We start from the raw sequence: 55,323 nt of genomic DNA on the forward strand, positions 1-55,323 counted from the left end.
GATCGGCGACGTGCTGCGGACGCTCGCGGCGGACGGCTGGACGCTCGGCATCGCGACCGGCAAGTCGGATCGCGGGCTGGCGCATATCCTCGCACACCATGATATCGCCGACCGGTTCGTCACCCTGCAGACCGCGGACCGCCATCCGTCCAAGCCCGATCCGGCGATGCTGCTCGCGGCGATGGACGAAGCAGGCGCGACGCCGCAGAACAGCGCGATGATCGGCGACACCAGTTTCGACATGGCGATGGCCAAGGCGGCGGGCGCACGCGCGGTCGGCGTCGCCTGGGGCTATCACGACGTCGGCGACCTGATCGATGGCGGCGCAGACGTCGTCGCCGACCGTGTCGCCGCACTGCCGGGCCTGCTCGCATGACGGCGGAGGAGGCACGCGCCCGCCGCCGCTGGCTCGGCATCGTCGGCAGCCGCATCGTCGGCAGCCTCGGCGCGGTGTTCGGGCTGGTGCTGGCGGTGCGCGCGCCCGACTGGCCGGTGAAGGTGCTCGGCGTCGCGATCACCCTGTCGGCGCTGGCGGTGGTCGCGATCGTGCCGGCGAGCCTCGCGCATCGCTGGCGGACCCCGCCCGGGTCATGAAGCGCTTCTGGACCGAGGTGGCGGTCGACGCCGATCGCGTCGTGACGCTGGACGGCCGGCCGGTGCGGACGCCCGGCCGCGTGCCACTCGCGCTGCCGACCGACGCGCTCGCGGCGCTGGTCGCGGCGGAATGGCGCGCGGTGCCGGAGACGGTCGATCCGCGGGCGATGCCGCTGACCGGGCTGGCCAATGCCGCGATCGACCGGATCGCGCCCGCGCCAGCACCCTTCGCCGCCGGCCTTGCCGCCTATGGCGACAGCGATCTGCTCTATTATCGAGCCGAGACGCCCGATCCGCTGACCGACCGGCAGAAGGCCGCGTGGGACCCGTGGCTCGACTGGGCGCGCGCACGCTACGACGTGCATTTCGAAACCACCGCCGGCATCGTCCACCGCGCCCAGCCGCCGGCAACGCTCGCGCGCCTCGACGAGGCGGTGGCGGCGCTCGATCCGTTCCGGCTGGCGGGCCTGTCGCCGGTGGTGACGATCACCGGATCGCTGGTGCTCGCGCTCGCGCTGGTCGAACGCGCGGGCGATGCGGACAGCCTGTGGGCGGCCGCGCACGTCGATGAGGACTGGCAGGCGGAGATGTGGGGCGAGGACAGCCTCGCGACGCAGGCACGCGCCAACAAGCGGCGCGAATTCGACGCGGCGTGGGCGTTCCTGTCCGCGCTGGAGATTTAACGGCCGCGATCAGTGCGTTTCGGCGACCCGGGTCAGGCGTCGGATGAAGCCGATCAGGCCGGTCTGGCGCGACCGCTTCAACCGTTCCGCGGCCAGAATCGTCTTCACGCCCTTGAAACACTGGTCGACGTCGTCATTGACCAGCACATAGTCATAGCCGTCCCAGTGGCTGACCTCGTTGGCGGCGCGCGCCATCCGCGCGTCGATCACCTCGGCCGAATCGGTGTTGCGGTTGGTCAGGCGGGTGCGAAGCTCCGCCATCGACGGCGGGAAGATGAACACGCGGACGACGTCGCCGCCGGCGATCTGGAACAGCTGCTGCGCGCCCTGCCAGTCGATGTCGAACAGCACGTCCTTGCCCGCCGCCAGCATCTCCTCGACCTGCGCGCGCGGCGTGCCGTAGCGATGGCCGAAGACGTGCGCCCATTCGAGGAATTCGTCCTCCGCGGCCATGCGGCGGAATTCCTCGAGGTCGACGAAATGATAGTCCTTGCCGTCGGTTTCGCCGGGCCGGATCGTCCGCGTCGTCGCCGACACCGACATCGCCAGTTCGGGTTCGTCGGCCAGCAATTTGCGCGCGATGGTGGACTTGCCCGCGCCGGATGGCGAAGACAGCACGAACAGGACGCCACGGCGGCGGAAGTTGTGCGGATCGGTGGGGAGGGACGACGGCATGCGCGCTAGTGGCGTCTGGGTGGGGCGGGCGTCAAGCATCGGTGGCCGGCTCGCCGCGAAAAGTGCGTGGTTGATCCCGCTGCTGCTGGTCGCCACCGCCGCGATCCTGCTGCTGATGGGCCGGTCGGCGATCTGCCCGTGCGGCCGGATCGCATGGTGGCACGGCGCGGTCCAGTCCGACCAGAACAGCCAGCAGCTTTCGGACTGGTACAGCCTCAGCCATATCGTCCATGGCCTGCTTTTCTACGGCATCACCTGGCTCGCGCTGCGCCGCTGGCCATGGACCGCGCGGCTGGTCGTCGCGGTGACGATCGAGGCTGGGTGGGAAATCCTAGAAAACTCGCCGCTTATCATCGATCGCTATCGCAGCGTCACCATGGCCTGGGGCTATACCGGGGACAGCGTGCTCAATTCGATCAGCGACATCGCGATGATGATGTTCGGATTCGCGATCGCCCGGCGCCTGCCATGGTGGGCGAGCGCCGGGCTGGTCGTGATGCTCGAACTGGTCGCGCTCGCCGCGATCCGCGACAACCTGACGCTCAACCTGCTGATGCTGATCGCGCCTGTGGACGCGATCCGCATCTGGCAGGCGGGTTAGATCCGCCCGCGGCGGCGGTCATAGGCCTTCTTGGCGACATAGCCGCCGCCGAGCAACATGCCGAGCGGGCCCATCCGGCGCATCGCGCCCATGGTCAGCGCGCCGATCGCCGCGCCCTTCATGCCGTTGCCGCCCTCGCGACGACCCATTTCGCGCCCGACGAGCGCACCGATAATCTTGCCGATCATGCTTCCACCTTTCCGAAAACCTGGTCCTTGAGCTCCGTCGCACCGCGCAGCACCGCCCAGCCGACCGCATAGGTGACGGCGAGCGGCAGCACGATCTTGAGCACGTTCGCGGTTACCGCGCCGATGATCGCGCCGTCGGCGACGCCGTCGTCTCCGGATATCGAATCGATCGCCGCGCCGATCAGCGCGCCCGTGGTTGTCGTGCTCACATCATGCCCCTTGCGGTGTGGTGCTTCGAAGCGCGCGAACCGCGGGGAAGTTCCTCGTGACGACCGCGCCGCTAGCGACCGATCATCGTCTCGGGTCGCACCAGCCGGTCGAACGTCCCCGCGTCGACGAGGCCCAGCTCCAGCCCGGCCTGCTTCAGCGTCTGCCCCGTCTGGTGCGCGTGCTTGGCGATCTTTGCGGCATTGTCGTAGCCGACCTCCGGCGCCAGCGCGGTGACCAGCATCAGCGACTGTTCGACGAGCGCGCCGATCCGCTCGCGATTGGCCTTCAGCCCGTCCACCGTCCGCTCGGCGAAACTCTGCATGCCGACGCTGAGCAGCGCGATCGAGCGGAGCACGTTCGCGCCGATCAACGGCTTGAAGACGTTGAGTTCCATATGGCCTTGCAAGCCACCGACCGTAACCGCGACATTGTTGCCCATCACCTGCGCCGCGACCATCGTCAGCATCTCGGCCTGCGTCGGATTGACCTTGCCGGGCATGATCGAGCTGCCGGGTTCGTTGGCGGGCAGCTCCAGCTCGCCGAGGCCGGAGCGCGGCCCCGACCCGAGCAGGCGGATATCGTTGGCGATCTTGGTCAGCGCGACCGCCAGCACGTTGAGCGTACCGTGCAGGTCGACCAGCCCGTCGTTCGACGCCAGCGCCTCGAACTTGTTGGGCGCGGTGACGAACGGCAGGCCGGTCAGCGCCGCGATCTCGGCCGCCACCGCCTCGGCAAAGCCCGGCGGCGCGTTGAGCCCGGTGCCGACCGCGGTGCCGCCCTGCGCCAGCGGCATGATGTTGCGCTCCAGCGTCCCCGCGATCCGGTCGCGTGCATTGGCCAGCTGCTGGACGTAGCCGGAAAATTCCTGCCCCAGCGTCAGCGGCGTCGCGTCCTGCAGGTGCGTGCGGCCGATCTTGACCAGATCGTCCCATTCCGCCGCCTTCGCCGCCAGCGCAGCGTGCAGCCGGTCGAGCGCGGGATACAGGTCCCGCGTCACCGCGAGCGCCGCCGCGACGTGGAGCGCGGTCGGAAAGCTGTCGTTCGACGACTGGCCGCGGTTGACGTCGTCGTTCGGATGTACCGGCGTCTTGCCGCCGCGCGTGCCCGCCAGCACCTCGTTGGCGCGGCCCGCGATCACCTCGTTGACGTTCATGTTCGACTGGGTGCCGCTGCCCGTCTGCCAGATCACCAGCGGGAACTGGTCGTCGAGCCGGCCGGCCGCGATCTCTTCCGCCGCGGCCTCGATCGCGCCCGCCGTGTCGGCGGCAAGGCCATGCCGGCGGTTCACCCGCGCCGCCGCCTGCTTCACGATCGCCAGCGCATGGACGATCTCCACCGGCATCCGCTCGCGCGGGCCGAACGGAAAATTCTCGAGGCTACGTTCGGTCTGCGCGCCCCAATAGGCGTCGGCGGGAACTTCGATCGGCCCGATCGAATCGGTTTCGGTGCGTGTGGTCATATCCAACAACCGCACGAAGCGGTCAGTCGATCCGCTTGCGCAGAAAGAACCGCGCCTCGCCCGGCGGGAAATCGTCGATCCGGCCGACGACGTCATACCCCAGCTTCTCGTAGAAGCCGCGCGCCTGGAAACTGAACGTGTCGAGCCATATGCCCACACAGCCCAGCCGCCGCGCTTCGTCCTCTGCCGCCAGCATCAGCGCACGACCCCGCCCCTGCCCCTTCAGCGCGGGCGGTACGGCCAGATATTGCACGAACAGCCAGCGGAAACCGGTCAGGCCCCACAGCCCGCCGATGATGGCCCCGTCCGCGTCGCGCAGCACGATCGCGACCGTATGCCGCTCGGTCGGGCCGACCATCGTTTCGTTATAGGCGACCAGCGGCGCCAGGATCGCCTCGCGATCCGCCTCGGACGGCGCGGAGACGATCTCCGGATCGCCGGCCGCGCTCATTTCTTCCGCTTGAAATCCACGCTGACGACGTTCGACCCGTCCGCCGCCGGCGTCACCGCGGGACCGTCGTTCTCCGCCTCGTCATGCGGCTCCGGCCCGTCGCTCGGGTCTTCGGTCGCCTGGAAGCGCAGCTCGAAATTCACCGCCGGATCGTGGAATCCGGTGATCGCCGAATAGGGAATGACCAGCTTGGACGGCACCTGGTTGAAGCTCAGCCCGACCGAGAATTTGCGCTCGTCGACCAGCAGGTCCCAATAGCGGTTCTGGAGGACGATCGTCATCTCGTCCGGGAATCGCTCGATCAGCCGCTGCGGGATGTCGACGCCCAGCGCCTGCGTCTTGAACGTGATGTAGAAATGATGCTCGCCCGGCAGGCCGCCCGATTCGGCGACGGAGCCAAGCACGCGGCCCACGACGGCACGCAAGGCCTCCTGGACGATCTCGTCATACGGGATAAGGCTATCTGGCAGGCCGTCGGTCATGCCCCTTGGGTAGCGGACCGGACGGCGGGGTCAAGATTGTGTGTGCCGCCACACACGCTATGGAGCGTGACGATGCGCACCGCCACGATCAACCGCTCCACCGCCGAAACGCGGATCGACGTCACCGTCAATCTCGACGGCACCGGCGTCTATTCGATCAACACCGGCATCGGCTTCCTCGATCATATGGTCGAACAGCTCTCCCGCCACGGCCTGATCGACATCGACCTGAAGGTGGACGGCGACCTGCATATCGACGGCCATCACACCGTCGAGGATTCGGCGCTGGCGCTGGGCCAGGCGGTGGCGCAGGCGCTCGGCGACAAGCGCGGCATCCGCCGCTACGGCGATGCGCTCAGCCCGATGGACGAAACGCTGACCCGCGTCGCGCTCGACATCTCCGGCCGGCCGTGGCTGGTGTGGAAGACCGCCTTCACCGTCTCGCGCCTTGGCGAGCTCGACACCGAGCTTATCGAACACTGGTTCCACAGCTTCGCGCAGACCGCCGGCATCACGCTGCACGTCGAGACGCTGTACGGCACCAACAACCACCATATCGTCGAGGCCGCGTACAAGGGCCTCGCCCGCGCGCTGCGCACCGCGGTCGAGATCGATCCGCGCAAGGCGGACGCGATCCCCTCGACCAAGGGCGTGCTATGACCGAACCCTTCACCCGCCCCGGCACCGACCTCTGCGTCGTGTCGCTGACCTATGGCGATGACATCGGCGCGATCGATGCGGCGATGGGCGCGCATGTCGACTGGCTGTCGGATGCCTATGCCAACGGCCTGCTGCTCGCCTCCGGCCGCAAGCAGCCGCGCACCGGCGGCATCATCATCGCGATCGGCAACCGGGCCGAGGTCGACGCGCTGATCGCCAACGATCCGTTCGTGTCGAAGGGGCTGGCGAGCGCTGAGGTCATCCCCTTCACCGCGAGCATGGCGGCGACGCCGCTCGCCGACCTGCTGTCGTCATGACGATCGCGCTGATCGACTATGGCGCGGGCAACCTGCACTCGGTCGAGAATGCGCTGCGGGCGGCGGGCGCGACCGACATGACCGTCACCGCCGATCCCGACGTGGTGGCGAAGGCCGATCGCATCGTCCTGCCCGGCGTCGGTGCCTTCGGCGCCTGCGCGGCCGCCTTGCGCGGCGTGCCGGGAATGGTCGAGGCGATGGAACGCCGCGTCCGCCGAGAGGCCGCGCCGTTCCTGGGCGTCTGCGTCGGCATGCAGCTGATGGCCGATGTCGGCGAGGAGATGGGCCAGCACCGCGGCCTCGGCTGGGTGCGCGGGCGAGTCCGCCGGCTCGAACCCGGCACAATGGAGGCCAAGGTGCCGCATATGGGCTGGAACGACGTGCGCCCGGTGGCCGACCACGCGCTGGTCCCCGCGGGCGAGGCCTATTTCCTGCACAGCTACGCCTATGAGGGCGACGACGTGATCGCGACCAGCGACCATGCCGGCCTGGTCACCGCCGCGATCGCGCGCGACACGATGCTCGGCGTCCAGTTCCACCCCGAAAAGAGCCAGCGCTACGGCCTTGCGATGCTGGAGCGGTTCCTCGCATGGCGACCCTGACGCCTCCCTTCCCGGCGAGGAAGGGGGCGGAAGAGATTCGCGTCCGGGTGCTGCGGACGCCCCGGTTCGCGCGGCTGTATCGCCTGGCCTCCACCCACCCCCGGTCCCTCCCTTGCAGGGAGGGGAGTGAGAGTTTGTCATGAGCCTGATCGTCTTCCCCGCCATCGACCTGAAGGGCGGCCAGGTCGTCCGCCTCGCCGAGGGCGATATGGACCGCGCCACCGTCTATGGTGACGACCCCGCGGCGCAGGCGATGCTGTTCGCCGACGCGGGCGCGCAGCACCTGCACGTCGTCGACCTCGATGGTGCCTTCGCCGGCGAATCGATCAACGGCGAAGCGGTGCGCGGCATCGTCGAACGCTTCCCGGGCCACGTCCAGCTTGGCGGCGGTATCCGCAACCGCGCCAGCGTCGAACGCTGGTTCGACCTCGGCGTGTCGCGCGTCGTCATCGGCACCGCCGCGCTGGACGACCCCGAGTTCGTCCGCGGCGCGGCGCGCGATTTTCCCGGCGGCGTCGTCGTCGCGGTCGACGCGCGCGACGGCATGGTCGCGACCAAGGGCTGGGCGGACGTCTCCACCACCAGCGTCGTCGATCTCGCCCGCCGGTTCGAGGATGCCGGCGTCGCGTCGCTGCTGTTCACCGACGTCGGCCGCGACGGCCTGCTCAAGGGTTGCAACGTCGAGGCGACGGTAGACCTCGCCCGCTCGGTTTCGATCCCGGTCATTGCCAGCGGCGGCGTCAAGGGCATCGCCGAGATCCACGTCCTCGCCCTCCACGTCCGCGACGGCGTCGAAGGCGTCATCACCGGCCGCGCGCTCTACGACGGCCGCCTCGACCTGTCCGCCGCACTCGGCGTGGCGCGGGCGGCGGCAGAATGATGTTATCGCGAGGGCGCGAAGACGCGAGGCGTGTTTTGCGCGCGGAGGCACGGAGAACGCAGAGATCCCGTATGCCGCGCGAAGCGCCCTCCCCATCCTTGCGCAGCGGATCCCGAACCGACCGCTGGCGCGACCGGGCTCCCCTCATGCACCCTGCGTCCTCTGCGCCTCTGCGCGCCAATCCTTCTTCTCTTCGCGTCTTCGCGCCTTCGCGTGAACACGCCTTTCTCATCCGGAGCAGCGAAACCGACCGCGCGCTCCATGACGGCCCCAGCGACCTGTCGGCGGCGCTCGACGTGGCCCGGGCGACGGCAGCATGATGTTCACGCGAAGGCGCGAAGGCGCGAAGAAGGTCGTGCTCGCAGAGGCGCGGAGGACGCAGAGATGTCGGGTCCGGCGCGAAGCGCTGTGCTCATCCCCGTGCCGCGGATTACCAGCTGACCGCTGGCGCGGTCGGCGTAATCCAACGAACGCTGCGTCCTCCGCGCCTCCGCGCGAGAAACCATTTCTCCGCGTCTCCGCGTCTCCGTGTGAACAAACCTTCTCCATCCGACGAGCCACCGCATGACCGTACGCGCCCGCGTCATTCCCTGTCTCGACGTCGCCAACGGCCGCGTCGTGAAGGGCGTCAATTTCGTCGAATTGCGCGACGCCGGCGATCCGGTGGAACAGGCGCGCGCCTATGATGCCGCGGGCGCCGACGAGCTGTGCTTCCTTGATATCACCGCATCCCATGAGGATCGCGGCACCATCCTCGACGTCGTCCGGCGCACCGCCGCGGTGTGCTTCATGCCGCTGACGGTCGGCGGCGGCGTGCGCAGTGCCGACGATGCCCGGGCGCTGCTGCTCGCCGGCGCCGACAAGGTGGCGGTCAATTCCGCCGCGGTCGCCCGGCCGGAGGTCGTCGCCGACATCGCCGAGCGGTTCGGCAGCCAATGCTGCGTCGCCTCGGTCGACGCCCGCCGGGTCGGCGAGCGCTGGGAGGTGTTCACCCATGGCGGCCGCCGCCCGACCGGGATCGACGCCATCGCTCATGCCACCCACCTCGCCGATCTGGGCGCGGGCGAATTGCTCGTCACCTCGATGGACCGCGACGGCACGCGCAGCGGCTACGACCTCCCGCTGGTCCGCGCCATCGCCGACCGCGTCAGCGTCCCCGTCGTCGCGAGCGGCGGCGTAGGCGGCCTCGACGACCTCGTCGCCGGCATCCGCGACGGTCATGCCAGCGCCGTGCTCGCCGCCTCGATCTTCCACTTCGGCGAGGCGAGCATCGCCGATGCGCATGCCGCGCTCGCCGCGGCCGGAATCCCGGTGCGGCGGCCGATCGTTTAGGGCTTCGGCAACGCTTCGCGGGCATATCATCGGGTCATGTATTCGATCGTTTTTCGCCACGACCTCAATCTCGTAGACATCCGGTGGACCGGTCTGTTCGACCAGCCCTCCGTCGATACCTATGCAGACGAACTGATCCGCCGGTTCCGCGAGGAGGGCTTCCGCACCGGCTATCGCCTGCGCATGGATATGAGCGGCACCAGCGTCCAGCCGGTCGACGCGGCACAGGCGATCAACCGCCGGCTCGGCGCCTTCCATCGCGCCAGCCGGATCGCGATCGTCGCCACCAGCGCGATCACGCGGCTGCAGGTGCGCCGCTTCATGACGCAGGACTATCTGCGCATCTTCGACTCGGCCGACGCCGCGCTCGACTGGCTCGTCTCTGCCGACAGGCGCACGAGGGCGGCATGACCGCCGTCGCGATCCTCAGCGTCGCAGGCGGCCATTCCGGCACCGTCCACCGTCGGACCGGGCCCGAATGGTCGGACGTCGCGCTGTTCGTCGTCGCGGCGCTCGGCGTCTGGCTCGTCCGGCGGGCGATGCGGCGGCGTTTCGCCCGCCGGCCGCCGATCAAGGATTGACCCCTCCCCACCTCCCGCGCCAAGCGGAGGCCATGGACCCGCTCGACCGCCTGGAAGCCACCATCCTCGCCCGCCGCGACGCCGCCGACGCCGGCGGCTCGTACGTCGCCAGCCTGTTCGCCAAGGGCCGCGCCAAGATCGCGCAGAAGGTCGGCGAGGAAGCGACCGAGACGGTGATCGCCGCGCTTGCCGAACCGGACAAACTCGCTTCCGAGGCCGCCGACCTCGTCTTCCACCTGCTCGTGCTGCTCGCCGATGCCGGGCTGGGGCTGGACGACGTCCGCGCCGAGCTCGTCCGCCGCGAGGGCGTGTCGGGCCATGTCGAAAAAGCCGCCCGCTGAGGACCCGACCCATGCCGATCGACGCCACCCTGCCCTATGACGACCAGAACGTCTTCGCGAAGATCCTGCGCGACGAGATTCCGTCGCAGCGGGTCTACGAGGACGATTACGCCGTCGCCTTCCACGACATCGCGCCGGTCGCGCCGCTGCACATCCTTGTGATCCCGCGCGGCCCCTATGTGTCTTGGGACGATTTTGCTCTCGCGGCTTCTGAAGATGAGATCGCCGGCTTCATCCGCGCGATCGGCCATGTCGCGCGCGAACACGGGCTGGTCGCCCCCGGCTATCGCCTGCTTGCCAACGTCGGCGGCCATGGCGGGCAGGAAGTGCCGCACCTCCACGTTCACCTCTTCGGCGGCAAGCCGCTGGGGCCGATGCTGGCGGGCTGATCGCTGCGCTGCGGCACGGCGGCGCGATAAGGGATTGCCTCTCCCCCATTTGCGGCTAGCATCCCCCGCTTCACCATGCGGCGGCGTTCCAAGGACCGTTCGCATCTGGGGGGATAGAGCTTCATGATATTCGGGCGCGTCAAACCACTCGACGCCATTCTCGCCACGGCCGAAAAACGCGGCCTGCATCGTTCACTCGGGGCGTTCCAGCTGACCATGCTGGGCGTTGGCGCCGTCATCGGCACCGGCATCTTCGTCCTCACCTCCGAAGCCGCGCAAAAGGCCGGGCCGGGCATGATGATCTCGTTCATCATCGCCGGCTTCGTCTGCGCGGTCGCGGCGCTCTGCTATTCCGAGCTTGCCTCGATGGTGCCGGTGGCGGGCTCCGCCTACACCTACACCTATGCGGTGATGGGCGAATTGCTCGCCTGGATGGTCGGCTGGGCGCTGATCCTCGAATATGCCGTCGGCGCCTCCGCGGTCGCGGTCGGCTGGTCGGGCTATATGGTCGGGCAGCTGCGCAACCTGCTCGGGATCGAGGTCCCGATGGAATGGGTCAACGGCCCGTCGGCGGGCGGCTATATTAACCTGCCGGCGGTCATCATATCCGGCCTCGTCACCTGGCTGCTGGTGATCGGCACGACCGAGAGCGCGCGCGTCAACGCGGTGCTGGTGTGCATCAAGGTCGCGGCGCTGTCGCTGTTCGTCGCTCTGTCGCTGCCGGTCATGAACCTCGATCATTTCGAACCGCTGATGCCCACCGGCTTCACCGGGGTCGCCGGCGCCGCCGCCTCGATCTTCTTCGCCTATGTCGGCTTCGACGCCGTCTCCACCGCGGCGGAGGAGACAAAGAACCCGCAGCGCAACGTGCCGATCGGCCTGATCGCGTCGCTGGGCTTCTGCACGATCTTCTATCTGCTGGTGTCGGCGGGCGCGATCGGTTCGCCGCTCGGCGCACAGCCGGTGCGCGATGCCGCGGGCACGCTGCTGTCGCCGGGGACGTCGGAACTCGCCGATCGCTGCCGTGCGATCGTTGCCGGCGGCGCGCTCGAACCGCTCTCCTGCTCGCGTGAGGCACTCGCCCACGTCCTGCGCACGATCGGCTGGGTGCAAGTGGGCAACCTCATCGGTCTCGCCGCCACTCTCGCCCTCCCCTCCGTCGTCCTGATGATGATGTTCGGCCAGACCCGCGTGTTCTTCACCATGGCCCGCGACGGCCTGCTCCCGGCGAAGCTCGCGACCGTCCATCCGAAGTACCGCACGCCGCATGTCGTGACGATCGTCACCGGCATCGCGACGACGCTCGCCGCGGCGTTCCTGCCGGTCGGCAAGCTCGCCGATTATTCCAACTCGGGGACGCTGTTCGCCTTCCTGATGGTGGCGATCTCGGTGCTGGTGCTGCGCAAGGTCGATCCGAGCCGCAAGCGCCCCTTCCGCACCCCGCTGGTGTGGCTGGTCGCGCCGGCGGCGATCATCGGCTGCCTGTACCTTTATTTCTCGCTACCGCTGCTGGCGATCCTGGTCCTGCCGGGCTGGGGCCTGATCGGGCTGCTCATCTACTTCGGCTACAGCCGCAGCCGCTCCTATGTGGGCCGCGGCATCACCGACGTGGTCGACGACCCCGCGATGCAGCCGGAAATCGCCAAGCCTCTCCACTGAGGTCTGGATCTACGAAAAGGGCCGGGGGAGCGATCCTCCGGCCCTTTTTTCTTGTCCGGCGCCTGTAGGGTTCACGCGAAGACGCGAAGACGCAAAGAGGGCGCGTTCAGGGCGGACGCACTGCTTCCCATTTATGTCGTGATGACAGCCGCAGCCACGGAAGCGACATCGTCGCGGCTGCGCGTGAGACCGATATTTCGCGCAGAGGCGCGAAGGACGCAGAGGGGTTGCGCGCTTCTCCCCGGTCCATCCGCCGGCGCAGGATGAGAGCCGCATGCGCGGCAGGCGGGACGCCTCGGCGTCCTTCGCGCCAGACCGCCCCCTCCCCACCCGGAGAGGGGGCGACTCGATCACCCGACCTTGGACGCCGCCAGCGCCTTCATGTCGACGTTCGGCCGCGCGCCGAAGTGGCTGATGATCTCCGCCGCGCAGATCGCGCCGAGGCGGAGCGACTGTTCCAGTCCCTTGCCTTGCGCCTGGCCATGCAAAAATCCCGCGGCGAAGAGGTCGCCCGCGCCGGTCGTATCGACCACCTGCGCGATCGGTTCGGCCGGCACTTCGGCGCGGGTGCCGTGCTGGATCGCGCACGCACCCGAAGCGCCGCGGGTGACGACCAGCGTCGGCACCTGCGCGGACAGCGTCGCCACCGCCGCATCGAAATCGTCGGTTTCGGCCAGCGCGGCCAGTTCGCTCTCGTTGGCGAACAGGATGTCGATCAGGCCATCGGCGATCAGGCTGCGAAAATCGCCGCCGTGGCGACCGATGCAGAACACGTCGGACAAGGTGAAGGCGACCTTGCGCCCCGCCTTGCGCGCCGCCTCGATCGCCGCACGCATCGCCGCGCGGGGCTCCTCGGGGTCCCACAGATAGCCTTCGAGATACAGGATCGCCGCATCCTCGATCACCGACAGGTCGAGTGCGCTCTCGGGCAGGAACTGCGACGCGCCGAGATAGGTGTTCATCGTCCGCTGGCCGTCGGGCGTCACGAAGATCAGGCAGCGTGCCGTGGTCGGCTGGCCCGGGCGCGACGCGGTGTCGAAGGCGACGCCGGCGGCGCGGATGTCGTGCGCGAACACCTGCCCGAGCTGGTCGTCGGCGACCTGACCGATAAAGGCGGTGCGCCCGCCCAGCGCGGCGATCCCCGCCACGGTGTTGGCGGCGGACCCGCCCGACACTTCGCGGCCCGGGCCCATCTTGGCGTAGAGGTCGTCGGCATCCTCGGGCGAGAACATCAGCTGCATCGAGCCCTTGGCGACGCCGATCGACTCGATGAAGGCATCGTCGGCCTGGCTGAGGATATCGACGATCGCGTTGCCGATCGCGACCACGTCATATTTGGGCTGGGACAAGGGATTGTGGCTCCGGAAAAAATACCGCCACCCCCTAGGGCCGCGACGCCCCCGGCGCAACGTACCGGCGGTTGACGCGCCGCACGCCGCCCGGCACGCCGGCGGTCATGCTCCGCGCCCTCTCCCTGTCGATCGGCCAGCTCGGCGACCCCGCGATCCTGCGCGTGCTGATGAAGTCGCTGCTGGTGACGCTGGCGCTGTTCGCGGGGCTGGGCGCCGCGCTCTACGTCGGCCTGCGCGCGGCGTTCGAGGCGCTGGTCGGTATCGAATTCGGCGGCAGCCTCGCCGGCGCCGCGGCGGTCGTGCTGCTGGTGCTGGACGCCTGGCTGTTGTTCCGGGTCGTCGCGATCGCGGTCATCGGGCTGTTCGGCGACGAGGTGGTGGCCGCGGTCGAGGCACGGCATTATCCCGCCGCGCACGCCGCGGCACGGCCGGTCGGCATGGCCCGGTCGACGCGCATGGCGATCGGCTCGGCGGGGCGGGCGGTGGCGGCGAACCTGCTGATGGTCCCCGTCTATATTGCGCTGCTGTTCACCGCGGTCGGCCCGGCCATCGCCTTCTTCCTCGTCAACGCGCTGCTGCTCGGCCGCGACCTCGGCGAGATGGTGGCGAGCCGGCACATGGACGATGCGACGGTGCGGGGCTGGCGCACGGCGACGCGCGGACGGCGGTTCGCGCTGGGGCTTGCCGGCACCGGGCTGTTCGTGGTTCCGCTCCTCAATCTGTTCGCCCCGATCCTCGGCGCGAGCATGGCGACGCATCTGTTCCACGCGTCGCGAAGGGGGACGGGCGCGTGAAAGCACTGGCGGCATTCGGACTGGCTCTGGGGTTGAGCGCCTGTGCCGCACCCGGCGGCGTCGCGCCGATCCCCACCGGCCGCACCGTCATCCCCTACACCACCGCCGGTCTGGAGCGTGTGCTCGGCCAGGACGCCGCAGGCCTGACGCAATTGTTCGGCCAGCCCGATGCCGATATCCGCGAAGGGACCGCGCGCAAGCTTCAGTTCGCCGGCCCGATCTGCGTCCTCGACGCCTATCTCTACCCCAAGGGCAGCGAACCGCCGCGCGTCACCTATCTTGATGCGCGCGAACCCGACGGCAGCACCATCGACCGCGCGAGCTGCGTCGCCGCCCTCACCCGCCGCGACGGCGGCAGATAGGCGACCCGCGTGAGCGACACTCTTCCCGGCCCCGACGGGCGCCCGCGCTGTCGCTGGTGTGCGATCACGCCGGATTTCGTCGCCTATCACGATCGCGAATGGGGATTCCCGGTCGCCGACGACGTGCGATTGTTCGAAAAACTGTGCCTCGAAAGCTTCCAGTCGGGCCTCAGCTGGCGGACGATCCTGTCGAAGCGCGAGAATTTCCGCGCCGCCTTCGCCGGCTTCGACTTCCGCACGATCGCCCGCTTCGACGATGCCGATGTCGCACGGCTGATGGCGGATGCGGGGATCGTCCGCCACCGCGGCAAGATCGACGCCGTCATCAACAATGCCGCCCGAGCCTGCGAGCTGGTCGATGCCGAGGGATCGCTGGCGGCCTTCCTCTGGCGGTTCGAACCGGTGGACGACGGCATCCCGCCGCAGACCCGATCGACCTCTCCCGCCTCCGAGGCCCTGTCCAAAGCCTTGCGCAAACAGGGATGGAAATTCGTCGGACCGACGACGGTCTATGCGTTCATGCAAGCCATGGGCCTCGTCAACGATCATGCCGAGGGCTGCGTGATCCGCGACGAGGTCGCCGCGGCACGCGCCGGCTTCGTCCGGCCTGCCTAACGGGTCACGACGCCAGCCGGCCGATCGCCCAGTCCGCGGCCTCCGCCACCACCGGGTCGGCATCGTCGCGCAGCCGTTCCAACACCGGCAACAGCGCCGGCGCGCCGCTGTTGCCTGCGGCGATCGCGGCGTTGCGGACCAGGCGGTTGCGGCCGATGCGTTTGATCGGGGAACCGGCGAACACCTGCCGGAACGCCGCATCGTCGAGCGACAGCAGGTCGGCGAGCGCGGGTGCGGTCAGTTCGGCGCGTGGGTGGAACGCCAGGTTGGCGGCGGCACTGGCGGCGAACTTGTTCCACGGACAGACCGACAGGCAGTCGTCGCACCCGTAGATCCGGTTGCCGATGCCCGCGCGGAACTCGACCGGAATCGGCCCGGCATGCTCGATCGTCAGATACGAAATGCAACGCCGCGCATCGAGGCGGTAGGGCGCGGGGAAGGCGTCGGTCGGGCAGGCGCGCTGACAGGCGTCGCACGACCCGCAGCTGTCGCGTCCCGGCGTATCGGGCGCGAGATCGAGCGTCGTGTAGATCGCACCGAGGAACAGCCAGCTGCCATGGTCGCGGCTGACTAGATTGGTGTGCTTGCCCTGCCAGCCGAGCCCCGCCGCCTCGCTCAACGGCTTTTCCATCACCGGCGCGGTGTCGACGAACACCTTGAGGTCGCACCCCGCCTCCTGCGCCAGCCAGCGCCCCAGCGCCTTCAGCGCGCGCTTGACGACGTCGTGATAGTCGCCGCCCTGCGCATAGACGGAGACGCGGCCGCGGGTCCCCTCCCCCGCCAGCCGCAGCGGATCGACGGCGGGCGCATAGCTCATGCCAAGCGCGATGACGCTGCGCACCTCCGGCCACAGCCCGGCGGGGGAGCCGCGGTGATGCGCGCGCTCCTCCATCCAGATCATGCCGCCGTGGCGGCCTTCGTCCAGCCACTGGCGCAGCCGTGCGGCGGTCTGCGGCGCGGCGTCGGCGCGCGCGATGCCGCAGGCGACGAAGCCGAGCTCCGCCGCTTTCGCCCTGATGCGCGCCTCGATACCGGGTTGTTGCTTGTGTTCGGACACGCCGCGCCGCTACCACAGGTCGGGGGCCGGGGTCATCGGCCCCGATACTGGGGCAGGATGCGATTTTGGCGGACGATCAAGTGGCGGTGTTCGCCGAACATCTGGTGAAGCGCTTCGGCGACCGGCGCGTCGTCGACGGCGTCGACCTGTCGGTGCCGCGCGGCGCGATCTATGGCGTGCTCGGGCCTAACGGCGCGGGCAAGACGACGACGCTGCGCACGCTGCTCGGCATCATCGAACCCGACGAGGGGCGCCGCGCGATCCTCGGCCATTTCGCCCCGCGCGAGGCGAGCGACCGCGTCGGCTATCTGCCGGAGGAGCGCGGCCTGTATCCGTCGATGAAGGCACGCGACGCGATCGCCTTCATGGGCGCGCTGCGCGGGCTCGACCGCCGCACCGGCCGTACCCGCGCCGCCGAGATGATGGAGGCGGCGGGCCTCGGCCATGCGATCGACGAGAAGATCAAGAAACTGTCCAAGGGCATGGCGCAGCTGGTCCAGCTGCTGGGATCTGTGGTCCATCGCCCCGACCTGCTGGTGCTCGACGAGCCGTTCTCCGGCCTCGACCCGGTCAACCAGGAAAAGCTGGAGGCGCTGATCCTCGCCGAGCGTGATCGCGGCGCGACCGTGCTGTTCTCGACGCATATCATGGCGCATGCCGAGCGCGTCTGCGACCGGCTGGCGATCATCGCCGGCGGCAAGCGCCGGTTCGAAGGGACTGTTGACGATGCGCGCGGCACGCTGCCGAGCCGGGTCCGCTATCTGCCGACCCGGCCCGATCCGGCGGTGGCGGCGGTGCTGCCGCACGATGCCATGCCGGACGGGGACGGATGGCGGTTCCAGTTGCCGCGAGAGGGGATCGAGGGGTTGCTGGTGACGCTGATCGAACGGGGCTATGGCATCGGCGGCCTGTCGATCGAGCGGCCCAGCCTGCACGATGCCTTCGTCCGGATCGTCGGCCGCGATGCCACGCCCGACACGACGCAGGAGTCGGTGGCATGAACCTTACCCGCACCCTCCGCCAGGCGCTGACCATCGCGCGGCGGGATTTCATCGCGACGGTGTTCACCCCGATTTTCCTCCTCTTCCTGTTCGCGCCGGTCATCATGGGATCGTTCGGCGCGGTCGGCGGCCTCGGCGCGGCGAGCGTCGCCGACAGTCGCGGCGACCGGGCGCGGATCGTCGCGATCGTCCCCGATGCGCAGGCGCGGACGATCGCCGAGGCGGACACGCGCCTGCGCGACGTGTTCCGCCGCAGCGAAGAGGCGCCACCGGGGCTCACCACGCTGCGCCCCGCCGGCGACCCCGCCGCGCAGGCGCGCGCCGCCTTCGCGAGCAAGGATTATGAGGCGAGCGCCGTCCTGTACGGGCCGCTCGCCGCGCCGCAGGTGCTGTACGGCCCGCGCGGCAAGCGGGCGGCGGATTATCTCGCGCTGCTCGCCGCCGAGACGCTGACCGCCGACCGGCTGAACGGCGAGGTGCCACAGGCGAATGCGGTGAAGACGCCGATGGAGCGGCCGGGCGGGTCGGTGGGCAACCGCCGCCAGTCGGCCTCGTTCGCGGTGTTCGGCGTGTTCCTGCTCAACCTGTTCCTCGCCAGCCAGGTGGTCGGCACCATGGCCGAGGAGCGCAACAACAAGGTGATCGAGGTGCTCGCCGCCGCCGTGCCGCTGGAAAGCGTGTTCCTCGGCAAGTTGCTCGGCATGTTCGGCGTCGCGATCCTGTTCGTCTGTTTCTGGGGGACGATCATCGCCAAGCTGGGATCGCTGCTACCGCCGGAGCTGGCGTCGGCGCTGGCGATCCAGGCGGCGGTGGGGATGCCGGCGTTCGTCGCACTGTTCGTCACCTATTTCACCATGGCCTATCTGCTGCTCGGTTCGGCCTTCCTCGTCGTCGGCGCGCAGGCATCGACCCCGCGCGAGATCCAGATGCTGGCGCTGCCAATCTCGATCCTGCAGATGGGCATGCTCGCGCTGGCGCTCGCCGGCACCGCGCGGCCCGGCAGCTGGATAGCGACGCTGGCGGAGATGTTCCCGCTCTCCTCGCCCTTCGCGATGGCGGGCCGGGCGGCGACCTCCGCGGAGCTTTGGCCGCATTTCGCCGCGATCGCGTGGCAGCTACTGTGGGTCTCGATCTTCATCACGCTCGGCGCGCGGCTGTTCCGTCGCGGCGTCCTGCAATCGGGCAGCGCCAAACCGTTCTGGAAGCGCGCGAAGGGCTGAACCCGCCCTGCCGGTGCCCCGGACGGACCGTCCGGGGTGCTCGTCGCATAGCCAATTGACATGAGTGTCAGTTGGGTATCTCCTGCCGGAAAACGACAGGAGAGAGATGATGGCGACGCTGATGCAGCCCGAGGTGCGCGTGGACCCGCTCGATGTCAGCCGGGCTGAGCTCTACCGCGACGACGTCTGGCAGGCTCCCTTCGCGCGACTGCGGGCCGAGGCGCCGGTCTATCGCTGCGAACACAGCGACTACGGCCCCTATTGGTCGGTCAGCACCTACAAGCCGATCGTCGAGGTCGAATCGCTTCCCGAACTCTATTCGTCGGAGGCGGGCGGGATTACGCTCGCCGACTTCCTGCCCGAAAGCGATGTGCGCATGCCGATGTTCATCGCGCGCGACCGGCCGATCCACACCGCACAGCGCCGCACCGTCGCGCCCGCCTTCACCCCGTCCGAGATGACGCGAATGAGCGAGAATATCCGCCATCGCACCGGCGAGATCCTCGACAGCCTGCCGTGGAACACGCGGTTCGACTGGGTCGATACCGTCTCGATCGAGCTGACCACGCAGATGCTGGCGATCCTGTTCGACTTCCCGTGGGAGGACCGGCGCAAGCTGACCTTCTGGTCCGATTGGGCGGGCGACATCGAGCTGGTGAAGAACGAGGAACTGCGCAAGCAGCGGCTCGGCTACATGTACGAATGCGGGGCCTATTTCCAGCAGCTGTGGAACAGCAAGCTGGACAAGCCGCAGACGCCCGACCTCATCAGCATGATGATCCATTCGGATGCGATGAGCCATATGGATCATTTCGAATTCATCGGAAACCTGATCCTGCTGATCGTCGGCGGCAACGACACGACGCGCAATTCGATGTCGGCGCTGGCCTATGGCCTCGACCGGTTTCCGGACGCGCGCGCGCAGCTGGAAGCCGACCCGGCGCTGATCCCCAATGCGACGCAGGAGATCATCCGCTGGCAGACGCCGCTCGCGCACATGCGGCGCACCGCGACGCGCGATACCGAGCTGATGGGGCAGACGATCCGCGAGGGCGACAAGCTGGCGCTATGGTATCTCTCCGCCAATCGCGACGAGAGCGTGTTCGGGCCGGATGCCGATGCAATCCGCGTCGATCGGCCCAATGCGCGCCGCCACCTCGCCTTCGGGCATGGCATCCACCGCTGCGTCGGCGCGCGGCTGGCGGAAATGCAGATCGGCATCCTGCTGGAGGAGATGGCGAAGCGGCGGATGCGGGTGAACGTGCTCGACGAGCCGACGCGCGTCGCCGCCTGTTTCGTCCATGGCTATCGCCAGCTGCCGGTGGAAATCACCCGCTACTGACCGCCGGCGCGGGCGGGATGTGACGATGATGTCATCGTCGCTACGTCACCCCGTCATACCGGCATGATTACGCATCGGTCCTACTTCGTGGGGGAGATCGGTCGGTGCGTATGTCGGGTATCGCTGTGTTGGCGTCGATCCTGCTGGTGACGGGCATGGCCGAGCCGCGCTCGGTGATGGCCAATCCCCCGGTGACGATGCACGCCGCCCCCGCCGCCGGCCCGGTGACGATGCTATCCTACAATGTCGAGGGGCTACCGTGGCCCCTGACGCAGGGCCCTACCACGGCGGCGGCGGCGATCGCCGCGGAATTGCGCGCGCTCCACGATCGCGGCGCGGGGCCGCAGGTGGTCGCGGTGCAGGAGGCGTTCGGCGACGCGCAAAAGGCGATCGGCGCGAGCGCGGGCTATCGCTACGCCGCCTTCGGCCCCGCGGCCGATATGCCCGGCGCGCCCGCCACGCGCGCGGACGAGGCCGCCTTCCTGCAGGCCGCGAGCTTCTGGCACGGCGAGACCGAGGCCCCGCATGAGGACAGCGGCCTTGCCGTCTTTTCCGATTATCCGATCGTCTGGGCGCGGCGCATCGCCTTTCCCCGGTTCGCCTGTGCCGGTTACGACTGCCTCGCCAACAAGGGCGTGCTGGCGGTCGCGCTGCGGGTTCCCGGTCGCGCGGATCCGCTGATCGTCATCGACACGCACCTCAACTCGCGTGCCGCGTCGGGGGTGGACGATGCCCGGAGCTTCTACGCCTATCGCCATCAGGTCGATACGTTGCGCCGCTTCGTCGCCAGCGTCGCCACGGCGGAATCGCCGGTGGTGCTGGCCGGCGACTTCAACGTCGGCAGCGATCCGGAACGGCAGGCCTATCTGTCGGACGCCATGTTCGGTGCGCGGGCGATGACGATCGCCGCGTCGGAAAGCAGCTGCGGCGATGCCTGCCGCATCATCGCCCCGGTGCCGACGACGACGAAGGCGAAGACGATCGTCGCCTATCAGGGGCCGATCGTGGCGAAGGGCCGGACGTCTGGTTTCGGCACGCTCGCGGACGGGACGCGGCTGTCCGATCATATCGGCGTCATGCGATCGTTCGCGCTGCGTAGCTGAGTCCGATCAAGCTACTGGAATACCGCAGAGAAATCGGCACTGCATTGGGGGCGGCATGGATTGCCGGCGGGCGGCATCCTATATTCCGGCGATGACCCACGACCCCACCCGCCGCTCCCTGCTGTCGCTGGCCGCCGCCGGCGTCGCCGGTGCCGCTTTATGGGGCTGTCGCAGCGCGCCCGCGGCGGCGGCCGAACGCTACCAAGTGCAGATGAGCGATGCCGCGTGGCGCAAGAGGCTGGGCGACGCGGCGTGGAGCGTGCTGCGCCACGAAAGCACCGAGCGCCCCTATTCCAGCCCGCTCAACGACGAACATCGCGCCGGCACCTTCGCGTGCAAGGGCTGCGCGCTGCCGCTCTTTTCGTCGAGGACCAAGTTCGAGAGCGGCACTGGCTGGCCGAGCTTCTATGCGCCCTTGACCCGTGCGGTGGCGACGCGGACCGACGGATCGTTGATGATGGAGCGGACCGAGGTCCATTGCCGCCATTGCGGCGGGCATCTCGGCCATGTCTTCGACGACGGGCCGAAGCCGACCGGCAAGCGCTATTGCATGAATGGCGTGGCGATGACGTTCAGGCCGGGGACGGCAAAGGCCGCCTGATCGGCGCGGCGGCTTATTCGCCCGCGACCGGGACCACCGGGACGATCGCGGCCGTCGCGATCACGTTGGTATCGATCGCGGGGGTGTCGATCGCAGGGGCAACCTCGACCGCCGGAGCACGGCCCGAATAGATGAACCCGTTGGTGGGATAGCTGGAGGTGCCGAGGCCGCCGGTCGGGCCGTACCAGACCTTGACTTCGCTCCAGTCGCCGGCCGCCGAAACGTCGACGGCGCGGACGTCGCGCTCGATGCCGCCGGCGCGCGACCAGTTGGCGTGGGTGAGCAGCACTTCGCGGTCGCTGACGACGCGCGACACCATGGCGACATGGCCGACACGCATGCGGCGGGTGGATTGGAAGGCGAGGACCGCACCGACCTTGGGTGCATGGCCGCGCTCGTACTTGCCGGCCGCCTGGCCCCACCAGGTGTTGGCGTTGCCGTGGATGTCGATGCCCGAGATCTCACGCGCATAGGGCGCGCACTGCCAGAACTGCGCCATCGCCGGAGTGGCCATCAACAGGCCGCACGAGAACACCAGCGCAAAACGCGCTGCCAACGCCTTCACAGTCATTTGCTGACCCCCCGGTCAAAACCCGTTCGTCGAGGATGTGGCTAGCCGGGGGTTCCGGATTCTCCAATGGCCGCGGGAACCATAAGCGGCGAACTGTGTTTGCGCGCCGACCAAGCGACGCCGAGTCGATAAAGCGGGTCGGAAGGCCTGACCCTTTCGCGTCGCTGAACGGCGAAACTAGCGTGAATCGGTCAGCTTTTCTGCCCCGAGCCGTGCCAGCCGTGCCTCATGCTCGCGCCGCCCGAACGGAAAGCGAGTGAAGCAGAACGCCGCCAGCCCGGCGATCACCAGATAGGCCGCGCCATAGGTGAGCGTCAGCCGGTCGATCGTTGCGACCGACACCTGGCCGGGTGTCGCCTTTTCCGGGAAGCCCGCCACCGCGAGGATCGCACCGGCGAGGAAGATGCCGATGCCCGAGGTGCATTTCTGCACGAAGAACGATCCGGCAAAGAACACCCCCTCCGACCGGCGCCCGGTCGTCGCCTCCGAATCCTCGACCACGTCCGCCATCATCGACGCGCCGAGGATGAAGGCGGTGACGTTGCACGCGGTCGCGACGACGAAGAAGCCGAGCAGCACCGGCAGCAGCGTCGTGCTGCCGACCTCCGGAAGGAGGTGGAACAGGCGCAGCGCATAGGGCGCGATGTTGAAGCTCGCGCCGACGATCACCGCGGTCGCCGCGGCGGAGGGCTTGCTCACCCGCCTGCCGATCCGCGGCGCCGCGACGAAGGCGACCAGCACGCCCCCGAACAAGGCCACCGTCGCATAGACGAAGACGATGCCACGGAATCCCCAGACATAGGTGTAGAGATAGGTCGACATCGCATAGCTGATCCCCTGCACCGTATAGGCGCACAGGCCGGCGAGCATCAGGATCGCGAAGGCGCAGTTCCGCACCGTCTGGCCAAGCTCGCGGAAGCTGTCGCGCAGCGACTGCGCGACGATCGGCGGATTGGGCAGATTGGGGATCTCGCGATGCGTCCCCCAGGCGGAGATCAGGATCGCGACCCCCATCAGCAGCGCGCCGAGCAGCGCATAGCCGACATAGCCGTCGCGGTTGAGCAGGCCGTTGGGAAATTGCGGCGTCGGCGCGAGGAAATAGAGATAGGCGCTGACCAGCATCGTCAGCCCTCCGGCCCAGCCGAACAGGTAGCGCCACGCCATGATCCGGGTACGCTCGTCGTAATCCGATGACAGTTCCGGCGTCAGCGCGACCGACGGGACCTCGTAACAGCTCACCGCCGTGCGCACGAGCACCGCGGCGAGGAACAGCCAGCCGAGCGTCGCCGGCTCTGACAGCGATTCGGGCGGATGCCACAGCAACACCCAGCCGACCATGATCGGCAGCGCCGACCCGTACATCCACGGATGCCGCCGCCCCCAGCGCGTGCGCGTCCGGTCGGAGAAGAAGCCGACCATCGGATCGACGAAGGCGTCGATCAGCAGCGCCATCATCACCACCAGCCCGACCGTCGCCGAGGGCAGGCCGACCACCTGATTGTAGAACAGCAGCAGGAACGTGCCGAACCCGGCATCCTTGACGCCATAGGCGACCGCGCCGAACGCATAGGCGCCCATCGTGCCGCTGCGTAGCCGGCGGGCGGGCGGGACCGCGGCATGGCCGGCGACCGTCGCGGAGAGGGGTTCGGCGCGGGTGCTCATGCCATCGCGGCCAATGCGGTCAGCAACGACGGTTCGGCCGGATCCCAGCTGCCGCGCGTGCCGATCGTCAGGCCGCCGTCGACGAGGATATGCGTGCCGGTGACGAACGCCGCATCGTCGCCGGCGAGGAACGCCACCGCCGCCGCGATATCCTCCGGCCGGCCGGCGCGCTGGATCGGCTGCGCCTTGGCGGCGCTCCGCGCGATCATCGCATCCGCCTGTTCGCGCCGCCCTGCGTCGAGGTCGAGATTGCGGGTGAAGATGCCGGTCAGCACGAAGCCGGGGACGACCGCATTCACCCGGATGCGCGATCCCGCGAGGTTCGCCGCCGCCATCTTGGTGAGGTGGAGCACCCCCGCCTTCGCGGTCGAATAGGCGGTCGGCGCATAGCCGGTGCCAAGTGCCGATACGGACGAGGTGTTGACGATCGCGCCGCCGCCGCGCTGCGCCATCAGCGGCGCGGCATAACGGATGCCGAGCGCGACCGAGCGCAGCAGCAGCGCCATCGTCCGGTCCCAGTCGTCGGGGGCGATCTGGTCGATCGGCTCGCGCGCACCGCCGGCGCCGGCGTTGTTGAACAGGATGTCGAGCCCGCCCGCCGCATCCGCCGCGTGCATCAGCGCCTCGATCTGGTCGGTCTGCGTCACGTCGGTATGCCGGAAGACGATGCGCCCTTGCGACGCGGCGGCCAGCGCCTCTCCGCCCTCGGCATCGATATCGGCGACGACAACGCTGGCGCCCTCGTCGGCCAGCCGCAGCGCGGTCGCCCGGCCGATACCCGATGCGCCGCCGGTGACGACCGCGCGTTTTCCTGCAAACCGCATCCTGGCTCCCTTATGTTTTCGGCAATCATAGTATGGGCCTTAGACGGGTCAACCGATCGCTTTTCGAAATTCGGGTTTGCAGCCGGAGCGGTCCCGCTATACCCATCGCAGCGGATCAACCGCCCCCGCCTCACTGGAACCGACATGGCCCTCGACCCCGACACGTTCGACGCCCTCATCGACACCGTCCGCCGCTTCGTCGCCGAACGGCTGCGACCGCTGGAGGCGGCGGTGGAAGAGGCGGATGCGATCCCCGACGCGGTCGTCGCCGAGATGAAGGACATGGGCCTGTTCGGCCTGTCGATCGCCGAGGAATTCGGCGGACTGGGGCTCGACATGGTCGAGGAATGCCGTGTCGCGATCGAGATGGGGCGTACCACGCCGGCATTCCGCTCGACCTTCGGCACCAATGTCGGGATCGGCAGCCAGGGGCTGGTGATGGCCGGCACCGACGAACAGAAAGCGGCATGGCTGCCGAAGATCGCCAGCGGCGAGATCGTCACCAGCTTCGCGCTGACCGAGCCCGATGTCGGCAGCGATTCCGGGGCGGTGAAGACGCGCGCGGTGCGCGCGAAAGACGGTGACGGGGGCGACATCTATCGCCTGTCCGGCACCAAACGCTACATCACCAATGCCGACAAGGCGCAGCTGTTCACGGTGATGGCGCGTACCGGCGAGGACAAGGGTGCGCGCGGCGTCTCCGCCTTCCTCGTGCCGAAGGACCTGCCCGGCATCACCATCGGCGAGCCCGAGAAGAAGATGGGACAGAAGGGCGCCAAGGTCGCCGACGTCCATTTCGACGACGTCCCCGTACCGGCCGCCAACCGGCTCGGCGCGGAGGGCGAAGGCTTCAAGATCGCGATGCGCGTGCTCGATCGCGGGCGGCTGCACATCAGCGCGGTCTGCGTCGGCGTGGCGGAGCGGCTGATCGCCGACAGCGTCGCCTATGCCGGCGGCCGCAGCCAGTTCGGCCAGCCGATCGCCGGCCACCAGCTGATCCAGGGCATGATCGCCGACATGAAGACCGAGGCGCTGGTCGCGCGCGCGATGGTGCTGGAGACGGCGGGCAAGAAGGACCGCGGCGAGGACGTCGTGCTCGAATCCGCCGCGGCAAAGTATTTCGCGTCGGAGATGGTCGGCCGCGTCGCCGACAAGGCGGTGCAGATCTACGGTGGCGCCGGCTATATCGCCGATTATGGCATCGAGCGCCTGTACCGCGACGTTCGCCTGTTCCGCATCTACGAAGGCACCAGCCAGATCCAGCAGGTCATCATCGCCCGCGAAACTATGAAGCGCGGCGGCTGACGCGATCCCTGCCGCATTTTCCCGATCGAGCGCGCAGCGCAGAGCAGCAACGACGGCCTGAAACCGGAGACATATCGATGGATACCAGCACTCTCTTCCGCCTCGACGGCAAGGTCGCGCTCGTCACCGGCGGCAGCCGCGGCATCGGCAGGATGATCGCCGCCGGCTTCATCGCGCAGGGTGCGAAGGTCTATATCTCTTCGCGCAAGGCCGGCGCGTGCGCGGACGCCGCCGCCGAACTCGGCCCGAGCTGCGTGGCCCTGCCGCAGGACGTCAGCACCGTCGCCGGATGCAAGGCGCTCGCGGAGCAGCTGGCGGCACACGAACAGCGGCTCGACATCCTCGTCAACAATGCCGGTGCGGCGTGGGGCGTACCGTTCGAGGAGTTCCCGGAAAGCGGCTGGGACAAGGTGATGGACCTCAACGTCAAATCGCCCTTCTTCCTGACGCAGGCGCTGCACGGCCTGCTCAAGGCGGCGGGGACGCCGGGCCGGCCGGCGAAGGTCATCAACATCACCTCGATCGACGGCCAACGCCTGAACCCGTGGGAGACGTACAGCTATCACGCGTCGAAATCGGCGCTGATCTATCTGACCAAGCGGATGGCGGCGCGGCTGGTCAGGGATGCGATCAACGTCACCTCGATCGCCCCCGGCGCCTTCCCGAGCGAGATGAACAAGGCCGCCCGCGATCACGGCGACACGATCGCCCGCGGCATCCCCGCCGGCCGCATCGGCACCGACGAGGACATGGCCGGTGCCGCCATCTACCTCGCCAGCCGCGCTGGGGATTATGTGATCGGCGAGACGATCACCGTCGATGGCGGCCTGGTCCATGCCGCGCTGGGGACGAGCATCGACGCCTGACGGCGAGGCCCGACAGGACGTCGTCGTCGCGAGCGCAGCGAAGCAATCCAGAGCGGCACGCGTGCGGCTCTGGATTGCCGCGTCGCTTCGCTCCTCGCAATGACAAGCGGGCGAGCGGCATTCCGGTTACGCGGACCTACCGCGCGATGCCGCCCGCCGCGAGCACCGCCAGCGTCACCAGCTCGCTCGCGGTGGAGGTCATCGGCGCGATCTGCACCGGCTTTTCCATGCCGATCAGCATCGGGCCGATCACGCTTTCGCCGCCCAGTTCGCGCAGCAGCTTGGCGGCGATATGCGCCGACTGCAGGCCGGGCATGATGAGGACGTTGGCGGGGCCGGAGAGGCGCGCGAACGGATAGTTCGCCAGCTGCTTCGGGTTGAGCGCGACGTCGGGCGGCATCTCGCCTTCATATTCGAAGCCGACGTTGCGACCGTCGAGCACCGACACCGCGTCGCGGATGTTGTCGACCCACGCGCCCTTCGGATTGCCGAAGGTCGAATAGCTCAGCATCGCGACGCGCGGTTCGTGGCCCATGCGGCGCGCGACCTGCGCGGTCTGTTCGGCGAAATCGGCGAGCTGTTCGCCGGTCGGACGCTCGTTGACCGTGGTGTCGGCGATGAAGACGGTGTGGCTCTGCCCGACGAGGACGTGGATGCCGAACGGGGTGCGCCCCGCCTCGGGATCGATGACGCGCTTCACCTGCCGCATCGATTCCGCCCAGGTGCGGGTGATGCCGGTAATCATCACGTCCGCTTCGCCGAGCTGGAGCAGCGCCGCACCGAAGACGTTGCGGTCCTGGTTGATCATCCGCTCGACGTCGCGGCGCAGGTACCCGCGGCGCTGCAACCGGCCATAGACGAAGTCGACCATCTTCGGGACCAGCGGCGAATGGCGGCTGTTGTGGACCTCATATTCCTGCGGATTGGCGACGCCCAGCGCCTTCAGGCGATCATAGACGTCGTCGCGGCCGACCAGCACCGGCGTGCCATAGCCGCCCTCCTTGAACGAGATGGCGGCGCGCAGCACCACTTCCTCCTCGCCCTCGGCGAACAGGACGCGCTTCGGGCGCGCGCGGGCGCCTTCGTACGCCAGGCTGAGCACCGACGTGGTCGGGTTGAGCCGCGCCCGCAAAGTCTGCCGGTAGGAGTCCATGTTGATGATCGGCTTGGTCGCGACGCCCGAATCCATCGCTGCCTTGGCGACCGCGGTCGGCACCAGCTCCATCAGCCGCGGATCGAACGGCGACGGGATGATATATTCGGGGCCGAAGCTGTGCTGCACGCCATAGGCCATGGCGACCTCTTCGGGCACCCGCTGGCGCGCCAGTTCGGCGATGGCATTGGCGGCGGCGATCTTCATCGCATCGTTGATGCCGGTCGCGCGCACGTCGAGGGCGCCGCGGAAGATGAAAGGGAAGCAGATGACGTTGTTCACCTGGTTCGGATAGTCCGAACGGCCGGTGGCGACGATCGCGTCGGGGCGCGCCGCCTTGGCCAGTTCGGGGCGGATTTCCGGTTCGGGATTGGCCATCGCGAAGATGATCGGCGAGGGCGCCATGTCCTTGACCATCTCGGGCTTGAGCGCCCCTGCGGCGGACAGGCCGAGGAACATGTCGGCACCGTCCAGCGCCTCGGTCAGGCTGCGGCGGTCGGTGACCGCGGCATGCGCCGACTGCCACTGGTTGACGTCCTCGCGCCCCTGATAGATCACGCCCGTCCGGTCGCACATGATGACGTTGTTGTGGCGCACGCCCATCGCCTTCATCAGCTCGGTGCAGGCGATCGCCGCCGCGCCTGCGCCGTTGACGACGATCTTGACCTCGTCCAGCCGCCGCCCGGTCAGCAGGCAGGCGTTGATGAGGCCCGCGGCGCAGATGATTGCGGTGCCGTGCTGGTCGTCATGGAAGACCGGGATATTCATCCGCTCGCGCAGCGTCTGCTCGATGATGAAGCATTCGGGCGCCTTGATATCCTCGAGATTGATGCCGCCGAAGGTCGGCTCCATCAGCTCGACCGCGTCGATGAAGCGATTCACATCCTCGGTCTTCAACTCGATATCGATCGAGTCGACGTCGGCGAAGCGCTTGAACAGCACCGCCTTGCCCTCCATCACCGGCTTGGACGCGAGCGCGCCCAGATTGCCCATGCCGAGGATCGCGGTGCCGTTCGAGATGACCGCGACGAGATTGCCCTTCGCCGTGTAATCGTAAGCGGTTGACGGATCGTCGGCGATCGCCTGCACCGGCACCGCGACGCCGGGCGAATAGGCGAGCGCGAGGTCGCGCTGCGTCGCCATCGGCTTCGATGCGATGATCTCGATCTTGCCGGGACGCCCCTCCGAATGGAACAGCAGCGCCTCGCGCTCGGAGAACTGGATGGACGCTTCGTCGGACATGGGACCTCGCTGACGGGCTGACTGTCCGGCTCTTGGCCGGTTCGGGCGGGGCTTTCAACCCAAGGCGCGAAGCCTTATGCAAGACACATGAAGCACGAGGCCGGATTCTCATCGCAATCGCTTCCCCTCCCCACGGTCGAGGATTTCGCGCGAGCCAAGGCAGGATATGGGTCCGGCGACGGCGTGGATCATATCGTCGTCCGACAATGGTTGCAGACCTGGGGTGAGCCTGGGCACGTCCCCTTCGCGGAGTGGCTCTCCGCACAGGATGGTTAAGGTCATCTGGCGTCGAAAGGCGCTTGACGATCTCGATGGCATCACCCTCTACATCCAGCAATTCGATCCCACCGCGGCACGGCGGATCAGGACGCGAATTGCCGATCTGGGCGACAGCCTCATCCATTATCCGCGACGCGGCCGACCTACCGAGCATGGGGTGCTGAAACTGACGACCGCACCACCGTACATCATCTCCTACACCCTTGCCGGCGACGTGGTGACGATCCTGTCCATCCGCCACGGCGCCCGCAACACAGACTGAGCCCGCATGACCACCCCCACCCCGATGATGGCGCAATATCTCGGCCTGAAGGCGGAGGCGGAGGATTGCCTGCTCTTCTATCGCATGGGCGATTTCTTCGAGCTGTTCTTCGACGATGCGCGGATCGCCGCACAGGTGCTCGACATCGCGCTGACGTCGCGCGGGGAGCATGAGGGCGAGAAGATTCCGATGTGCGGCGTGCCGGTTCACGCCTCCACCGCCTATCTGCAGCGGCTCATCAAGGCCGGGCATCGCGTCGCCATCGCCGAACAGACCGAGACGCCCGCCGAGGCCAAGGCGCGCGGCGGCTACAAGGCGCTGGTGGCGCGCGGCATCGTGCGCGTCGTCACCGCCGGCACGCTGACCGAAGAGGCGTTGCTCGACGCGCGCCAGGACAATTGGTGCGTCGCGATCGGTGAGGCGGGGGGTGCGGTGGCGATCGCCGCGGCGGACGTGTCGACCGGACGGTTCGAGGTGATCGACTGTTCGGCAGCGGCGCTCGACGCCGAACTGGCGCGGCTGGGCGCGGCGGAGGTGGTCGCGTCCGAGGCGGGCGAGCAGGGCCATGCCGCGACGACGTTGCGCCCGAAGCAGGGTTTCGACAGCGGCACCGGCGAAACCCGGCTGAAGGCGCTGTTCGGCGTCGCCACGCTGGACGGCTTCGGCCAGTTCAGCCGCGCCGGCCTCGCCGCGGCGGGCGGCCTCGTCGCCTATCTCGAACATACCGCAAAGGGCGCCCTGCCCTTCCTCCGCCCGCCCCGGCTGACGCAGGCGGCGGAGACGATGGCGATCGACGCGGCGACGCGCGAGAGCCTGGAGCTGACCTGCACCACCGGCGGGCAGCGCAAGGGCAGCCTGCTCGACTGTATCGACCGCACGGTGACGGGCGCCGGCGCGCGGCTGCTCGCCGCCGATCTCGGGGCGCCGCTGATGGACAGGGCCACGATCGATGCGCGGCTCGATCTCGTCCAGTATTTCCACGATGCCGCCGGCCAGCGCGAACAGGTGCGCGGTGCGTTGCGCGCCCTGCCCGATATTGGCCGCGCGATCGGGCGGCTGGCGGCGGGGCGCGGGTCGCCACGCGATCTCGGGCAGCTGCGCGACGGGCTTGATGGTGCGTGGCACCTCGGCGAACGGCTGGCGAAGATCGACGCGCCGCTCGCGCTGCTCGATCGGGTCGCGCCGAAGCTGCGCGGCCATGGCGCGCTGATCGACCTGCTCAAGCGCGCACTCGTACCCTCGCCACCGATCGAGGCGAGCGACGGCGGCTATATCGCCGCGGGTTACGACCTCGCGCTCGACGACCTGCGCGATGCGGGCGCGGGCGGGCGCAAGGCGATCGCCGCGCTGGAGGCGGAAATGAAGGCCGCGACCGGAATCGCCACCCTCAAGATCCGCCACAACAACGTGCTCGGCTATCATGTCGAGGTACCGGCGCGGTTCGCCGATCCGCTGATGCAGCCCGACAGCGGCTTCACGCATCGCCAGACGCTGGCGGGCGTCGTCCGCTTCAACACGCCGGCGCTGCACGAGGTCGCGGCGCGCGTGTCGCAGGCGGGCGCGCATGCGCTCGCCGCGGAGGCCGCGCATCTGGAAGAACTGACCGCCGCCGCGCTGGCGCATCGCGAGGGCGTCGCCGCCACTGCCGACGCACTCGCACGAATCGACGTCGCCGCCGCGCTCGCCGAGCGTGCATCGGAAGGGCAATGGGCGCGGCCCGCGCTCGCCGATCATGCCTGTTTCGATATCGTGGGCGGCCGGCACCCGGTGGTCGAGGCGGCGGTGGCGAAATCGGGCGACCGCTTCGTCGCCAACGATTGCACGCTGACCCCGGATTCGCGGCTGTGGCTGGTCACCGGCCCGAACATGGGTGGCAAATCGACCTTCCTGCGCCAAAATGCGCTGATCGCGGTGCTGGCGCAGGCGGGCAGCTATGTTCCCGCGACCAGCGCGACCCTGGGGCTGGTCGACCGGCTGTTCAGCCGCGTCGGCGCGTCGGACAATCTCGCGCGCGGGCGGTCGACCTTCATGGTCGAGATGGTCGAGACCGCGGCGATCCTCGCGCAGGCGACGCCCAACAGCTTCGTCATCCTCGACGAGGTCGGACGCGGCACCAGCACCTATGACGGGCTCGCCATCGCCTGGGCAGTGGTCGAGGCGATCCATGAGGACAATCGCTGCCGCTGCCTGTTCGCGACGCATTACCACGAGCTGACCCGGCTGGCGGAACGCTGCGAGGCGTTGACGCTGCACCACGTTCGTGCGCGCGAATGGAAGGGGGAGCTGGTGCTGCTTCACGAACTCAGCACCGGACCGGCGGATCGCAGCTACGGCCTCGCGGTGGCGCGGCTGGCGGGCATGCCGCCGGCGACGGTGGCGCGCGCAAAGGCGGTGCTGGCGAAGCTGGAGGCGGGGCGCGCCAAGACCGGCGGACTGGCGGCGGGCCTCGACGACCTGCCGCTGTTCGCCGCGGCGCAGGTCGCCGAAGAGGAGCAATGCGATGCGATCCGCAGCGCGGTCGAGGTGCTCGACGTCGATGCGCTGACGCCGCGCGAGGCGCTCGATACATTGTACCGGCTGAAGGCACTGGCGATCGCCACCCCCGACTGAGCCGGATTGACCCCTTGTGTGTTGCTCGTATATTACACCAATACACACTGGGGAGATACACTTCATGCGCCTGGCATCGTTCGCCTGTGGCGTCGCGCTGGTCGCCGCCGTTCCGGCCTCGGCCCGACCGGCCGACACCGTGCCAACCCGTATCCGCGACTATCTGGCGCAATGCCATGCATTGGCAGTGTGCAACGGTGCCTATATCGTTGCGCGGGATGGCAAGCCGGTGTTTCGCGGCGCGGTGGGCGATGCCGGCGATAGCGCCCGCAACGCGCTGACGCCGGACCATGCGTTCGACATCGGTTCGGTATCGAAACAGTTCACCGCCATGGCGGTCCTGACGCTCGCGGCCGCGGGCAAGTTGTCGCTTGCCGCCCCCGTCACGACCTATCTGCCCGATTTTCCCTATCGTGACGTGACGGTGGAGCAATTGCTCAACCACACGTCGGGGATTCCCGACATGCTCGATTCCTACGGCGCCCTGCTGCGCAGCGGCAAACACAGCGCGCCACTGACCGGCCGCGAGGTGGTCGCGATGCTGGCCGCAAAAGGCCTGCCGCTCCGCACACCGCCGGGCAGCGCCTTCGCCTATAACAATACCGCCTATATGGTTGCGGCATCGTTGGTCGAGGCGGTCGCCGATGAGCCGTTCGACGCTTATCTGCAACGCCGGTTCTTCGGTCCGCTGGGCATGACGCACACGCGCGTGCGCACCCCCGCCAACGAAGCGTCGATCGCCCCGCGGGCATGGGGCTTCCGCCCTGCCGCGGACGGCACGCGCCGACCCAACGAACAATTGCCCGGCTTCTACGTGCGGGGCGCGGGCGGCATCTATTCCACCGTGTCCGACCTGTTGATCTGGGAGAATGCGCTGCCGAGCGGCCGCGTCGTGCCGGTTGCGTACTGGCGCCGCGCCATCACCCCGGTGCGCCTGACCGATGGCAGGACCTATCCCTATGGCTATGGCCTGAAGCTGAAACCGGCATCGAACGGGGCCCGCCGCTACAATCACGACGGCGACTGGCGGGGGTTCAAGGCCAATCTGGCCTCTTATCCGGACAGCCGCGTCACCATCGTCCAGCTGACCAACAACAGCGAGGACGACAGCGCCGACGTCAACGAAGAGGCGCTGGCGCAGCTGGCGATCGGCGGCGATGCGGCCCCCGTCAAGCCGCCGATCGGCCGCGACCTCTACGCACGGCTGAACGACCCCACCGCCGCGCGCCGCTGGTTCGCGACGCAACGCACTGCACAGCCCGGACATTACGACATCCGCGAGGACGAGCTGAATGCGCTCGGCTATCGCCTGCTCGAGAGGAAACAGGTCGACGCCGCGGTGACCGTGTTCGGGCTCGCCGCGGACGCCTTCCCGACATCGGCCAATGCGTTCGACAGCCTCGCGGAGGCGCAGGAGGCGAAGGGCGACATCGCGGGCGCGCGGGCGACGATGCACCGGGCGATGACGATCGCCCCCGGGTTGAAGCCGATCGCCGACCATGCCACGCGGCTGGATGCGATGCCCCTGCCGGCTGCGAAGTAAACGCCGCGGGGGATGGCAAGCCGGCGATCGGGACGGTAAGCGTCGCGTGTGGCAGGCCGTTTCGATCACATCCCCAACCGTCGCACGATCATCGACCGGCGCGCGCTCGCCGAGCGGATCGCGGCGATCGATGCCAGCGATGCCGCCCTGCGCGCGCAGGTCGCGGCGACGCTGAAAACCGCGCTCGTCGAGGGGCGGGCCGAAATCGAGCGGCGGCTCGCGACGCATCCGTCGCGCGGACTGGAGGCGTCGACCGCGCAGGCCTATCTTACCGATGCACTGCTGCGCGTGCTGTTCGACGTCGCGACGCAGCGGCTGCATCCGATCTCCAATCCGACCGCGGGCGAGCGCCTGACGCTGATCGCGGTCGGCGGCTATGGCCGCGCAGAGATGGCGCCCTATTCCGACGTCGACATCGGCTTCCTCACCCCCGGCAAGCAGACGCCCTGGGCGGAGCAGGTCATCGAATCGATGCTCTATGCGCTCTGGGACATCGGGCTGAAGATCGGCCATTCCAGCCGTTCGCTCGACGAGATGGTGCGCCAGTCGAAGGCCGACGTGACGATCCGCACCGCACTGCTGGAGGCGCGCTACGTCACCGGCGACACCAGTCTGTACGACGAGGCGGCGACGCGCTTCAAGGCGGAGGTGCAGCACGGCACCGAGCGCCAGTTCATCGCCGACAAGCTCGCCGAGCGCGACGCGCGTCACCGCAAGATGGGCGACACCCGCTATGTCGTCGAACCCAACGTCAAGGAGGGCAAGGGCGGGCTGCGCGACCTGCATGCGCTGTTCTGGATCGGCAAATACATCCACGACGTGCAGCGGGGTGCCGATCTGGTCGCTGCCGGGCTGCTGACCGCGGAGGAATATACGCTGTTCCACCGCGCCGACAATTTCCTGCAGGCGGTGCGCTGCCACCTGCACAGCGTCACCCGCCGGGCGGAGGATCGGCTGACCTTCGACGTGCAGCGCGAGATCTCGACGCGGATGCGCTTTTCCGATCGCCCCGGCAAACCCGCGGTCGAGCGGTTCATGCAATATTACTTCCTGCAGGCGAAGACGGTCGGCGACCTGACCGGCGTGTTCCTCGCGCATCTCGACGAACGGTTCGCGGCACGCGGGCGGCGGTTCGGGCTGCCGACGATCCGGCGGCGCCCGGGCCGGTTGCAGGGCTTCGTGCTCGATCGCGGCCGGCTGGCGCTGCCGCGCGACGATTATTTCATCGAGGATCCGGTCCGGCTGATCGAGATCTTCCAGCTCGCCGACCTGCACGGCGTCGAGATCCATCCGCTGGCGATGCGGGCGGCGAACCGCGACGCGCGGCTGATCGCCCGCCACCGCCGCGATCCCCGCGCCAACGCCCTGTTCCTCGACGTGCTGACCAGCCCGCGCGATCCCGAGCTGGTGCTGCGCTGGATGAACGAAGCCGGGGTGTTCGGCCGCTTCGTGCCCGATTTCGGCCGGGTCGTCGCGCAGATGCAGTTCGACATGTACCACCATTATACCGTCGACGAGCATACGATCCGCGCGATCGGGCTGCTGGCGCGGATCGAGCGTGGCGAGCTCAAGGAGGATCATCCGCTCGCCTCCGCGATCATCCGGCACATCGTGTCGCGGCGGGTCCTGTACGTCGCGGTGCTGCTGCACGACATCGCCAAGGGGCGCGGCGGCGACCATTCGATCCTGGGCGCGGAGGTCGCCGAGCGCCTCTGCCCGCGGTTCGGCCTGAGCCCGGCCGAGACCGAGACGGTGGCGTGGCTGGTGCGCTGGCACCTGCTGATGTCGGCCACCGCGTTCAAGCGCGACCTCAGCGATTTCAAGACGATCCTCGATTTCTGCGAGGTGGTGCAGAGCCCCGAACGGCTACGGCTGCTGCTGGTGCTGACGATCGTCGATATCCGCGCGGTCGGACCGGGGACGTGGAACGGCTGGAAACGCCAGCTGCTCTCCGACCTGTTCGAGGCGGCGGAAGAGGTGCTGCGCCTCGGCCACAAGCAGCGCGGTCGCGGCGAACGGATCGCGACGCGGCAGGAGAATCTGCAGGCGACGCTCGGCTGGGACGATGCGCGCTTCGCCGCCTTCGTCCGGCGCTTCCCCGAGGCGTATTGGATCGCCGAGCCCGACGACGTGCTCGCGCACAACGCCCGCTTCATCGCCGCCGCCGGCGATGCGCAGCTGTCGATCGACGCGCAGGTCTATTCGGAACGCGGCGCGACGCTGGTGACGATCTATGCCGCCGACCATCCGGGCCTGTTCTATCGCATCGCCGGCGCGATCCACGTCGCCGGCGGCAACATTATCGACGCGCGCATCCACACCACGCGCGACGGCATGGCGATCGACAATTTCCTCGTGCAGGACCCGTTCGGTCGCCCGTTCGACGACCTCAGCCAGCTGGGGCGGCTCAGGACCGCGATCGAGGATGCGCTCGCCAATCGCGGCAAGCTCGCCGACCGGCTGGTCGCCAAGCCCGCCGCGCGCACCCGCGCCGACGCGTTCGAGATCGTCCCCAACGTCCTGATCGACAACCGCGCCTCGAACCGCTTCACCGTGATCGAGGTCAACGCCCGCGACCGGCCGGCGCTGCTCAACCAGCTGGCGCAGGCGCTGTTCCAGTCGAAGGTGACGCTGCATTCCGCGCATGTCGCCACCTATGGCGAGCGCGCGGTCGACACCTTCTACGTCACCGACCTGACCGGCGACCGGATCGTCGCACCGACGCGGCTGAAGACGCTGGAAAAGCGCCTGCGCACCGCCGCGGCGGGCGAATCGATCGACGTGGCGGCCTGACCTAGGGCCGATCGACATTCGGATGATGACGTGCCGAAAACGGTGGTTTTTGCGTGACCCGGAGCGCAGCGTACTATCGGTACGTGAGCACCGGAAGCGCGCAAAACCGCCGTTTGCAGGTCGTCAGGGCTGAATGTCGATTGGCCCTAGGCCACGCTCGGCGGCGCGAAGGTCAGCATCGTGTCGCCGCTCTCGACCACGGGCCGCTGGCCGGTCGAGAAGAGCAGCAGGCGCCGGTCGGGCTTGAGCACCGCGACCGGTTCCGCCGCCGGAGCGAGGCGCGCGCGATAGGCGTCGTAGGTGTGGACGTCGGTGATCCGGGTGCGGCCGAACGACCAGCCCGCCGCGACCCGCTGCTGCAACTCGTCGACCGTCTCGCCGCCCTCCAGCAGTACCCGTCCACGCCCGCGGGCGCGGCGATCCTCGTCGACGCCGGTCTGCGTCAGTTTGTCGGTGCCGACCTCCGGCCCCAGATCGCCGCAGACCAGCGCATTGTAGGAATCGCTGTCGGTCGCGGCGATGACATGCTGGAACTGGAGCATGTCGAGCGTGTCCTGCGTCACCTCGTCGAGGATGTCGCCGCGATGTACCTCCAACTGCTGTTTGCGTGCGGCGCGCAGCGCGAACTTCGCGGTGTCGGCGACGGTGACCTTCAGCCCGAGCGCCTGTAGCGCGACACCGAAGGCGGTGGTGAAGCTGTTGGCGCCGACCAGCAGCACCCCCTCCCCCTTGCCCTTGTCGATCCCGAGCCGGCGCGCCACCCAGCCGGCGGAGAAGCCGTGCGCGAAGATCGTCGCGACGACGACGCCGAACACCAGCGGCACCAGCGCATCGGCGTCCTTCATCCCGAAATCCTCCAGCCGCAGCGCGAACAGGCTCGTCACCGCGATCGCCACCACGCCGCGCGGCGCGATCCAGGCAACGAACAGTCGCTCGCGCCGTGGCATCTTCGAGAAGGCAAGGCTGGCGAGCACTGTCACCGGCCGCACCACGAACAGCAGCAGGAACAGGAAGATCAGGAAGCGCGCCTGGAAGCGTTCGATCACGCTCCATTGCAGCGTCGCCGACAGGATGATGAACACGCCCGAGATCAGGAGGACGGCGAGGTCCTCCTTGAAATGCTTGAGCGCGGCGGTCGACTGGGTCTGTCGGTTGGCGAGCACCACGCCCATTACGGTGACGGTGATGAGCCCCGTCTCATGCTTGATAAGGTCGGCGAGGACGAAGCCGGCGATGACGGTGACGAGGACGCTCGGCGCCTTCAGATATTCGGGGATATAGCCACGGCGGAAGGCGGTCGTCAGGCCGAACCCGAGGCCGACGCCGATCAACCCGGCGACCAGGGTCGCGGCGGCGACGTCGAACCCGATCGCGACGACGCTGCGGTCGGGACCGACATAGGTGATATATGCATAGATCGCGACCGCGAGCAGCGCACCGATCGGGTCGTTGACGATCCCCTCCCATTTCAGCGTGTCGCGCACCCGCGCAGGGACACGCAGGGTCCGCAGCATCGGGCCGATCACGGTCGGCCCGGTCACCACCAGAATGCCGCCGAACAAGGCCGATATGCCGAGCGGCAGCCCCGCCCCGTAAAAGGCGGCCGCGGTGCCGAGCACCCAGCCGACCGGTACGCCGATCACCACCAGCCGCAGCACCGCCGATCCGGCATGGCGCAGGTCGCGGAAGTTGAGGCTGAGCCCCCCTTCGAACAGGATCACCGCGACCGCGAGCTTGATAATCGGCTGCTGCAACGCGCCGAAGTCGCGTTGCGGATCGATCAGCCCCGTTACCGGCCCGGCGAGCACGCCCGCGATCAGCATCAGCGCGATCGCCGGCCGCCCGGTGCGCCACGCGATCCATTGCGCGCCGATGCCGAGCACACCGATCAGCGCCAGTTTGACGAGCAAGGAATCGAAGATCAGCGGCTTTCCCCTTTTGGCGTTCCCAATCGCTCCCACCGGGTGTCGGTTCCGGTCGCAGCGGCAACCATGTTGCGGCGCAGCGAAGACGTAGCGGGACGGATGCCAAAAGAAAGGGCCGGCCGCATCGCTGCGGCCGGCCCAGTTGGTCGTTGCCTCGTGGGATCAGAAACGGGCGCGGATGGTCGCGCCGTAAGTGCGCGGCTCGGCGAGGAACTGCGAGAACAGCTGGCGCGAACCGGGATACTGCGGATCCTGGAACGCCGCCGACGTGCCGCCTTCCTGGAATGGCGAGTTGAAGGCGACCTGCGCATAATCGATGTTGAACAGGTTCTGGCCCCAGAATTCCAGGCTGAACTTCTCGTCCGGGGTGCGCAGGCCGATGCGCGCGTTGACGATGGCATAGCCGTCCTGCGTCTTCTGCGGGAACAGGTCGGAGCCGGTGTTATAGTCACTCGTCACGCGGGTATCGGCGTAGAACAGCGCCGAATAGCCGCCGCCGATCTGCGGCGTCCACGATGCCGAGGCGGTGGTGACGATATCCGCAGAGTTCGACAGCCGCTGCCCGGGCAGCTTGCGCAGCGACTGGTTGAGCGGCGCACCGGCGCCGGTCCCCACCAGATTGTCGCGATAGCCGGTGTCGGTGAAGGTCGCGCCCAGCGACACGCGCACGTCGCGCGCCGGTGCCAGCGTCGCCTCGAGTTCGACGCCCTGCGCCCGGACGCCATAGCCGACGTCGCCCGAGGGGCAGGCGCCGCTGGTGCCGGCCGCGGCGTTATAATTGCTCGCGGCGGTGAACTTGCTCTGGTCGCGGTCGGCGCCGTTGAGGTTGGTCGAACAGCCGTTGATGTTCTGGACGATGAAGACGCTGCCGTCGAAGGTGTTGAGCTGGAAGTTCTTGAAGTCCTGACGGAAGGCCGCGACGCTCAGCGTGAACGGGCCGGTGCCGTATTTCGCGCCGATCTCGAACGAATTGACCGTCTCCGGCGCGAACTGGAGCGCGCCGACCAACGCCTGCGCGCCGCCCTGCGAGGCGAAGGAGAAGGTCGGCAGCTTCAGCGCCGAACGGTCGAGGTTGAACCCGCCCGCCTTGTAGCCGCGCGAATAGCTGCCGTAGACGAGCAGGTCGTCGATCGGCTTCCACGACAGGATGCCGGTGCCGGTGAACTGATCCTCCTTGCGCTGGCTGTTGATCGTGACGCCGTTCAGTTCCGAGGTGGAATTGCCCTGGCACGACAGGCCGATGATGCCACCCGCGACGGCGGCGAGCCCAGCGTTGGACAGGAAGGGCGTCAGCGCCTGCTGGTTGGCGACGCAACCGGTGTTGTCGTTGGTGAACGCGGCGTCGAACTTCTTGCGTTCGTTGGTGTAGCGCACGCCCAGCGTCAGATCGAGCGTGTTGGTGAGGTGGACGATATTGTGCGTGAACAGCGCCCAGTTGCGGCTGTTCTGGTTGTAGACGTCGCGGGTCGAGCCCTTGTCGTTGATCGCGTCCAGCGTGTCGATCGCGCGCACGATGGTCGCGCCGGCCGCGCCGAATGGCCCCGCCGCGCTCGACAGCGCGCCGCGGCCGCCCGCGGTGATGCAGCCCGCCGAGGTCGGCGAGTAGAAGCCGGCGAGCGCCCCGCCCGAGATCAGGCGACAGGTCGCGAAACGGCCATAGTCCCGCCCGAAGCGCAGGTTGTCGAGCACGCGCAGGTCTTCGTTGGCGAAGAAGCCGCCGACCAGCCAGTCGAGCTTGTCGTTGAACAGCGACCCGTTGAGGCGGACTTCCTGCGTGAAGGTGCGGAAACGGCGCGCCGCATTGCCGTTGGCGGCACGATAGAGGATGTCGACGCGGCTGTAGTCGGTGTCCGACCCCTGCGACGAATCATAGTCGCGATAGGCGGTGATCGAGGTCAGCCGGGTGCTGCCGAAGTTCCAGTCGAGCTGGCCCGAGACGCCCCAGTCCTTGGTCGTGCCGGCGAAGCTGCGGCCCTGGCTGACCGAGACGTCGCGGCTGTAGCCCGGCCGATTGACCAGATTGAGCGGCTGGCCGAGGTCGCGGATGACGTTGACGATGTTGTTGCCGCTGCTGCCGGCGAGGCCGCTCGAATTCACCGAGCCCAGCCCCGCGTTGACCGAGGCCAGCGGCTCGTTGAGGTTGCCGATCGCCTGGTTGACCGAGCGGTCGACATAGGTCGCCGCGCAACATTTCTCGTCGCGCTTCGTGTAGTCGCCGATCAGGCGGAAGCTGATGTCGGCGCTCGGCTCGAAACGCAGCTGGCCGCGCACGAAATAGCGGTCGCGATCGTTGACGTCGGTGTTGTTGGTATAGTCGCGGTAGAAGCCGTCGCGCTTGACGTAAACGCCATCGACGCGCGCCGCGATCGTCTCGCCGAGCGGCAGGTTCAAATTGCCGGCGACGCGATAGAAATTGTAATTGCCGTAGGTCGCCTCCGCCCCGCCGGTGAAGCCCTGGAAGGACGGCGCCTTGCTGACGATGCTGATGAGGCCCGCCGACGAATTGCGGCCGCCCAGCGTGCCCTGCGGGCCGCGCAGCACCTCGACCCGGTCGATCTCGCCCAGTTCGGTGAGGCCGATACCCGAGCGCGAGCGGTAGACGCCGTCGATGAACACCGCGACCGAGCTTTCGAGGCCGGGGTTGTCGCCGACCGTGCCGATGCCGCGGATACGGGCCGAGCCATTGGCTTCCGATCCGGTCGACGACACGAGCAGCGACGGCGCAAGCTGGTTGAGCTGGCGGATGTCGTTCGCACCCGAATTCTGCAGCGTCTCGGCGGAGACAGCGGAGATGGCGACCGGCACGTCGGCGAGCGCCTGCGCGCGGCCCTGCGCGGTGACGACGATATCGCTGACGTCGGCCTGATCCTGCGTCACCGAGGCGCCCGCGGCAGCCGACGTCGTCTGCGTCGCGGGGGTCGCCTGTTCCGGAGACGTGTTCTGCGCCAGGGCGGGCGTGGCAATCGCGATCGTCGCTGCCGACAGCAAATATGCGGTAAGGCGCATGGTCATCTCTCTCCTGAACGATTTCGTTTTTCGAATATCGGGTTTTCTTTTGAGGCTAGGGTCGCTCAGGCGTGAGCGTCTACCAATTTGTACCCGAAATCCGACTTTTCGAACGGAGTGTCGCCAATGCGCAACACCGGGCCCATTGCCGGACCCGGTGTTCGAAAAAGCATGACGCTACGGAAAGCGTCCATCGCGATAAAGTGCGACAGCAGGGTTTACCCGGCCGTCGGCGCGGCCGCTTACTTGGGCGCGAGCACCATCAGCATCTGCCGGCCTTCCATGCGCGGATAGGCCTCGACCTTGGCGGTTTCGGCGACCTGTTCGGCGACGCGCTGCAAGACCGCCATGCCGAGCTGGCCATGGCTCAATTCGCGACCGCGGAAGCGCATGGTGACCTTGACCTTGTCACCCTCCTCGATGAACTCAGCGACCTTCTTCATCTTGGTGTCGTAATCGTGGTCGTCGATGTTCGGACGCATCTTGATCTCCTTGATCTCCTGCGTCTTCTGCGACTTGCGGGCGAGGTTCGCCTTCTTCTGCGCCTCGTACTTGAACTTGCCGACGTCGAGGAACTTGGCGACGGGCGGATCGGCGTTGGGCGACACCTCGACCAGATCCAGGCCGAGTTCCTGCGCCTGCGCCATCGCCTCACGCGTGTACATCACGCCAAGATTCTCACCCTCATGGTCGATCACGCGGACCTTGGGGCTGACGATCCACTCGTTGAAACGAGGGCCATTCATTGGCGGCGCCTGGTTCGGCCGGCGCATCATGGGAGGACGTATGGGTATAGCTCCTGCAGTGGTTTGAATCGCATATAGGCGATTATCGTGCCGAATTGAAGGCTAGTCGCGTTCGTCGAGGCGAATCGTCACGCCGGCGAGGAGCGCGGCCACCGGCTGATGCGGCTCGAACGCCTCGACATGGCCTGGCTATCCTGCAGGTTCCTCCTAGCGCAGATCGGGCGGCGTCGCCTCGTCGGTCAGCCTGGCGACGATCTCCTCCACCGTCACGAATTCCTGCGCCTGGCTGCCGAGGCGGCGGACGGCGACCTTGCCCTCCTCCGCCTCGCGCTTGCCGACCACCAGCAGCACCGGGATCTTGGCGAGCGAATGTTCGCGGACCTTGTAGTTGATCTTCTCGTTGCGCAGGTCGGTTTCGACGCGGATGCCCGCCTTGCGCAGCATCGCCGCCACCTGTTCGGCGTAATCGTCGGCGTCCGACACGATCGTCGCGACCACCGCCTGCACCGGCGACAGCCACAGCGGGAAGCGGCCAGCGTGGTGCTCGATCAATATGCCGATGAAGCGTTCGAACGTGCCGAGGATCGCGCGATGCAGCATGATCGGGCGGTGGCGGTTGCCGTCCTCGCCGACATAGCTGGCGTCGAGCCGTTCGGGCAGCACGGTGTCGGTCTGGATCGTACCGACCTGCCACGTCCGCCCGATCGCGTCGGTCAGGTGGAATTCGAGCTTGGGTGCGTAGAAAGCGCCCTCGCCCGGCAGTTCCTCCCAGCCATATTCGGGCGTGTCGCGGCCCGTCGCGGCGACGGCGTCGCGCAGCGATTGCTCCGCCCAGTCCCACATGTCTTCCGACCCGAAGCGCTTCTCCGGCCGCAGCGCCAGCTTGATCGCATAGCTGTCGAAGCCGAGGTGCTTGTAGACACTGTCGAGCAGTTCGCAGAACTTGCGAACCTCATCGACCAGCTGATCCTCGCGCACGAAGATATGCGCGTCGTCCTGCGTGAACTGGCGGACGCGCATGATGCCGTGCAGCGCGCCATGCGGCTCGTTGCGGTGGCAGCAGCCGAATTCGGCCATGCGGATCGGCAGGTCGCGATAGCTCTTGATCCCCTGTTTGAAGATCAGGACGTGCGCCGGGCAGTTCATCGGCTTGAGCGCCATCAGGTCGCCTTCGCCGGACAGCACCGCGCCCTCGTCCTCGGTATTCGGCACTTCGTCCGGCACCACGAACATGTTCTCGCGATACTTGCCCCAATGGCCGGACTGTTCCCACTGTTTGGCATCCATCAGCTGAGGCGTCTTGACCTCGGCATAATCGGCGGCGTCGAGCCGGCGGCGCATATAGGCCTCCAGCTGCCGCCACAGGATGAAGCCCTTGGGGTGCCAGAAGACGCTGCCCTGCGCCTCGGACTGGAGGTGGAACAGGTCCATCTCCTGCCCGATCTTGCGATGGTCGCGCTTGGCCGCTTCCTCGAGCATGAAGAGATGCTGGTCGAGCTGCTTCTTGTTGAGCCAGCCGGTGCCGTAGATGCGGCTGAGCATCGCGTTCTTCTGATCGCCGCGCCAATAGGCGCCAGACACGCGCGTCAGCTTGAACGCCTGCGGGTCGAGCTTGCCGGTCGATACCATGTGCGGGCCGCGGCACATGTCGAGCCACTGGCCCTGACGATAGATCGTCAGTTCCTCGTTGTCGGGCAGTTCTGCGGCCCATTCGGCCTTGAACGTCTCGCCCTGCTGCGTCCACGTCTCGATCAGCTGCTCGCGGGTCCAGACCTCGCGCGTGAACGGCTCGTTGCGGGCGATGATGCGGCGCATCTCGTCCTCGATCGCGGGCAAATCGTCCTCGGTGAACGGCCGGTCCTTAGGCGCGAAATCGTAATAGAAGCCGTCGTCGGTCGCGGGACCGAAGGTGATCTGCGTGCCGGGGAAGAGGTGTTGCACCGCCTCCGCCATGACGTGCGCGAGGTCGTGGCGAACGAGTTCGAGCGCGTCCGCCTCGTCCTTCGCCGTCACCAGCGCGAGATGGGTGTCACCGTCGAACGGGCGGTTGAGATCGCGCACCTGCCCGTCGATCCGCGCGGCGAGCGCCGCCTTGGCGAGGCCCGGCCCGATCGCGGCGGCAACGTCCGCGGGGGTAGTTCCGGGCGCAACCTCGCGGACGGAACCGTCGGGCAGCGTGATACGGAACAGCTCGGCCGTTTGGGCGGACATGATGAACTTTCAGGTTGGTTGAGGCAGCCGCGAATAAAGCGGCTCAGGGTATATAGGCAAGCGTTGTGGAAATCGCCCGCCGCGATCGTTCACCGGATCAGGTCAGCCCGAACGGCACCACCCGGTTGCTCTGCGTATGGCCGATGTCCGCCCGCCCGAGATACGGCACGCCGAGGTCGCGGCACCAGCGCTGCACCATATATTCGAGACTCTCGGCCCATTCGGGCTCGTTCGGCTTCACCGCGGTCGCATCGCCCAGCCGCACGCCGGCGATGCCTTTCAGCTGCGTCGCATGGCCCATGTGGAACAGCAGCCGGTCGATATTGTACATCGGTTCCGACACCTCCTCGATCAGCAGGACGTGATCGGTCAGGTCGGGCAGATAGGGCGTGCCGATCAGGCTGCCGAGGATCGACAGGTTGAACGCCGCCGCCGGCCGCCCGTCGAGCCCCGGCTCCAGTCCCTGCCGGTCGCCCCGCGCCAGCCAGCCGAGCGACCGCGCGACGGTGACGTCGCCCTGTTTGCGGCGGATGTCGCTCGCCATCGGGCCGTGGCAGGGCCGGCCGATCCGCCGCGCGTAGAGCGCACCGAGCAGGAACCCCATGTCGGAATAGCCGAGATAGGTCTTGTGCCGCGCCGCCGGCCCCAGTTGCGGCATCACCAGCGGCAGGATGCGGTTCGAACCATAGCCGCCGCGCAGGAACCAGATCGCGTCGAAACCGGGATCGTTGGCGAATTCGAGGAAGGCGGATGCGCGGCGCGCGTCGCTGCCGGCGAAATGGCCTTCGACCTCCCAGCATTGCGGATGGACGACCAGATCGACCTCCGGATAGGCCAGCGCGGCGAAGGCGATGAACGGCGCCTCGGCATCCTTGTTGCCGATGCTGGCCGGCGCCACCACTCCAATCCGCATGCCCTGATCGCCTCATCTCTTGCCCGCGCAGGCTTGCGTCGATAGCGCGGCGCGATGGCGAACGGCAACATCTCCCCATCCGCGCACGGCTCCATCGGGGGCAAGCGCTTCTTTCTGGTCGGTATCGGCGGATCGGGGATGATGCCGCTGGCGACGATCCTGCGCGGCCGGGGCGCGCTGGTCGACGGGTCGGACCGCGGGCTGGACCAGGGCCGCGTCCCCGCCAAGTTCGACGCGCTGCGCGCTCGCGGCATCGGCCTGTTCGCGCAGGACGGCAGCGGCATCACCTCGGCGGAGCAGATCGTCGTCGCCTCCGCCGCGGTCGAGGACAGCGTGGCCGACATCGTCGCGGCGGACCGGCTCGGCTGCGCCCGGGCGAGCCGCGCCGACCTGCTGAGCAGCCTGTTCAACCAGAGCCGCCTGCCGATCGGGATCGCCGGCACCAGCGGCAAATCGACCGTCACCGGCATGATCGGCTGGATCCTGCACGCCACCGGCCGCGACCCGACGGTGATGAACGGCGCGGTGATGAAGAACTTCGCCCGCCCCGACGCCGCCTTCGCCAGCGCGCTGGTCGGCGCGGGCGAGGCCTTCGTCAGCGAGGTCGACGAAAGCGACGGGTCGATCGCGCATTACCGGCCGCGGATCGCGGTGCTCAACAACGTCAGCCTCGATCACAAGGGACTGGACGAACTGCGGCGCCTGTTCGCCGGCTTCATTGCCGGGGCGGAGACGGCGATCGTCAACCTCGACAATGACGAGGCCGCGGCGCTGGCCCGGGGGTTGCCCAAAGAGCGGCTGGCGACCTTCGGGCTCGACCGCGACGCCGACTTCGCCGCGCATGCGATCGTCGAGGCGCCCTTCTCGGTCGCGTTCGACCTGATCGCCGGGGGTGGCGCGCCGATCGCGGTGACCCTGCGCGTACCGGGCCGGCACAATGTCGCCAACGCGCTGGCCGCGATCGCCGCCAGCCTCGCGGCGGGCGTGCCGCTGGCGCAGGCGGCGCAGGCGGTCGCGGGCTTCACCGGCCTCCGCCGCCGCTTCGATCTGGTCGGGGAGGCGGCGGGCGTCGCGGTGATCGACGATTTCGGGCACAACCCCGACAAGATCGCCGCCACGCTCGACACGCTGCATGCCTTTCCCGGCCGGCTCCTCGTACTGTTCCAGCCGCACGGTTACGGCCCGCTCAAGGTGATGCGCCGCGAACTGGTCGCGATGTTCGCCGACCGGCTCGGCCCCGACGACGTGCTGGTGCTGCCCGATCCGGTCTATCACGGCGGCACCGTCGCGCGCGAGGTTGGCAGCGCCGACATCGTCGCCGACATCGCCGCCGCCGGACGCGCGGCGCTCCATATCGCCGACCGTGCGGCGGCCGCCGACCGGCTGGTCGACATGGCACGCGCCGGCGACCGTATCGTCGTGATGGGTGCCCGCGACGACACGCTCGCCCTGCTCGCCACGGACATGCTGGCGGCGCTGGCCGCGAAGGGTTAGTCTGGCGGCGGAGGTACGCAGCGATGAACCCGTTCACCGAGCATCCGGCCACGGTCGGCGAAAGCTATACCGAGCATTTCCACGTCGCCACGCATTTCGGCCTGCGCATGATCGCGGGCGGGATCGGCGCGGTGCTGCACGGCATCTTCCCCTTCCTGTGCAAGACCACCGGCAGCCGCACGATCGAGGCGCTGCACGGCGAGATCGTCGCCAAGCGCGGCGACGTGGTGCAGCAGAGATCGGTGGAATTCATCATCTGATGTAAAGCGCGCTTGACGTAAAGCTCCCTTTCCATGTAAAGCTTCCTTCACAACGACTCGAAGGAGGCCCAGATGCGTTTCTCCCCCGCCCAGCGCCGCTACAACCGGCGCATCATCGTCCTCGCGATCATCTATGCCGCCGTGCTGCTGCCGGTCTGCTGGCTGTTCGCACGCCACCTCGTCGCCGGGCCGCTCGCCTATGCGCTCGGCATCCTGCCCGCCCTGCCGGTGTCCGGCTTCTTCGCCGTGATCGGCATGTATCTCGCCGAGGAAACCGACGAATATCTGCGGATGCTGCTGGTGCGGCAGGCGCTGGTCGCGACCGGCCTCGCAATGACCACGGCGACCTTCTGGGGCTTTCTGGAGGGGTTCGACCTCGTCCCGCATCTCGTCGGCTATGCCTGGCCGATCGTATGGTTCGCCGGCCTCGGCCTCGGCTCCGGCATCAACGCGCTGATCGAGCGGAGGGCGGCATGAACAACCATCTGCGCGACCTGCGAGCGCAGCGCGGCTGGTCGCAGCAGCATCTTGCTGAACAGCTCGAGGTCAGCCGGCAGAGCGTCAATGCGATCGAGACCGGCCGCTACGACCCGTCCCTCCCCCTCGCCTTCCGCATCGCCGAACTGTTCGCACTCGCCATCGAAGACGTCTTCGTCAGCCCATCAAAGGAGAAGTGATATGATCCGTTATTTCGGCCTCCGCCTCGCCGCCACCGCCCTGACGCTCGGCGTCGTCCTGCAACCCGCCCCCGGCCATGCCGCGACGCCGGCGCCCACCATGCAGATGGCCCGCATCTCCGTCGTCGCATCGGGCAAGGGATCGCCGGTGATCCTCATCCCCGGCCTGTCCTCGCCGCGCGCGGTCTGGGACGGCGTCGTGCCGGCGCTGGCCAGCCACCACCGCGTCTATGTCGTGCAGGTCAACGGCTTCGGCGGCGACGCACCGGGCGCGAACCTGACGCCCGGCATCCTCGACGGCATCGTCGCCGACCTGCATACGCTGATCGCGAAGGAACGGATCGCCGGCGCCGCGGTGATCGGCCATTCGATGGGCGGGCTCGCCGCGCTGATGCTCGCCAGGGCGCATCCGGCGGATGCGGGCAAGCTGATGATCGTCGACTCGCTGCCCTTCATCGGCACGCTCTATGCCCCCGGCGCGACCGTCGCGATGGTCGAACCGCAGGCGAAGGCGATGCGCGACGCGCAGGTCGCGAGCTACGGCAAGCCTGCCAGCGACGCGACGGCGACCGCCACCGCGAACCGGCTCGCGGCGAAACCGGCGTCGCGCGCGCTGGTCGAACGCTGGTTCAAGGCCGCCGACCCGCGCGTGTCCGGACAGGCGATGTACGAGGACCTGACCACCGACCTGCGCCCCGCGATGAAGCAGATCGCGACGCCGATCACGATGGTCTATCCCTGGTCGCCGACCGGGCCGACCAAGGCGCAGGCAGACGCACTCTACAAACCCGCTTATGCCGAGGCGCCGCACGTCACCTTCGTCGATATCGGCGATGCCGCGCATTTCGTGATGCTGGACCAGCCCGAAGCCTTCGCCCGCGCGGTGGACGCCTTCGCCGGTCGCTGAACGACGGGTGATGAACGGTGGGCGAGGCTCCACATCCGGCACGGCCCGGGATAAGGACGGGGGCATGACCCAGCTGCCCCGCCCCCGCCTCGCCTATCACCACACCGGTGGCGACGGCCCGACCGTCGTCTTCCTCCCCGGCTATGCCTCCGATATGCAGGGGACGAAGGCCGTCGCGCTGGAGGGCTGGGCACGGACGACGGGGCGGGCGTTCCTGCGCTTCGACTATGGCGGCTGCGGCCAGAGCGAGGGCGCGTTCGAGGATCAAACGCTCGCCGGGTGGCGCGACGACGTCGTCGCGATGCTCGACCAGATCGCGACCGGGCCGGTGGTGCTGGTCGGATCGTCGCTCGGCGGCTGGCTGATGCTGCTCGCCGCCCGCGCGCGGCCCGCCGCGGTGGTCGGGCTGGTCGGCATCGCGCCGGCCCCCGATTTCACCGACTGGGGCTTCTCGACCGAGGACAAGATGACGATCCTGACCGAGGGCCGGCTGGAACGCGCCAACCCCTATGGACCGGAGCCCACCGTCTACACCCGCGGCTTCTTCCAGTCGGGCGAGGCGAACCGGCTGATGTTCGGCACGATCCCCTTCGACGGTCCGGTGCGGCTGCTGCAGGGACAGGCCGACCCCGACGTGCCGTGGCATCGCACCGTGCGGCTCGGCGAGATGATCCGTTCAGCCGACGTGCAGACGCTGCTCATCAAGGACGGCGATCATCGCCTGTCGCGCGACACCGATATCGCGGCGATCGTCCGGGCCACCGAGGACGTGCTGAACCGCTTATGATCCTGCTTCTCGCCGCCGCGCTTCAGGCCGCTTCTCCCGCCCCGTCCACCGTCGCCACGGTCAAGGGCGCCGACCCGCGCGAGGCGCGCTACGACCTGTGCGTCCGGCTGGCGAACAGCGATCCCGCCGCCGCCCGTGCCGAGGCGATGCGCTGGGCGACGAGCGGGGGCGCATGGTTCGCGCGGCAATGCGCCGGCCTCGCCTATACGCAGGAGGGCAATTTTCCGGCGGCCGCTGCCGAATTTGAGGCCGCGGCGAAGGCTGCGGAGGCGGCGCGCGACCGCCGTGCCGCCAATTACTGGGCGCAGGCGGGCAATGCACGGCTGGCGGCGGGTGACGTGCCCCGCGCGCGCGCCGCGCTCGACACCGCGCTGATCGCGGGTACGCTGGACGGTTTCGCGCTCGGCGAGGCGCAGCTCGACCACGCCCGCGTGCTGGTCGCGGCGAACGAACCGGAGGCGGCGCGCCGCGACATCGACCTCGCGCTGACGCATGCCGCCGACGACCCGCTCGCCTGGCTGCTGTCGGCGACGCTGGCACGGCGCGAGGGCGATCTGGTCCGCGCGAAGAAGGATATCGCCGAGGCACTGAAGCGCGCGTCGGACGACGCCTCGGTCCAGCTCGAGGCCGGCAACATCGCCGCCGCCGCCGGCGACGAGGCCGGCGCGCGTACGGCCTGGACGCAGGCCGCCCGCCTCGCACCCGATGCCCCGGCAGGACGCAACGCGCGCGCGGCGCTCGCCCAGTTCGATGCGCCTACGACGAAGCCCTGACGCCGTGGACACCCTATGGCCGGCCATGCGTTGAGGGGGTAATCATTCATCGCCACCACGACAGGGTTTCGCATGCACTATCTCCACACCATGATCCGCGTCACCGATCCGGACGCGACCATCGCCTTCTTCGAACTGCTCGGCCTCAGGGAGGTGCGGCGTCTGGAGAACGAGCAGGGGCGCTTCACACTGATCTTCCTCGCCACCGAGGCGGATATGAACGGTCCCGGCGAGCGCGCGAAGGCGGAGGTCGAGCTGACCTATAACTGGGATCCGGAGGAATATGGCGGGGGTCGCAACTTCGGCCATCTCGCCTATCGCGTCGACAATATCTACGACACCTGCCAGCGGATGATGGACGGCGGCGTGACGATCAACCGTCCGCCGCGCGATGGCAACATGGCCTTCGTCAAGACGCCGGACGGCATCTCGATCGAGCTGTTGCAGGCGGGCGACGCACTGGCACCGGCCGAACCCTGGACGTCGATGCCGAACACCGGGAGCTGGTGATGGCGTTGGAGATCGTCCGCGTCCCCGTGCTCAGCGACAATTACGCCTGGCTGGTCCACGACCCGGTCAGCGGCGAAACGGTCGCGGTCGATCCGGGCGAGGCGGCGCCGGTGCAGGCCGCGGCCGCGGCACGGGGCTGGACGATCGGTCAGGTGTGGACGACGCACTGGCACCCCGACCACACCGGCGGCAACGAGGCGATCCGCGCCGCCGGTGCGCGGATCACCGGCCCCGCCGCCGAAGCCGGCAAGATCCCGACGCTGGACGAGACGGTCGGCGAAGGCGATCTGGTGGGGATCGGGACGGCGGTCGCCACCGTTCTGCACGTACCCGGCCATACCGCCGGCCACATCGCCTTTCATCTGGCCGATGACGGCGCGATCTTCACCGGCGACACGCTGTTCGCGATGGGCTGCGGTCGGCTGTTCGAGGGCACGCCGGCGGAGATGTTCGCCAACATGCAGCGCTACGCCGCCCTGCCCGACGCGACCGAGGTCTATTGCGGCCACGAATATACCCAGTCGAACGGCCGGTTCGCGCTGACCGTCGAGCCGTACAATGCCGCGCTGGTGGCGCGCATGATGCACGTCGACGATGCGCGTGCGGCGGGCGAGGCGACGGTGCCGACGACGATCGGGCTGGAGCGGGCGACCAACCCGTTCCTGCGCGCACGCGATGCGGCGGAGCTCGGCCGGCTGCGCGAGCAGAAAGACACATTTCCCGGCTGAGCTGTTCAGCCGGGCACGACAGGAGGTTCTCATGAAGACCGCAGGATCGTTGATCGCCGTCGCTCTGCTGGCTGCCGCCTGCACGCAGACCCCGCAGGAACGGATCGCCACGCAGGAGGCCAATGCCGCCGCCGCGACAAAGCTCGGCAAGCAGCTCGCGGGGCTGACCCCCGGCCAGTCGACCTCCTGCATGCCGCGGTTCCCGACGACGCAGGTGCAGGCATTCGGCCCGACGATCCTCTACACGGTCAGCCGCGGCCTCAAATACCGCAGCGACACCGCCGGCGGCTGCGAGCGCGTCGGGCGCGGCGACATCCTCGTCACCCGCTCGCCGACCGGCCAATTGTGCCAGGGCGACATCGCCACGACGATCGACCAGGCGGGGCGGACGTTCAGCGGCAGCTGTTCGTTCGGTCCGTTCGTCCGCTACAGCAAGACGGGATCGTGACGCGATGATCCGGCCGCTCGCCGCGCTGGCGCTCGCCCTGCCGTTGCTCGCCGCCGGATCGGACCCGCTCGCCGGTCGGGTCGCGGGCGCGCCGCAGCGGTGCATTTCCCTGTCGGCGACCAACGGCCCGTCGATCGTCGATGCGCGCACGATCCTCTATACCGAAGGCGCCGGGCGGCGGGTCTGGAAGACCGGGCCGGTGGGCAATTGCCCGTCGCTGGAGCCGCTGACGACGCTGATCGTCGACGTCTACGGCGGGCAATTGTGCCGCAACGACCGGTTCCGCGTGCTGACGCCGGGCACGTCGATCCCGTCCGCTTACTGCCGTTTCACCGAATTCACGCCCTACACGCGGGCTGCGGACGCACCCAGGCCGGATTGACGGGGACGGCGATACACCCCCTGCCCAGCCCGCCCGACTTGGGCTAGCCACGGCACATGGTGTCCCGATTCGTCCGACGGCTGAGTGGCGCGATCGTCATCGCGATCGGCATGGCCGTCGGCGTCTTTCTCGTTGACGGGCGCGCCGACGGCGCGGCCATCGCATTGGTCGGCGGGATCGCGGTCGCGCTGGCGGCGATGGGCCGCGGCGACGAGGGACAGGCGGCGACCGGGCATAGCGGCCCGGATGCGAACGTGCTGCTCGGCGAGGTACTCGACGTGATCGCCGAACCGGTGCTGCTGGTCCGCGGCGGCATCGTCTCCTGCGCCAACGCTGCCGCCGGGGCATTGCTCGGCCGCCATATCGTCAGCGAGGACGTGCGCGTCGCGATCCGCCATCCCGCCGCCGCCGACCGGCTCAGCTCCGGCGCGCCGCTGCCCGGCCGGCCGGTCGAACTCGTCGGACTCGGCACCCCCGACCAGCGCTGGGAGATGCGGACCGGGGAGACCAGCGACGGCGCCCGCATCGTCCATCTCGTCGACCAGAGCGGCAATTACGCCGCGGAAAAGATGCGCGTCGATTTCGTCGCCAACGCCAGCCACGAACTGCGCACGCCGCTCGCCTCGATCCTCGGCTTCATCGAGACGCTGAACGAAGAGGCGGGCGAGGACCCGGGCCTGCGCAAACGCTTCCTCGACGTGATGTTCGCCGAGGCGCAGCGGATGCAGCGGCTGGTCGAGGACCTGATCTCGCTGTCCCGGATCGAGGCGGAGAAATACCGCCTGCCCGGCGACCGGCTCGACCTCGGCGAACTGCTCGAGGATGTCGCGGCGGAGATCGCGGCGGCGCGCAGCCCGCGCGCGGACAATGTCGGCGTCACCATCGAACCGGACCTGCCGCAGGCGATCGGCGACGAGGCGCAACTGTCGCAGCTGTTCCACAACCTCATCGGCAACGCGATGAAATACGGCCGCCCCGGCACGCCGGTGACGGTGACGCTCGGCCTCGACCGCTCGGGCCTGCTGCGGCTGTCCGTGGTCGACGAGGGCGAGGGCATCGCCCCCCAGCATATCCCGCGCCTGACCGAACGCTTCTATCGCGTCGACGCCGGGCGCAGCCGCAGCGTCGGCGGCACCGGCCTCGGCCTCGCGATCGTCAAGCATATCGTCGAGCGCCACCGCGGCCGGCTCGACATCGCCAGCAAGGTCGGCGTCGGCACCACCGTCACCGTCGCAATTCCGCCCGCCGAACCCGTTACCGGCGGCGCTGTCATCAAAGGGTAACCGAACCGTCACACAGGCGGATCGGGGCGACGCGGAGTCGCCCGCGGGGGTCCGATGCGCGTTCTACTTATCGGCCTGACGGGGCTTTGCCTCGCGGGTTGTCAGGACCAGGCGAATGGCGGTGGCGGCGGCACGCGGGATCAGATCACCGTGGTCGGCTCGTCCACCGTCTATCCCTTCACGACCCTGATCGCGGAGACGTTCGTCGCGACCAATCCGGATGCCAGGGCACCGGTGATCGAGTCGACCGGTACGGGCGCGGGGATGAAGCTGTTCTGCGCCGGCATCGGCGCGGGCCATCCCGATATCGAGGATGCCTCGCGCCGGATGAAGCGCAGCGAATATGCCGCCTGCGAAGCGAATGGCGTCGGCCCGGTCATGGAGGTCCAGATCGGCATCGACGGCATCGCCTTTGCCGAAGCGCGCAACGGCCCCGGCATGACGCTGACCCCGGCGGACCTGTACCGCGCGCTGGCGGCGGCGCCGCTCGGCCGGCGCAACACCGCCAGGCTGTGGCGCGACGTCAATCCGGCGCTGCCCGCGACGCCGATCCAGGTCTATGGCCCGCCCGCGACCAGCGGCACGCGCGATGCGCTCGCCGAACTGATCCTCACCCGCGGCTGCGAGGCGGTCGATCCGCGTGCGAAGACGCTCGGCCCCGACGCGCACAAGACCCTGTGCACGCGGGTGCGCGAGGACGGCGCCTATGTCGATGCGGGCGAGAACGACAATCTGATCGTGCAGAAGCTCGCCGCCAACCCGACGGCGATCGGCGTGTTCGGCTACAGCTATCTCGAACAGAATACGGGCAGCGTGAACGGCGTCGCGATCGACGGCGTCAAGCCGACCTATGCGACGATCGCCGCGGGCGCATACCCCGGATCTCGACCGCTGTATCTGTATGTGAAGAAGGCGCATCTGCGCGCGATCCCCGGCCTCGCGACATTCCTGCAGCTGTACGCCCGCGCCTGGGGCCCCGACGGCCCGCTGATCCGCCGCGGCCTCATCGCCGCGCCCCCGGCGGTGCGGGCGAAGGCGGCGGCGGTCGTCGCGAACGAGACGCCGCTCGACCCTGCGGAACTGGGATCGTGACCGGCCTCGCCATCGTCCTCGTCGTCTTCGGCCTCGCGCTGATCGGCTGGCTCGCCGCGCGGATGCGCGCCGCGACGTTCCGCAAGCCCGGGGTCGCGCGCTTCAGCGCCCTGCCCGTCCATTACGGCTATTTCGTCGCGATCTGCGCGCTGGTGCCGCCGCTCGTCTTCCTCGGCGTGTGGAGCCTGACCGCGCCCGCCCTGATCACCGATGCGGTCATCGCGACGCCCGCCGCCGCGGCGCTGCCGCCGGGCGGCTTCGAGCGCGCCTCGATCCTTGCCGAAGCGCGCGAACTCGGCGCCGGCCGCAGCTACGGCGCGTTCCACGAGCTGTCGGCCAAACTCGCCCCCGCCTATGCCGCCGCGCAGAGCCGTTACGACTGGATCGCCACCGCGGTCGCACTGCTGCTCGCCTTCGCCGGCGGCGGCCTCGCCTTCACCCGCGTCCGCCCCGATTTCGCCGCCCGCACGCAGGTCGAGCGCGGCGTCATGCTGCTGCTGCTCGCCGCATCGCTGATCGC

At 68.6% G+C, this 55,323-nt stretch carries 59 protein-coding genes (2 of these 59 only partly in view); 42 read left to right on the forward strand and 17 right to left on the reverse strand.

Annotation, left to right across the window (positions count from 1 at the left end; translation table 11 throughout):
* The 3 genes in view from AC1RTO_RS11670 to AC1RTO_RS11680 are tightly spaced (each overlapping or abutting the next) and all read left to right on the forward strand, a layout consistent with a single transcriptional unit that may run on beyond the window.
* Nucleotides 1–376, forward strand: partial view of an HAD-IA family hydrolase gene (locus tag AC1RTO_RS11670; RefSeq protein WP_493161015.1) — the 3' portion only. It extends 278 nt beyond the left edge of the window; only the last 376 of its 654 coding nucleotides appear in the window; its start codon lies beyond the left edge, outside the window; the stop codon is at nt 374–376.
* Complete coding sequence (locus tag AC1RTO_RS11675) at nt 373–594, forward strand: hypothetical protein (RefSeq protein ID WP_493161016.1); 222 nt, start codon at nt 373–375, stop codon at nt 592–594. Before AC1RTO_RS11670 ends, AC1RTO_RS11675 begins: the two co-directional genes overlap by 4 nt.
* Nucleotides 591–1,277, forward strand: a complete 687-nt coding sequence (locus tag AC1RTO_RS11680) for an ATP12 family chaperone protein (protein WP_493161017.1) — start codon at nt 591–593, stop codon at nt 1,275–1,277. Before AC1RTO_RS11675 ends, AC1RTO_RS11680 begins: the two co-directional genes overlap by 4 nt.
* A 9-nt stretch (nt 1,278–1,286) precedes the next feature.
* On the opposite strand, the gene gmk is transcribed toward AC1RTO_RS11680, so the two are convergent.
* Nucleotides 1,287–1,952, reverse strand: coding sequence for a guanylate kinase (gene gmk, locus AC1RTO_RS11685; protein WP_293872909.1), 666 nt, complete (start codon nt 1,950–1,952; stop codon nt 1,287–1,289).
* Here gmk and AC1RTO_RS11690 point away from each other — a divergent pair.
* Nucleotides 1,951–2,553 (forward strand): DUF2585 family protein, encoded by a 603-nt coding sequence (locus AC1RTO_RS11690; protein ID WP_493161018.1) that lies wholly within the window; start codon nt 1,951–1,953, stop codon nt 2,551–2,553. The genes gmk and AC1RTO_RS11690 overlap by 2 nt on opposite strands.
* On the opposite strand, the gene AC1RTO_RS11695 is transcribed toward AC1RTO_RS11690, so the two are convergent.
* The 5 genes from AC1RTO_RS11695 to AC1RTO_RS11715 form a co-directional block, all read right to left on the reverse strand.
* Entirely contained in the window at nt 2,550–2,741 is a 192-nt protein-coding gene (locus tag AC1RTO_RS11695) for a hypothetical protein (protein WP_293872911.1), read from the reverse strand. The two genes, AC1RTO_RS11690 and AC1RTO_RS11695, sit on opposite strands and share 4 nt — an antisense overlap.
* Nucleotides 2,738–2,950, reverse strand: a complete 213-nt coding sequence (locus AC1RTO_RS11700) for a hypothetical protein (protein ID WP_493161019.1) — start codon at nt 2,948–2,950, stop codon at nt 2,738–2,740. Before AC1RTO_RS11700 ends, AC1RTO_RS11695 begins: the two co-directional genes overlap by 4 nt.
* 71 nt (nt 2,951–3,021) lie before the next feature.
* Nucleotides 3,022–4,410, reverse strand: coding sequence for a class II fumarate hydratase (gene fumC / locus AC1RTO_RS11705; protein ID WP_493161020.1), 1,389 nt, complete (start codon nt 4,408–4,410; stop codon nt 3,022–3,024).
* Nucleotides 4,411–4,432: 22 nt separating this feature from the next.
* Entirely contained in the window at nt 4,433–4,861 is a 429-nt protein-coding gene (locus AC1RTO_RS11710) for a GNAT family N-acetyltransferase (protein WP_493161021.1), read from the reverse strand.
* Complete coding sequence (locus AC1RTO_RS11715) at nt 4,858–5,343, reverse strand: SspB family protein (protein WP_493161022.1); 486 nt, start codon at nt 5,341–5,343, stop codon at nt 4,858–4,860. The genes AC1RTO_RS11710 and AC1RTO_RS11715 overlap by 4 nt, the downstream gene beginning before the upstream one ends.
* Nucleotides 5,344–5,415: 72 nt before the next feature.
* Here AC1RTO_RS11715 and hisB point away from each other — a divergent pair, with 72 nt between their 5' ends.
* From hisB to AC1RTO_RS11765, 10 genes are all read left to right on the forward strand, one after another.
* Nucleotides 5,416–6,003, forward strand: a complete 588-nt coding sequence (gene hisB, locus AC1RTO_RS11720) for an imidazoleglycerol-phosphate dehydratase HisB (RefSeq protein WP_293872918.1) — start codon at nt 5,416–5,418, stop codon at nt 6,001–6,003.
* A complete protein-coding gene (locus AC1RTO_RS11725) occupies nt 6,000–6,320 on the forward strand; it encodes a YciI family protein (protein ID WP_493161023.1) in 321 nt (106 codons plus the stop codon). The genes hisB and AC1RTO_RS11725 overlap by 4 nt, the downstream gene beginning before the upstream one ends.
* Nucleotides 6,317–6,922, forward strand: a complete 606-nt coding sequence (hisH, locus tag AC1RTO_RS11730) for an imidazole glycerol phosphate synthase subunit HisH (protein ID WP_493161024.1) — start codon at nt 6,317–6,319, stop codon at nt 6,920–6,922. Before AC1RTO_RS11725 ends, hisH begins: the two co-directional genes overlap by 4 nt.
* Before the next feature lie 139 nt (nt 6,923–7,061).
* On the forward strand, nt 7,062–7,802 hold the full coding sequence (gene hisA, locus AC1RTO_RS11735; RefSeq protein ID WP_493161025.1) for a 1-(5-phosphoribosyl)-5-[(5-phosphoribosylamino)methylideneamino]imidazole-4-carboxamide isomerase: 741 nt from the start codon (nt 7,062–7,064) through the stop codon (nt 7,800–7,802).
* A 564-nt stretch (nt 7,803–8,366) separates the two neighbouring features.
* Entirely contained in the window at nt 8,367–9,134 is a 768-nt protein-coding gene (gene hisF / locus AC1RTO_RS11740; RefSeq protein ID WP_493161026.1) for an imidazole glycerol phosphate synthase subunit HisF, read from the forward strand.
* 36 nt (nt 9,135–9,170) lie between these two features.
* On the forward strand, nt 9,171–9,545 hold the full coding sequence (locus AC1RTO_RS11745) for an STAS/SEC14 domain-containing protein (protein ID WP_493161027.1): 375 nt from the start codon (nt 9,171–9,173) through the stop codon (nt 9,543–9,545).
* Nucleotides 9,542–9,715 (forward strand): hypothetical protein, encoded by a 174-nt coding sequence (locus AC1RTO_RS11750; protein ID WP_293872930.1) that lies wholly within the window; start codon nt 9,542–9,544, stop codon nt 9,713–9,715. The genes AC1RTO_RS11745 and AC1RTO_RS11750 overlap by 4 nt, the downstream gene beginning before the upstream one ends.
* Before the next feature lie 32 nt (nt 9,716–9,747).
* The gene (locus AC1RTO_RS11755; protein ID WP_493161028.1) at nt 9,748–10,056 is read left to right on the forward strand and encodes a phosphoribosyl-ATP diphosphatase; all 309 of its coding nucleotides are present in this window, start codon (nt 9,748–9,750) and stop codon (nt 10,054–10,056) included.
* An 11-nt stretch (nt 10,057–10,067) separates the two neighbouring features.
* Complete coding sequence (locus AC1RTO_RS11760; protein WP_493161029.1) at nt 10,068–10,445, forward strand: histidine triad nucleotide-binding protein; 378 nt, start codon at nt 10,068–10,070, stop codon at nt 10,443–10,445.
* Between the two features lie 123 nt (nt 10,446–10,568).
* Entirely contained in the window at nt 10,569–12,104 is a 1,536-nt protein-coding gene (locus AC1RTO_RS11765; RefSeq protein WP_493161030.1) for an amino acid permease, read from the forward strand.
* Nucleotides 12,105–12,454: 350 nt separating this feature from the next.
* On the opposite strand, the gene AC1RTO_RS11770 is transcribed toward AC1RTO_RS11765, so the two are convergent.
* A complete protein-coding gene (locus AC1RTO_RS11770) occupies nt 12,455–13,453 on the reverse strand; it encodes an adenosine kinase (RefSeq protein WP_493161031.1) in 999 nt (332 codons plus the stop codon).
* A gap of 107 nt (nt 13,454–13,560) precedes the next feature.
* Here AC1RTO_RS11770 and AC1RTO_RS11775 point away from each other — a divergent pair, with 107 nt between their 5' ends.
* The 3 genes from AC1RTO_RS11775 to AC1RTO_RS11785 are packed head-to-tail and all read left to right on the forward strand — an operon-like array spanning nt 13,561 to nt 15,227.
* Nucleotides 13,561–14,250, forward strand: a complete 690-nt coding sequence (locus tag AC1RTO_RS11775; protein WP_493161204.1) for an EI24 domain-containing protein — start codon at nt 13,561–13,563, stop codon at nt 14,248–14,250.
* Entirely contained in the window at nt 14,247–14,612 is a 366-nt protein-coding gene (locus tag AC1RTO_RS11780) for a hypothetical protein (RefSeq protein ID WP_493161032.1), read from the forward strand. The genes AC1RTO_RS11775 and AC1RTO_RS11780 overlap by 4 nt, the downstream gene beginning before the upstream one ends.
* 9 nt (nt 14,613–14,621) lie before the next feature.
* Nucleotides 14,622–15,227, forward strand: a complete 606-nt coding sequence (locus AC1RTO_RS11785; RefSeq protein ID WP_493161033.1) for a DNA-3-methyladenine glycosylase I — start codon at nt 14,622–14,624, stop codon at nt 15,225–15,227.
* A gap of 4 nt (nt 15,228–15,231) precedes the next feature.
* On the opposite strand, the gene queG is transcribed toward AC1RTO_RS11785, so the two are convergent.
* The gene (gene queG, locus AC1RTO_RS11790) at nt 15,232–16,284 is read right to left on the reverse strand and encodes a tRNA epoxyqueuosine(34) reductase QueG (protein WP_493161034.1); all 1,053 of its coding nucleotides are present in this window, start codon (nt 16,282–16,284) and stop codon (nt 15,232–15,234) included.
* Nucleotides 16,285–16,346: 62 nt separating this feature from the next.
* On the opposite strand from queG, the gene AC1RTO_RS11795 reads away from it, so the two are divergent.
* The 5 genes from AC1RTO_RS11795 to msrB all read left to right on the forward strand — a co-directional run bounded on the left by AC1RTO_RS11795 (nt 16,347) and on the right by msrB (nt 21,551).
* On the forward strand, nt 16,347–17,285 hold the full coding sequence (locus AC1RTO_RS11795) for an ABC transporter ATP-binding protein (protein WP_493161205.1): 939 nt from the start codon (nt 16,347–16,349) through the stop codon (nt 17,283–17,285).
* A complete protein-coding gene (locus AC1RTO_RS11800; RefSeq protein ID WP_493161035.1) occupies nt 17,282–18,505 on the forward strand; it encodes an ABC transporter permease in 1,224 nt (407 codons plus the stop codon). Before AC1RTO_RS11795 ends, AC1RTO_RS11800 begins: the two co-directional genes overlap by 4 nt.
* A gap of 109 nt (nt 18,506–18,614) precedes the next feature.
* Nucleotides 18,615–19,847, forward strand: a complete 1,233-nt coding sequence (locus AC1RTO_RS11805) for a cytochrome P450 (protein WP_493161036.1) — start codon at nt 18,615–18,617, stop codon at nt 19,845–19,847.
* A gap of 125 nt (nt 19,848–19,972) precedes the next feature.
* Nucleotides 19,973–20,950 carry an endonuclease/exonuclease/phosphatase family protein gene (locus AC1RTO_RS11810; protein ID WP_493161037.1) on the forward strand — a complete coding sequence of 326 codons (978 nt, stop codon included), beginning with the start codon at nt 19,973–19,975 and terminating at the stop codon, nt 20,948–20,950.
* A 91-nt stretch (nt 20,951–21,041) separates the two neighbouring features.
* Nucleotides 21,042–21,551, forward strand: a complete 510-nt coding sequence (gene msrB, locus AC1RTO_RS11815; protein WP_493161038.1) for a peptide-methionine (R)-S-oxide reductase MsrB — start codon at nt 21,042–21,044, stop codon at nt 21,549–21,551.
* A 13-nt stretch (nt 21,552–21,564) separates the two neighbouring features.
* Here the strand turns inward: msrB and AC1RTO_RS11820 are convergent, their stop codons facing one another.
* The 3 genes from AC1RTO_RS11820 to AC1RTO_RS11830 form a co-directional block, all read right to left on the reverse strand.
* Complete coding sequence (locus AC1RTO_RS11820) at nt 21,565–22,122, reverse strand: CHAP domain-containing protein (RefSeq protein ID WP_493161039.1); 558 nt, start codon at nt 22,120–22,122, stop codon at nt 21,565–21,567.
* A 177-nt stretch (nt 22,123–22,299) separates the two neighbouring features.
* Nucleotides 22,300–23,700, reverse strand: coding sequence for an MFS transporter (locus tag AC1RTO_RS11825; RefSeq protein WP_493161206.1), 1,401 nt, complete (start codon nt 23,698–23,700; stop codon nt 22,300–22,302).
* Between the two features lie 80 nt (nt 23,701–23,780).
* Nucleotides 23,781–24,608: an SDR family NAD(P)-dependent oxidoreductase gene (locus tag AC1RTO_RS11830; protein ID WP_493161040.1), complete on the reverse strand. Its 828-nt coding sequence runs from the start codon at nt 24,606–24,608 to the stop codon at nt 23,781–23,783.
* Between the two features lie 144 nt (nt 24,609–24,752).
* Between AC1RTO_RS11830 and AC1RTO_RS11835 the strand changes: the two genes are divergently transcribed.
* Together AC1RTO_RS11835 and AC1RTO_RS11840 are read left to right on the forward strand one after the other, a co-directional pair.
* Nucleotides 24,753–25,913, forward strand: coding sequence for an acyl-CoA dehydrogenase family protein (locus AC1RTO_RS11835; RefSeq protein WP_493161041.1), 1,161 nt, complete (start codon nt 24,753–24,755; stop codon nt 25,911–25,913).
* 77 nt (nt 25,914–25,990) lie between these two features.
* Complete coding sequence (locus tag AC1RTO_RS11840) at nt 25,991–26,779, forward strand: SDR family oxidoreductase (protein WP_493161042.1); 789 nt, start codon at nt 25,991–25,993, stop codon at nt 26,777–26,779.
* Nucleotides 26,780–26,915: 136 nt separating this feature from the next.
* Here the strand turns inward: AC1RTO_RS11840 and AC1RTO_RS11845 are convergent, their stop codons facing one another.
* The gene (locus AC1RTO_RS11845; protein ID WP_293872976.1) at nt 26,916–29,174 is read right to left on the reverse strand and encodes an NADP-dependent malic enzyme; all 2,259 of its coding nucleotides are present in this window, start codon (nt 29,172–29,174) and stop codon (nt 26,916–26,918) included.
* Between the two features lie 268 nt (nt 29,175–29,442).
* Here AC1RTO_RS11845 and AC1RTO_RS11850 point away from each other — a divergent pair, with 268 nt between their 5' ends.
* From AC1RTO_RS11850 to AC1RTO_RS11865, 4 genes are all read left to right on the forward strand, one after another.
* Entirely contained in the window at nt 29,443–29,715 is a 273-nt protein-coding gene (locus AC1RTO_RS11850; protein WP_493161043.1) for a type II toxin-antitoxin system RelE/ParE family toxin, read from the forward strand.
* Between the two features lie 24 nt (nt 29,716–29,739).
* Nucleotides 29,740–32,325 (forward strand): DNA mismatch repair protein MutS, encoded by a 2,586-nt coding sequence (mutS, locus tag AC1RTO_RS11855; protein WP_493161207.1) that lies wholly within the window; start codon nt 29,740–29,742, stop codon nt 32,323–32,325.
* Between the two features lie 64 nt (nt 32,326–32,389).
* Entirely contained in the window at nt 32,390–33,868 is a 1,479-nt protein-coding gene (locus tag AC1RTO_RS11860; protein WP_493161044.1) for a serine hydrolase, read from the forward strand.
* Nucleotides 33,869–33,916: 48 nt separating this feature from the next.
* On the forward strand, nt 33,917–36,661 hold the full coding sequence (locus tag AC1RTO_RS11865) for a [protein-PII] uridylyltransferase (protein ID WP_493161045.1): 2,745 nt from the start codon (nt 33,917–33,919) through the stop codon (nt 36,659–36,661).
* 146 nt (nt 36,662–36,807) lie between these two features.
* On the opposite strand, the gene AC1RTO_RS11870 is transcribed toward AC1RTO_RS11865, so the two are convergent.
* The 5 genes from AC1RTO_RS11870 to AC1RTO_RS11890 all read right to left on the reverse strand — a co-directional run bounded on the left by AC1RTO_RS11870 (nt 36,808) and on the right by AC1RTO_RS11890 (nt 45,462).
* Complete coding sequence (locus tag AC1RTO_RS11870; RefSeq protein WP_493161046.1) at nt 36,808–38,571, reverse strand: cation:proton antiporter; 1,764 nt, start codon at nt 38,569–38,571, stop codon at nt 36,808–36,810.
* Between the two features lie 177 nt (nt 38,572–38,748).
* Nucleotides 38,749–41,592, reverse strand: a complete 2,844-nt coding sequence (locus tag AC1RTO_RS11875) for a TonB-dependent receptor (RefSeq protein WP_493161047.1) — start codon at nt 41,590–41,592, stop codon at nt 38,749–38,751.
* A 242-nt stretch (nt 41,593–41,834) separates the two neighbouring features.
* Nucleotides 41,835–42,368, reverse strand: coding sequence for a translation initiation factor IF-3 (gene infC / locus AC1RTO_RS11880; RefSeq protein ID WP_163959129.1), 534 nt, complete (start codon nt 42,366–42,368; stop codon nt 41,835–41,837).
* 177 nt (nt 42,369–42,545) lie between these two features.
* Entirely contained in the window at nt 42,546–44,549 is a 2,004-nt protein-coding gene (gene thrS / locus AC1RTO_RS11885; RefSeq protein WP_493161048.1) for a threonine--tRNA ligase, read from the reverse strand.
* A 97-nt stretch (nt 44,550–44,646) separates the two neighbouring features.
* Complete coding sequence (locus AC1RTO_RS11890) at nt 44,647–45,462, reverse strand: LD-carboxypeptidase (RefSeq protein ID WP_493161049.1); 816 nt, start codon at nt 45,460–45,462, stop codon at nt 44,647–44,649.
* A gap of 54 nt (nt 45,463–45,516) precedes the next feature.
* On the opposite strand from AC1RTO_RS11890, the gene AC1RTO_RS11895 reads away from it, so the two are divergent.
* The 14 genes from AC1RTO_RS11895 to pstC form a co-directional block, all read left to right on the forward strand.
* Nucleotides 45,517–46,956: a glutamate ligase domain-containing protein gene (locus AC1RTO_RS11895; RefSeq protein ID WP_493161050.1), complete on the forward strand. Its 1,440-nt coding sequence runs from the start codon at nt 45,517–45,519 to the stop codon at nt 46,954–46,956.
* 23 nt (nt 46,957–46,979) lie between these two features.
* Nucleotides 46,980–47,216, forward strand: coding sequence for a DUF6356 family protein (locus AC1RTO_RS11900; protein WP_493161051.1), 237 nt, complete (start codon nt 46,980–46,982; stop codon nt 47,214–47,216).
* A gap of 72 nt (nt 47,217–47,288) precedes the next feature.
* Nucleotides 47,289–47,693, forward strand: a complete 405-nt coding sequence (locus tag AC1RTO_RS11905) for a hypothetical protein (RefSeq protein ID WP_493161052.1) — start codon at nt 47,289–47,291, stop codon at nt 47,691–47,693.
* Complete coding sequence (locus AC1RTO_RS11910) at nt 47,690–47,893, forward strand: helix-turn-helix transcriptional regulator (RefSeq protein WP_493161053.1); 204 nt, start codon at nt 47,690–47,692, stop codon at nt 47,891–47,893. Before AC1RTO_RS11905 ends, AC1RTO_RS11910 begins: the two co-directional genes overlap by 4 nt.
* Nucleotide 47,894: 1 nt before the next feature.
* Nucleotides 47,895–48,800, forward strand: a complete 906-nt coding sequence (locus AC1RTO_RS11915) for an alpha/beta fold hydrolase (RefSeq protein WP_493161054.1) — start codon at nt 47,895–47,897, stop codon at nt 48,798–48,800.
* Nucleotides 48,801–48,864: 64 nt separating this feature from the next.
* The gene (locus AC1RTO_RS11920; protein WP_493161055.1) at nt 48,865–49,587 is read left to right on the forward strand and encodes an alpha/beta hydrolase; all 723 of its coding nucleotides are present in this window, start codon (nt 48,865–48,867) and stop codon (nt 49,585–49,587) included.
* A complete protein-coding gene (locus AC1RTO_RS11925; RefSeq protein WP_493161056.1) occupies nt 49,584–50,360 on the forward strand; it encodes a tetratricopeptide repeat protein in 777 nt (258 codons plus the stop codon). The genes AC1RTO_RS11920 and AC1RTO_RS11925 overlap by 4 nt, the downstream gene beginning before the upstream one ends.
* Before the next feature lie 72 nt (nt 50,361–50,432).
* Nucleotides 50,433–50,870 carry a VOC family protein gene (locus AC1RTO_RS11930; protein ID WP_493161057.1) on the forward strand — a complete coding sequence of 146 codons (438 nt, stop codon included), beginning with the start codon at nt 50,433–50,435 and terminating at the stop codon, nt 50,868–50,870.
* The gene (gloB, locus tag AC1RTO_RS11935) at nt 50,870–51,598 is read left to right on the forward strand and encodes a hydroxyacylglutathione hydrolase (protein ID WP_493161058.1); all 729 of its coding nucleotides are present in this window, start codon (nt 50,870–50,872) and stop codon (nt 51,596–51,598) included. Before AC1RTO_RS11930 ends, gloB begins: the two co-directional genes overlap by 1 nt.
* Before the next feature lie 31 nt (nt 51,599–51,629).
* Nucleotides 51,630–52,046, forward strand: a complete 417-nt coding sequence (locus AC1RTO_RS11940) for a hypothetical protein (RefSeq protein WP_493161059.1) — start codon at nt 51,630–51,632, stop codon at nt 52,044–52,046.
* A gap of 4 nt (nt 52,047–52,050) precedes the next feature.
* Entirely contained in the window at nt 52,051–52,428 is a 378-nt protein-coding gene (locus tag AC1RTO_RS11945) for a hypothetical protein (protein WP_493161060.1), read from the forward strand.
* Between the two features lie 56 nt (nt 52,429–52,484).
* Nucleotides 52,485–53,711 carry a sensor histidine kinase gene (locus AC1RTO_RS11950; RefSeq protein ID WP_493161061.1) on the forward strand — a complete coding sequence of 409 codons (1,227 nt, stop codon included), beginning with the start codon at nt 52,485–52,487 and terminating at the stop codon, nt 53,709–53,711.
* Nucleotides 53,712–53,765: 54 nt separating this feature from the next.
* On the forward strand, nt 53,766–54,803 hold the full coding sequence (locus AC1RTO_RS11955) for a substrate-binding domain-containing protein (RefSeq protein ID WP_493161062.1): 1,038 nt from the start codon (nt 53,766–53,768) through the stop codon (nt 54,801–54,803).
* Nucleotides 54,800–55,323: the start of a phosphate ABC transporter permease subunit PstC gene (pstC, locus tag AC1RTO_RS11960; RefSeq protein ID WP_493161063.1), read on the forward strand. The gene runs 853 nt beyond the window's last position; the window shows 524 of its 1,377 coding nt (coding positions 1–524); it begins with the start codon at nt 54,800–54,802; its stop codon lies beyond the right edge, outside the window. Before AC1RTO_RS11955 ends, pstC begins: the two co-directional genes overlap by 4 nt.

Source organism: Sphingomonas sp. GW821-FHT10F09 (genome assembly GCF_058809195.1).

Coding starts and splice junctions, on each gene's coding strand:
- AC1RTO_RS11675 (WP_493161016.1), top strand. CDS start 373: ATGACGGCGGAGGAGGCACGCGCCCGCCGCCGCTGGCTCGGCATCGTC.
- AC1RTO_RS11680 (WP_493161017.1), top strand. CDS start 591: ATGAAGCGCTTCTGGACCGAGGTGGCGGTCGACGCCGATCGCGTCGTG.
- AC1RTO_RS11690 (WP_493161018.1), top strand. CDS start 1,951: ATGCGCGCTAGTGGCGTCTGGGTGGGGCGGGCGTCAAGCATCGGTGGC.
- gmk (WP_293872909.1), bottom strand. CDS start 1,952: ATGCCGTCGTCCCTCCCCACCGATCCGCACAACTTCCGCCGCCGTGGC.
- AC1RTO_RS11695 (WP_293872911.1), bottom strand. CDS start 2,741: ATGATCGGCAAGATTATCGGTGCGCTCGTCGGGCGCGAAATGGGTCGT.
- fumC (WP_493161020.1), bottom strand. CDS start 4,410: ATGACCACACGCACCGAAACCGATTCGATCGGGCCGATCGAAGTTCCC.
- AC1RTO_RS11710 (WP_493161021.1), bottom strand. CDS start 4,861: ATGAGCGCGGCCGGCGATCCGGAGATCGTCTCCGCGCCGTCCGAGGCG.
- AC1RTO_RS11715 (WP_493161022.1), bottom strand. CDS start 5,343: ATGACCGACGGCCTGCCAGATAGCCTTATCCCGTATGACGAGATCGTC.
- hisB (WP_293872918.1), top strand. CDS start 5,416: ATGCGCACCGCCACGATCAACCGCTCCACCGCCGAAACGCGGATCGAC.
- AC1RTO_RS11725 (WP_493161023.1), top strand. CDS start 6,000: ATGACCGAACCCTTCACCCGCCCCGGCACCGACCTCTGCGTCGTGTCG.
- hisH (WP_493161024.1), top strand. CDS start 6,317: ATGACGATCGCGCTGATCGACTATGGCGCGGGCAACCTGCACTCGGTC.
- hisA (WP_493161025.1), top strand. CDS start 7,062: ATGAGCCTGATCGTCTTCCCCGCCATCGACCTGAAGGGCGGCCAGGTC.
- hisF (WP_493161026.1), top strand. CDS start 8,367: ATGACCGTACGCGCCCGCGTCATTCCCTGTCTCGACGTCGCCAACGGC.
- AC1RTO_RS11745 (WP_493161027.1), top strand. CDS start 9,171: ATGTATTCGATCGTTTTTCGCCACGACCTCAATCTCGTAGACATCCGG.
- AC1RTO_RS11750 (WP_293872930.1), top strand. CDS start 9,542: ATGACCGCCGTCGCGATCCTCAGCGTCGCAGGCGGCCATTCCGGCACC.
- AC1RTO_RS11755 (WP_493161028.1), top strand. CDS start 9,748: ATGGACCCGCTCGACCGCCTGGAAGCCACCATCCTCGCCCGCCGCGAC.
- AC1RTO_RS11760 (WP_493161029.1), top strand. CDS start 10,068: ATGCCGATCGACGCCACCCTGCCCTATGACGACCAGAACGTCTTCGCG.
- AC1RTO_RS11765 (WP_493161030.1), top strand. CDS start 10,569: ATGATATTCGGGCGCGTCAAACCACTCGACGCCATTCTCGCCACGGCC.
- AC1RTO_RS11775 (WP_493161204.1), top strand. CDS start 13,561: ATGCTCCGCGCCCTCTCCCTGTCGATCGGCCAGCTCGGCGACCCCGCG.
- AC1RTO_RS11800 (WP_493161035.1), top strand. CDS start 17,282: ATGAACCTTACCCGCACCCTCCGCCAGGCGCTGACCATCGCGCGGCGG.
- AC1RTO_RS11805 (WP_493161036.1), top strand. CDS start 18,615: ATGGCGACGCTGATGCAGCCCGAGGTGCGCGTGGACCCGCTCGATGTC.
- msrB (WP_493161038.1), top strand. CDS start 21,042: ATGACCCACGACCCCACCCGCCGCTCCCTGCTGTCGCTGGCCGCCGCC.
- AC1RTO_RS11820 (WP_493161039.1), bottom strand. CDS start 22,122: ATGACTGTGAAGGCGTTGGCAGCGCGTTTTGCGCTGGTGTTCTCGTGC.
- AC1RTO_RS11825 (WP_493161206.1), bottom strand. CDS start 23,700: ATGGGCGCCTATGCGTTCGGCGCGGTCGCCTATGGCGTCAAGGATGCC.
- AC1RTO_RS11830 (WP_493161040.1), bottom strand. CDS start 24,608: ATGCGGTTTGCAGGAAAACGCGCGGTCGTCACCGGCGGCGCATCGGGT.
- AC1RTO_RS11835 (WP_493161041.1), top strand. CDS start 24,753: ATGGCCCTCGACCCCGACACGTTCGACGCCCTCATCGACACCGTCCGC.
- AC1RTO_RS11840 (WP_493161042.1), top strand. CDS start 25,991: ATGGATACCAGCACTCTCTTCCGCCTCGACGGCAAGGTCGCGCTCGTC.
- AC1RTO_RS11845 (WP_293872976.1), bottom strand. CDS start 29,174: ATGTCCGACGAAGCGTCCATCCAGTTCTCCGAGCGCGAGGCGCTGCTG.
- AC1RTO_RS11850 (WP_493161043.1), top strand. CDS start 29,443: ATGGTTAAGGTCATCTGGCGTCGAAAGGCGCTTGACGATCTCGATGGC.
- mutS (WP_493161207.1), top strand. CDS start 29,740: ATGATGGCGCAATATCTCGGCCTGAAGGCGGAGGCGGAGGATTGCCTG.
- AC1RTO_RS11860 (WP_493161044.1), top strand. CDS start 32,390: ATGCGCCTGGCATCGTTCGCCTGTGGCGTCGCGCTGGTCGCCGCCGTT.
- AC1RTO_RS11875 (WP_493161047.1), bottom strand. CDS start 41,592: ATGCGCCTTACCGCATATTTGCTGTCGGCAGCGACGATCGCGATTGCC.
- infC (WP_163959129.1), bottom strand. CDS start 42,368: ATGATGCGCCGGCCGAACCAGGCGCCGCCAATGAATGGCCCTCGTTTC.
- thrS (WP_493161048.1), bottom strand. CDS start 44,549: ATGTCCGCCCAAACGGCCGAGCTGTTCCGTATCACGCTGCCCGACGGT.
- AC1RTO_RS11890 (WP_493161049.1), bottom strand. CDS start 45,462: ATGCGGATTGGAGTGGTGGCGCCGGCCAGCATCGGCAACAAGGATGCC.
- AC1RTO_RS11895 (WP_493161050.1), top strand. CDS start 45,517: ATGGCGAACGGCAACATCTCCCCATCCGCGCACGGCTCCATCGGGGGC.
- AC1RTO_RS11900 (WP_493161051.1), top strand. CDS start 46,980: ATGAACCCGTTCACCGAGCATCCGGCCACGGTCGGCGAAAGCTATACC.
- AC1RTO_RS11905 (WP_493161052.1), top strand. CDS start 47,289: ATGCGTTTCTCCCCCGCCCAGCGCCGCTACAACCGGCGCATCATCGTC.
- AC1RTO_RS11910 (WP_493161053.1), top strand. CDS start 47,690: ATGAACAACCATCTGCGCGACCTGCGAGCGCAGCGCGGCTGGTCGCAG.
- AC1RTO_RS11915 (WP_493161054.1), top strand. CDS start 47,895: ATGATCCGTTATTTCGGCCTCCGCCTCGCCGCCACCGCCCTGACGCTC.
- AC1RTO_RS11920 (WP_493161055.1), top strand. CDS start 48,865: ATGACCCAGCTGCCCCGCCCCCGCCTCGCCTATCACCACACCGGTGGC.
- AC1RTO_RS11925 (WP_493161056.1), top strand. CDS start 49,584: ATGATCCTGCTTCTCGCCGCCGCGCTTCAGGCCGCTTCTCCCGCCCCG.
- AC1RTO_RS11930 (WP_493161057.1), top strand. CDS start 50,433: ATGCACTATCTCCACACCATGATCCGCGTCACCGATCCGGACGCGACC.
- gloB (WP_493161058.1), top strand. CDS start 50,870: ATGGCGTTGGAGATCGTCCGCGTCCCCGTGCTCAGCGACAATTACGCC.
- AC1RTO_RS11940 (WP_493161059.1), top strand. CDS start 51,630: ATGAAGACCGCAGGATCGTTGATCGCCGTCGCTCTGCTGGCTGCCGCC.
- AC1RTO_RS11945 (WP_493161060.1), top strand. CDS start 52,051: ATGATCCGGCCGCTCGCCGCGCTGGCGCTCGCCCTGCCGTTGCTCGCC.
- AC1RTO_RS11950 (WP_493161061.1), top strand. CDS start 52,485: ATGGTGTCCCGATTCGTCCGACGGCTGAGTGGCGCGATCGTCATCGCG.
- AC1RTO_RS11955 (WP_493161062.1), top strand. CDS start 53,766: ATGCGCGTTCTACTTATCGGCCTGACGGGGCTTTGCCTCGCGGGTTGT.